The sequence below is a fragment of the Vallicoccus soli genome (assembly GCF_003594885.1).
Classification (GTDB): domain Bacteria; phylum Actinomycetota; class Actinomycetes; order Motilibacterales; family Motilibacteraceae; genus Vallicoccus; species Vallicoccus soli.
In genome coordinates, this window is sequence record NZ_QZEZ01000005.1 from 227,968 (window position 1) to 284,067 (window position 56,100).

56 protein-coding genes, 1 other RNA gene and 1 pseudogene (2 of these 58 cut by a window edge) are annotated in these 56,100 nt (G+C 77.6%); 37 read left to right on the forward strand and 21 right to left on the reverse strand.

Annotation, left to right across the window (positions count from 1 at the left end):
* Positions 1–103, forward strand: partial view of a hypothetical protein gene (locus D5H78_RS12330; RefSeq protein ID WP_119950786.1) — the 3' portion only. Its footprint begins 332 nt before the window's first position; 103 of the gene's 435 nt are visible here — the last part of the coding sequence; its start codon lies beyond the left edge, outside the window; its stop codon occupies positions 101–103.
* Positions 104–140: 37 nt separating this feature from the next.
* Here D5H78_RS12330 and D5H78_RS12335 read toward each other — a convergent pair whose 3' ends face one another.
* Complete coding sequence (locus D5H78_RS12335) at positions 141–938, reverse strand: RNA polymerase sigma factor SigF (RefSeq protein ID WP_425472950.1); 798 nt, start codon at positions 936–938, stop codon at positions 141–143.
* Positions 935–1,357 (reverse strand): ATP-binding protein, encoded by a 423-nt coding sequence (locus tag D5H78_RS12340; protein WP_119950788.1) that lies wholly within the window; start codon positions 1,355–1,357, stop codon positions 935–937. The genes D5H78_RS12335 and D5H78_RS12340 overlap by 4 nt, the downstream gene beginning before the upstream one ends.
* Positions 1,358–1,530: 173 nt before the next feature.
* Between D5H78_RS12340 and D5H78_RS12345 the strand changes: the two genes are divergently transcribed.
* Both D5H78_RS12345 and D5H78_RS12350 read left to right on the forward strand, forming a co-directional pair.
* The gene (locus D5H78_RS12345) at positions 1,531–2,016 is read left to right on the forward strand and encodes a fluoride efflux transporter FluC (protein WP_218566544.1); all 486 of its coding nucleotides are present in this window, start codon (positions 1,531–1,533) and stop codon (positions 2,014–2,016) included.
* The gene (locus tag D5H78_RS12350) at positions 2,013–2,369 is read left to right on the forward strand and encodes a FluC/FEX family fluoride channel (RefSeq protein ID WP_119950789.1); all 357 of its coding nucleotides are present in this window, start codon (positions 2,013–2,015) and stop codon (positions 2,367–2,369) included. Before D5H78_RS12345 ends, D5H78_RS12350 begins: the two co-directional genes overlap by 4 nt.
* A 23-nt stretch (positions 2,370–2,392) precedes the next feature.
* Here the strand turns inward: D5H78_RS12350 and D5H78_RS12355 are convergent, their stop codons facing one another.
* From D5H78_RS12355 to D5H78_RS12370, 4 genes are all read right to left on the reverse strand, one after another.
* Positions 2,393–2,824 (reverse strand): GNAT family N-acetyltransferase, encoded by a 432-nt coding sequence (locus D5H78_RS12355; RefSeq protein WP_119950866.1) that lies wholly within the window; start codon positions 2,822–2,824, stop codon positions 2,393–2,395.
* A 65-nt stretch (positions 2,825–2,889) separates the two neighbouring features.
* Positions 2,890–3,783 carry a DMT family protein gene (locus tag D5H78_RS12360; protein ID WP_119950790.1) on the reverse strand — a complete coding sequence of 298 codons (894 nt, stop codon included), beginning with the start codon at positions 3,781–3,783 and terminating at the stop codon, positions 2,890–2,892.
* Positions 3,780–4,532, reverse strand: coding sequence for a CDP-alcohol phosphatidyltransferase family protein (locus D5H78_RS12365; protein WP_119950791.1), 753 nt, complete (start codon positions 4,530–4,532; stop codon positions 3,780–3,782). Before D5H78_RS12365 ends, D5H78_RS12360 begins: the two co-directional genes overlap by 4 nt.
* An 80-nt stretch (positions 4,533–4,612) precedes the next feature.
* A complete protein-coding gene (locus tag D5H78_RS12370) occupies positions 4,613–9,082 on the reverse strand; it encodes an FtsK/SpoIIIE domain-containing protein (protein WP_119950792.1) in 4,470 nt (1,489 codons plus the stop codon).
* Positions 9,083–9,542: 460 nt separating this feature from the next.
* Between D5H78_RS12370 and D5H78_RS12375 the strand changes: the two genes are divergently transcribed.
* From D5H78_RS12375 to prfB, 4 genes are all read left to right on the forward strand, one after another.
* Entirely contained in the window at positions 9,543–10,025 is a 483-nt protein-coding gene (locus D5H78_RS12375; protein WP_119950793.1) for a C40 family peptidase, read from the forward strand.
* Positions 10,026–10,235: 210 nt separating this feature from the next.
* Complete coding sequence (locus tag D5H78_RS12380; RefSeq protein WP_119950794.1) at positions 10,236–10,517, forward strand: hypothetical protein; 282 nt, start codon at positions 10,236–10,238, stop codon at positions 10,515–10,517.
* Positions 10,518–10,640: 123 nt separating this feature from the next.
* Complete coding sequence (locus D5H78_RS12385) at positions 10,641–12,428, forward strand: alpha/beta hydrolase (protein ID WP_119950795.1); 1,788 nt, start codon at positions 10,641–10,643, stop codon at positions 12,426–12,428.
* 91 nt (positions 12,429–12,519) lie between these two features.
* The gene (gene prfB / locus D5H78_RS12390; protein WP_119950796.1) at positions 12,520–13,626 is read left to right on the forward strand and encodes a peptide chain release factor 2; all 1,107 of its coding nucleotides are present in this window, start codon (positions 12,520–12,522) and stop codon (positions 13,624–13,626) included.
* 7 nt (positions 13,627–13,633) lie between these two features.
* Here the strand turns inward: prfB and D5H78_RS12395 are convergent, their stop codons facing one another.
* Positions 13,634–13,867 carry a hypothetical protein gene (locus D5H78_RS12395; protein WP_133412055.1) on the reverse strand — a complete coding sequence of 78 codons (234 nt, stop codon included), beginning with the start codon at positions 13,865–13,867 and terminating at the stop codon, positions 13,634–13,636.
* An 80-nt stretch (positions 13,868–13,947) separates the two neighbouring features.
* On the opposite strand from D5H78_RS12395, the gene ftsE reads away from it, so the two are divergent.
* From ftsE to D5H78_RS12425, 6 genes are all read left to right on the forward strand, one after another.
* Positions 13,948–14,637 (forward strand): cell division ATP-binding protein FtsE, encoded by a 690-nt coding sequence (gene ftsE, locus D5H78_RS12400; protein WP_119950798.1) that lies wholly within the window; start codon positions 13,948–13,950, stop codon positions 14,635–14,637.
* A 16-nt stretch (positions 14,638–14,653) separates the two neighbouring features.
* On the forward strand, positions 14,654–15,565 hold the full coding sequence (ftsX, locus tag D5H78_RS12405) for a permease-like cell division protein FtsX (RefSeq protein ID WP_119950799.1): 912 nt from the start codon (positions 14,654–14,656) through the stop codon (positions 15,563–15,565).
* Positions 15,566–15,748: 183 nt separating this feature from the next.
* Positions 15,749–17,164, forward strand: a complete 1,416-nt coding sequence (locus tag D5H78_RS12410; RefSeq protein WP_119950800.1) for a murein hydrolase activator EnvC family protein — start codon at positions 15,749–15,751, stop codon at positions 17,162–17,164.
* 335 nt (positions 17,165–17,499) lie between these two features.
* The gene (smpB, locus tag D5H78_RS12415; RefSeq protein ID WP_281268696.1) at positions 17,500–17,997 is read left to right on the forward strand and encodes an SsrA-binding protein SmpB; all 498 of its coding nucleotides are present in this window, start codon (positions 17,500–17,502) and stop codon (positions 17,995–17,997) included.
* 158 nt (positions 17,998–18,155) lie between these two features.
* Positions 18,156–19,592, forward strand: a complete 1,437-nt coding sequence (locus D5H78_RS12420) for an aldehyde dehydrogenase family protein (protein ID WP_119950868.1) — start codon at positions 18,156–18,158, stop codon at positions 19,590–19,592.
* 36 nt (positions 19,593–19,628) lie between these two features.
* Positions 19,629–20,555 (forward strand): NADP-dependent oxidoreductase, encoded by a 927-nt coding sequence (locus tag D5H78_RS12425; RefSeq protein WP_119950801.1) that lies wholly within the window; start codon positions 19,629–19,631, stop codon positions 20,553–20,555.
* 30 nt (positions 20,556–20,585) lie between these two features.
* On the opposite strand, the gene D5H78_RS12430 is transcribed toward D5H78_RS12425, so the two are convergent.
* From D5H78_RS12430 to D5H78_RS12440, 3 genes are read right to left on the reverse strand one after another with little or no spacing between them, the layout of a single operon-like run.
* On the reverse strand, positions 20,586–21,446 hold the full coding sequence (locus D5H78_RS12430; RefSeq protein ID WP_218566547.1) for a phosphatase PAP2 family protein: 861 nt from the start codon (positions 21,444–21,446) through the stop codon (positions 20,586–20,588).
* A gap of 43 nt (positions 21,447–21,489) precedes the next feature.
* Positions 21,490–22,611 carry a glycosyltransferase family 9 protein gene (locus D5H78_RS12435; protein ID WP_119950802.1) on the reverse strand — a complete coding sequence of 374 codons (1,122 nt, stop codon included), beginning with the start codon at positions 22,609–22,611 and terminating at the stop codon, positions 21,490–21,492.
* Positions 22,608–23,777: a glycosyltransferase gene (locus D5H78_RS12440; protein ID WP_218566548.1), complete on the reverse strand. Its 1,170-nt coding sequence runs from the start codon at positions 23,775–23,777 to the stop codon at positions 22,608–22,610. The genes D5H78_RS12435 and D5H78_RS12440 overlap by 4 nt, the downstream gene beginning before the upstream one ends.
* Before the next feature lie 113 nt (positions 23,778–23,890).
* Here D5H78_RS12440 and D5H78_RS12445 point away from each other — a divergent pair, with 113 nt between their 5' ends.
* From D5H78_RS12445 to D5H78_RS12500, 12 genes are all read left to right on the forward strand, one after another.
* On the forward strand, positions 23,891–25,090 hold the full coding sequence (locus D5H78_RS12445) for a glycosyltransferase family 9 protein (RefSeq protein WP_218566549.1): 1,200 nt from the start codon (positions 23,891–23,893) through the stop codon (positions 25,088–25,090).
* On the forward strand, positions 25,091–26,638 hold the full coding sequence (gene rfaE2, locus D5H78_RS12450) for a D-glycero-beta-D-manno-heptose 1-phosphate adenylyltransferase (protein ID WP_119950804.1): 1,548 nt from the start codon (positions 25,091–25,093) through the stop codon (positions 26,636–26,638). It begins immediately after the preceding gene.
* Positions 26,635–27,459 (forward strand): glycosyltransferase family 2 protein, encoded by an 825-nt coding sequence (locus D5H78_RS12455; protein WP_119950805.1) that lies wholly within the window; start codon positions 26,635–26,637, stop codon positions 27,457–27,459. The genes rfaE2 and D5H78_RS12455 overlap by 4 nt, the downstream gene beginning before the upstream one ends.
* A gap of 21 nt (positions 27,460–27,480) precedes the next feature.
* Positions 27,481–27,850, forward strand: a transfer-messenger RNA (tmRNA) gene (gene ssrA / locus D5H78_RS12460).
* Positions 27,851–28,165: 315 nt separating this feature from the next.
* On the forward strand, positions 28,166–29,242 hold the full coding sequence (locus D5H78_RS12465; RefSeq protein ID WP_218566550.1) for an ABC transporter substrate-binding protein: 1,077 nt from the start codon (positions 28,166–28,168) through the stop codon (positions 29,240–29,242).
* The gene (locus tag D5H78_RS12470) at positions 29,239–30,108 is read left to right on the forward strand and encodes an ABC transporter permease (RefSeq protein WP_119950807.1); all 870 of its coding nucleotides are present in this window, start codon (positions 29,239–29,241) and stop codon (positions 30,106–30,108) included. The genes D5H78_RS12465 and D5H78_RS12470 overlap by 4 nt, the downstream gene beginning before the upstream one ends.
* A complete protein-coding gene (locus D5H78_RS12475) occupies positions 30,084–30,851 on the forward strand; it encodes an ABC transporter ATP-binding protein (protein WP_119950808.1) in 768 nt (255 codons plus the stop codon). Before D5H78_RS12470 ends, D5H78_RS12475 begins: the two co-directional genes overlap by 25 nt.
* Positions 30,848–32,227 carry an LLM class flavin-dependent oxidoreductase gene (locus D5H78_RS12480; RefSeq protein ID WP_218566552.1) on the forward strand — a complete coding sequence of 460 codons (1,380 nt, stop codon included), beginning with the start codon at positions 30,848–30,850 and terminating at the stop codon, positions 32,225–32,227. Before D5H78_RS12475 ends, D5H78_RS12480 begins: the two co-directional genes overlap by 4 nt.
* Positions 32,224–32,739 (forward strand): NADPH-dependent FMN reductase, encoded by a 516-nt coding sequence (locus tag D5H78_RS12485; protein WP_119950809.1) that lies wholly within the window; start codon positions 32,224–32,226, stop codon positions 32,737–32,739. The genes D5H78_RS12480 and D5H78_RS12485 overlap by 4 nt, the downstream gene beginning before the upstream one ends.
* Positions 32,736–33,251: a flavin reductase family protein gene (locus D5H78_RS12490; protein ID WP_119950810.1), complete on the forward strand. Its 516-nt coding sequence runs from the start codon at positions 32,736–32,738 to the stop codon at positions 33,249–33,251. Before D5H78_RS12485 ends, D5H78_RS12490 begins: the two co-directional genes overlap by 4 nt.
* Before the next feature lie 82 nt (positions 33,252–33,333).
* Complete coding sequence (locus tag D5H78_RS12495) at positions 33,334–33,849, forward strand: cysteine dioxygenase (RefSeq protein WP_119950811.1); 516 nt, start codon at positions 33,334–33,336, stop codon at positions 33,847–33,849.
* Positions 33,846–34,298, forward strand: a complete 453-nt coding sequence (locus tag D5H78_RS12500) for a rhodanese-like domain-containing protein (protein WP_218566553.1) — start codon at positions 33,846–33,848, stop codon at positions 34,296–34,298. The genes D5H78_RS12495 and D5H78_RS12500 overlap by 4 nt, the downstream gene beginning before the upstream one ends.
* Here the strand turns inward: D5H78_RS12500 and map are convergent.
* Entirely contained in the window at positions 34,282–35,052 is a 771-nt protein-coding gene (gene map, locus D5H78_RS12505; protein WP_119950812.1) for a type I methionyl aminopeptidase, read from the reverse strand. The genes D5H78_RS12500 and map overlap by 17 nt on opposite strands.
* Positions 35,053–35,131: 79 nt before the next feature.
* On the opposite strand from map, the gene D5H78_RS12510 reads away from it, so the two are divergent.
* Entirely contained in the window at positions 35,132–35,416 is a 285-nt protein-coding gene (locus D5H78_RS12510; protein ID WP_119950813.1) for a helix-turn-helix domain-containing protein, read from the forward strand.
* A gap of 16 nt (positions 35,417–35,432) precedes the next feature.
* On the opposite strand, the gene D5H78_RS12515 is transcribed toward D5H78_RS12510, so the two are convergent.
* Positions 35,433–35,930, reverse strand: coding sequence for a MarR family winged helix-turn-helix transcriptional regulator (locus D5H78_RS12515; protein WP_119950814.1), 498 nt, complete (start codon positions 35,928–35,930; stop codon positions 35,433–35,435).
* Between the two features lie 39 nt (positions 35,931–35,969).
* Here D5H78_RS12515 and D5H78_RS12520 point away from each other — a divergent pair, with 39 nt between their 5' ends.
* Positions 35,970–37,049 (forward strand): DMT family transporter, encoded by a 1,080-nt coding sequence (locus tag D5H78_RS12520; protein ID WP_119950815.1) that lies wholly within the window; start codon positions 35,970–35,972, stop codon positions 37,047–37,049.
* A gap of 134 nt (positions 37,050–37,183) precedes the next feature.
* Here the strand turns inward: D5H78_RS12520 and D5H78_RS20555 are convergent.
* Positions 37,184–39,193: pseudogene (locus tag D5H78_RS20555) on the reverse strand (glycogen debranching N-terminal domain-containing protein); the annotation flags it as partial.
* On the opposite strand from D5H78_RS20555, the gene D5H78_RS12530 reads away from it, so the two are divergent.
* From D5H78_RS12530 to D5H78_RS12560, 7 genes are all read left to right on the forward strand, one after another.
* Entirely contained in the window at positions 39,136–40,215 is a 1,080-nt protein-coding gene (locus D5H78_RS12530; protein ID WP_119950816.1) for a LacI family DNA-binding transcriptional regulator, read from the forward strand. The pseudogene D5H78_RS20555 and the gene D5H78_RS12530 overlap by 58 nt on opposite strands.
* A gap of 83 nt (positions 40,216–40,298) precedes the next feature.
* A complete protein-coding gene (locus D5H78_RS12535) occupies positions 40,299–41,549 on the forward strand; it encodes a sugar ABC transporter substrate-binding protein (protein ID WP_119950817.1) in 1,251 nt (416 codons plus the stop codon).
* Positions 41,550–41,694: 145 nt separating this feature from the next.
* Positions 41,695–42,723: a carbohydrate ABC transporter permease gene (locus tag D5H78_RS12540; protein ID WP_119950818.1), complete on the forward strand. Its 1,029-nt coding sequence runs from the start codon at positions 41,695–41,697 to the stop codon at positions 42,721–42,723.
* Positions 42,720–43,616, forward strand: a complete 897-nt coding sequence (locus D5H78_RS12545; protein WP_119950819.1) for a carbohydrate ABC transporter permease — start codon at positions 42,720–42,722, stop codon at positions 43,614–43,616. Before D5H78_RS12540 ends, D5H78_RS12545 begins: the two co-directional genes overlap by 4 nt.
* A 442-nt stretch (positions 43,617–44,058) precedes the next feature.
* Positions 44,059–44,277: a translation initiation factor IF-1 gene (gene infA, locus D5H78_RS12550; RefSeq protein WP_119950820.1), complete on the forward strand. Its 219-nt coding sequence runs from the start codon at positions 44,059–44,061 to the stop codon at positions 44,275–44,277.
* Positions 44,278–44,287: 10 nt separating this feature from the next.
* Positions 44,288–44,692, forward strand: a complete 405-nt coding sequence (locus tag D5H78_RS12555; protein ID WP_119950821.1) for a hypothetical protein — start codon at positions 44,288–44,290, stop codon at positions 44,690–44,692.
* 1 nt (position 44,693) lies between these two features.
* On the forward strand, positions 44,694–45,644 hold the full coding sequence (locus D5H78_RS12560; RefSeq protein ID WP_119950822.1) for an aldo/keto reductase: 951 nt from the start codon (positions 44,694–44,696) through the stop codon (positions 45,642–45,644).
* On the opposite strand, the gene D5H78_RS12565 is transcribed toward D5H78_RS12560, so the two are convergent.
* From D5H78_RS12565 to srlA, 7 genes are all read right to left on the reverse strand, one after another.
* Entirely contained in the window at positions 45,579–47,153 is a 1,575-nt protein-coding gene (locus D5H78_RS12565; protein ID WP_119950823.1) for an ATP-binding protein, read from the reverse strand. The genes D5H78_RS12560 and D5H78_RS12565 overlap by 66 nt on opposite strands.
* Before the next feature lie 16 nt (positions 47,154–47,169).
* Positions 47,170–47,595: a transcriptional regulator GutM gene (locus D5H78_RS12570; RefSeq protein ID WP_218566554.1), complete on the reverse strand. Its 426-nt coding sequence runs from the start codon at positions 47,593–47,595 to the stop codon at positions 47,170–47,172.
* 3 nt (positions 47,596–47,598) lie between these two features.
* Entirely contained in the window at positions 47,599–47,835 is a 237-nt protein-coding gene (locus tag D5H78_RS12575) for a hypothetical protein (protein WP_133412056.1), read from the reverse strand.
* Between the two features lie 78 nt (positions 47,836–47,913).
* Positions 47,914–49,272, reverse strand: coding sequence for an NAD(P)H-dependent oxidoreductase (locus tag D5H78_RS12580; protein ID WP_218566555.1), 1,359 nt, complete (start codon positions 49,270–49,272; stop codon positions 47,914–47,916).
* Positions 49,272–49,730 carry a PTS glucitol/sorbitol transporter subunit IIA gene (locus D5H78_RS12585; RefSeq protein WP_218566556.1) on the reverse strand — a complete coding sequence of 153 codons (459 nt, stop codon included), beginning with the start codon at positions 49,728–49,730 and terminating at the stop codon, positions 49,272–49,274. Before D5H78_RS12585 ends, D5H78_RS12580 begins: the two co-directional genes overlap by 1 nt.
* A complete protein-coding gene (gene srlE / locus D5H78_RS12590; RefSeq protein WP_119950825.1) occupies positions 49,727–50,767 on the reverse strand; it encodes a PTS glucitol/sorbitol transporter subunit IIB in 1,041 nt (346 codons plus the stop codon). Before srlE ends, D5H78_RS12585 begins: the two co-directional genes overlap by 4 nt.
* A complete protein-coding gene (gene srlA / locus D5H78_RS12595) occupies positions 50,764–51,432 on the reverse strand; it encodes a PTS glucitol/sorbitol transporter subunit IIC (RefSeq protein WP_119950826.1) in 669 nt (222 codons plus the stop codon). The genes srlE and srlA overlap by 4 nt, the downstream gene beginning before the upstream one ends.
* Positions 51,433–51,628: 196 nt before the next feature.
* Between srlA and D5H78_RS12600 the strand changes: the two genes are divergently transcribed.
* Entirely contained in the window at positions 51,629–52,591 is a 963-nt protein-coding gene (locus D5H78_RS12600; RefSeq protein ID WP_119950876.1) for a sugar-binding transcriptional regulator, read from the forward strand.
* Between the two features lie 126 nt (positions 52,592–52,717).
* Here the strand turns inward: D5H78_RS12600 and D5H78_RS12605 are convergent, their stop codons facing one another.
* On the reverse strand, positions 52,718–53,110 hold the full coding sequence (locus tag D5H78_RS12605; RefSeq protein WP_119950827.1) for a cupin domain-containing protein: 393 nt from the start codon (positions 53,108–53,110) through the stop codon (positions 52,718–52,720).
* 108 nt (positions 53,111–53,218) lie between these two features.
* On the opposite strand from D5H78_RS12605, the gene D5H78_RS12610 reads away from it, so the two are divergent.
* Complete coding sequence (locus D5H78_RS12610; protein ID WP_119950828.1) at positions 53,219–55,321, forward strand: methyl-accepting chemotaxis protein; 2,103 nt, start codon at positions 53,219–53,221, stop codon at positions 55,319–55,321.
* 96 nt (positions 55,322–55,417) lie between these two features.
* On the forward strand, positions 55,418–56,100 hold the 5' portion of the coding sequence (gene dhaK, locus D5H78_RS12615; protein WP_119950829.1) for a dihydroxyacetone kinase subunit DhaK. It continues 310 nt past the right edge of the window; 683 of the gene's 993 nt are visible here — the first part of the coding sequence; its start codon is at positions 55,418–55,420; its stop codon lies beyond the right edge, outside the window.

The window sequence follows — 56,100 nt, forward strand, 5'->3', positions numbered from 1 at the left end:
GCGCGAGGGGCTCTGGGTCGGCGCGGTGCCGCTCGCGGCGGTCGCGGTCGTCAGCCTCGCCGGGCTCGTCGGCGAGCGCTCGCGGGCGGCCGTCGAGCGCTGAGGGGCGGGCGCCGGGGAGCGGGGCGCCGCCCGCCGGCTCACTCCTCGACGAGCAGGCCCTCGCGCAGCTGGGCGAGCGTGCGGGCCAGCAGCCGCGACACGTGCATCTGCGAGATGCCGACCTCGCGGGCGATCTCCGACTGCGTCATGTTGCGGAAGAACCGCAGCATGAGGATCTTCTTCTCCCGCGCCGGCAGCTTCTCCAGCAGCGGCTTGAGCGACTCGCGGTACTCCACGCCCTCGAGCCCCTCGTCGTCGACCCCGAGGGTGTCGACGACGGCGACGCCCTCGTCGTCGCCGCTCTGGTCGCCCGCGTCGAGCGAGAGCGTCGAGTAGGCGTTGGCCGACTCCAGGCCCTCGAGGATCTCCTCCTCGGAGAGCTTGAGGTGAGCGGCGAGCTCGGCGACCGTGGGGGAGCGTCCGTTGCGCTGGGACAGCTCGCTCGTGGCGGCCGTCAGCGACAGGCGCAGCTCCTGCAGGCGCCGCGGGACGCGCACCGCCCAGCCCTTGTCGCGGAAGTGGCGCTTGATCTCGCCGACGATCGTCGGGGTCGCGTACGTCGAGAACTCGACGCCGCGCTCCGGGTCGAACCGGTCGACCGACTTGATGAGCCCGATCGTCGCGACCTGGACCAGGTCGTCGTACGGCTCCCCGCGGTTGCGGAACCGGCGGGCGAGGTGCTCGACGAGCGGCAGGTGCTGCTCGACGAGGGCGTCGCGGACGGGCGCGCGCTCCGGCACGCCGGTCGGCAGCGAGGTCAGCCGCGCGAAGAGCTCGCGGGTGCGGTCGCGGTCGACCCCGACCCCCGAGCCAGAGGTGGAGCTCGCCATGGTCACTTGGCTCCCGACCCGCCGCGGCGCTTGCGCAGCGAGATCCAGACGGTCAGGTCAGGGTCGACCCCGGCGTCGACCTCGCCGGCGAGGGCGCTCAGCACCGTCCACGCGAAGGTCTCGCGCTCGGGCAGGCGCCCCTTGGTCGTCGGCAGCGTAACGGTCACCGACAGCGCGGCGTCCTGCAGCTCGAAGCGGCAGGTCAGCTCGCGCCCCGGGACCGCCTGCGGCAGCAGCATCGCGCACGCCTCGTCGACGCCGATGCGCAGGTCCTCGATCTCGTCGAGGGTGAAGTCGACCCGCGCGGCCAGGCCCGCCGTCGCGGTGCGCAGCACCGAGAGGTAGGCGCTCTGCGCGGGCAGGCGCACCTCGACGAAGTCCCCCACCCCCGCTGCCGGCGCGCCGGTCGCGGTCCTGTCGCTCACTGCGTCTCCCGTCCCGGGTCCCGGCGTGCCGCCCCGCGCGAGGGCCGGGGGGCCGGGGGTCCGCGGGGAGGGCGCTCGCGCGCCCGCCCCACGCTAGCCGATGCCCGGCGCACCGGCCTGCGAGGCTCCGGGCCCGCCGGGCGCGCCGCACCGCCGCCCCTACGGTGGCCGCCGTGCCCCCCGACCCCGCCGACCCCGCCGCCCCCGCGCCCGCCGTGCGCGCCGGCGACCTGGCGCTCGTCGCCGCGGGCGGCGCGGCGGGCAGCCTGGGCCGCTGGGGCGTCGCGGCCGCCCTGCCGGGCGGCGCCTGGCCCTGGGCGACGTGGACGGTGAACCTGTCCGGGGCGCTGCTGCTCGGGCTCCTCACCGGGGCGCTGCGCCGCCCCGGAGCGCCCCGCTGGGCCCGACCCCTGCTCGGCGCCGGGGTCCTCGGCGGGTGGACGACCTTCTCCACGTACGCCGTCGAGGTGGAGCGGCTCGCCGCCGCGGGACGCCCGGTGCTCGCGCTGGGCTACGCCGGGGCGAGCCTCGCCGCCGGCGTCCTCCTGGCGGCGGCCGGCCTGGCCCTGTCCCTGGCCCTGCCCCGGGCCCTGCCCCGGGCCCTGCCCCGGGCCCTGCCCCGGGCCCTGCCCCGGGCCCTGCCCCGGCGGCGCCCGTGAGCGCCCTGCTCGTGGCCCTCGGCGCCGCGGTCGGCGCCCCGCTGCGCTGGGCGGTGGGGGAGCTCGCGGCCCGGCGGGGCTCCCGCCTGCCCCGCGGGACGCTCGCGGTGAACGTCGCGGGCAGCCTGCTCCTCGGTGCCCTGGTGGGCGCCGGTGCCGGCGGCGGGGCCCTGCTGCTGCTCGGCACCGGCTTCTGCGGCGCGCTCACGACCTTCTCGACGCTGAGCGCGGAGGCCGTGCGCCTGCTCGAGGACGGCGACCGGGCGGCCGCGGCGGCGTACGTCGTGCTCTCGCTCGTGCTCGGGGTCGCGGCCGCGGCGGCGGGGGCGGCGCTCGGCGGCGCCCTCGCGTGAGCGGCGCCCGCCCGAGGGTGCCCTCAGGCGCCGCCGGCGAGGCGGCGCAGGGCGCCGCCGTCGACCCGCTGGACCGTCCAGTCGTCCTGCGGCACGGCGCCGAGCGCGCGGTAGAACCCGAGCGCGGGGGCGTTCCAGTCCAGCACCCACCACTCGAGCCGGCCGTAGCCGCGCTCGACGCACACGCGCGCGAGGGTGCCGAGCAGGGCCCGGCCGTAGCCGCGGCCGCGGTGCTCGGGGCGGACGTAGAGGTCCTCGAGCCACAGCCCGTGGCGGCCCAGCCAGGTGGAGAAGGTGACGTACCAGAGCGCGAAGCCGGCCGGCGCGCCGTCGGGGCCCTCGACCACGTGCGCGAAGACCGCCGGCTGCTCGCCGAAGAGCGCCGCGGCGAGCGCCGGCTCGTCGGCGACCACCTCGTGCGCGGCGCGCTCGTACGCGGCGAGCTCGCGGACCATCGCGAGCAGCGCCGGGACGTCCCCGGGGCGGGCCGGGCGGACGGCGCCCCCGGGCGCGGCGGCGCTCACAGCAGGTGCGCCGACGCCGGCTCGGACGCGGCGCGCCCGCGGCCCAGGCGCACCGCGCCGTGGAGCGCGAGGGCCAGGCCGAGCACCGCCGGGACCGCCCAGCCGGGCCGGATCCCGTCGCCGAGCAGGAGCACGCCGACGAGCGCCGGCACCACGGTCTGCGCCACGACCATGGGACCGGTCGCCGTCATGACGGCCCCGCGCTGCAGGGCCGTGGAGTAGAGCAGGTACGCCACGACGCCCGCCCCCACGACCGCGTACGCGGCGGGGTCGGTGACGAGCGCGCCCGGGGAGAGGTCGGGCACCGCGCGGCTGCCGACGCCCACGACGGCGTACCCGAGCCCGGCGCAGAGCCCGAGGACCGCCGCGCCGCGCCGGCCCCCGACCCGCCCCGCGGCGGCGCCGAGCAGGGCCACCGCGATGGCGCCGCCGACGAGCGCCCACCGGCCCTGCAGCGGCACCTCCGCCTCGTCGGCCGCACCGCTCGCGAGGGTGAGGACGACGAGGCCGAGGGCGACCGCGCCGACGGACCAGCGGCCCGCGCGGTCCAGGGGCGTGCCCAGCACGGGGCCCGCGAGCAGCGCCGTGACGGCGACGCTCGCGGCGATGACCGCCTGCACGAGGAACAGCGGCAGCGTGCGCAGCGCCACGACGTGCAGGGCGTAGCCGGTGAGGTTGAGGACCACGGCGGCCACGAACGCCGGCTGCGACAGCAGGCGCAGCAGCAGGCGCGGGTCCACGCCCTCGGCGGCCTCGACACGGCGCGAGGCCACGGCCTGCAGGACGGCGGCGAGGCCGTACCCGACCGCGGCGAGGACGGCGGCGAGCAGGTCGACGACCGCGAGCGGGCCCACCGCGCCGAGCGGCCCCGCGGCCAGCACGGGGCTCACCGCGAGGCGGGCTGCGCCGGCGGTGCCATCCGCAGCGCGCTGCGCCGGCGCAGCGACAGGTGCAGGCTCAGCCCGACGTAGTAGACGAGGTAGGCGACCGACACGGCCAGCCACGCGGGGCTCGGGTCGGGGGACTGCAGCAGGACCACGGCGTAGGCCACGAGCCACACCGCGGTCAGCGCGAGCGTCAGCGGGCGGAGCGTGACGGTGCGCGAGGGGTAGACGTAGCCGATCGGCACGAAGACCAGCGCCGAGCAGACGAGCAGGATCGCGCCCACCACCGCCGGGGGCAGGTCGAGCACGACCACGTAGAAGGCGACGACGTTCCAGTAGCTCGGGAAGCCGAGGAAGAAGAAGTAGTGGTCGTCGCTCTTGGCGTCGATCCGGCAGAACTGGTACGTCGAGGCCAGCAGCGGCAGCATCGCCAGGGCCAGGCCGCCGCCGTTGTCGGGCAGGTAGCCCCCGGTCCACAGCAGCAGGACCGGCGCGAAGGCGTACGTCAGGTAGTCGACGATGTCGTCCAGCCGCGCACCGTCGAACTGGGGGATGCGCTCCTTCACCCGCATGCGGCGCGCGAGCATCCCGTCGGTGCCGTCGACGACGAGCGCCACCAGCCCGAGCCACAGGGCGCGCTCGACGTCGCCGTCGATCGCCGCCAGGACGATGAGCAGCGCGAGGACCGCCCCGCTCGCGGTGTAGACGTGCACCGCGGCCGCCCCGGCGCGCTGCCAGGCGGTCGTCGTCTCCACGGAGCCTCCCGTCGGGACCGGCAGGAGCCGGCCCCCTCGACCGAGCGTCGAGGGTACCGCCCCGGGCGCGGCCGCCGGGGTCACGCGACGGCCTGCGCGGCGCGCGGGGCGCGCTCGACGCGCTGGATGCGCTCGACGCCGTCCGTCGGCCGGGGCAGCGGGTCGGGCAGGGCCACCTGCACCGGCGCGGCCCGCCCGCGCCGCACGAGGACCCCGCGCCCGGGCCGGCCGTCGACGCCCCGGGGCACGCGCACGCCGAGCAGGTCGGCCTCCAGCCCGCCGCCGGGGCGCAGCAGCAGCCCGGTGCGGGACCGGCGCGCCTCGACGGCCAGCCCCCGGTACGCCCCCGCGAGCACCGCGGCGTCGCCCGCGAGCAGCAGGTGCCGGGCCGGGCCGGCGCCCGGGCGCAGCGCGGCGCAGAGCAGGTCGTCGGCGCCGGTGCCCAGCAGGTGCTCGACGTCGTCGACCACGACGGCCAGCGGCGAGGGGTCCTCGGCGAGCAGGCGGGCGAGCGCCGGCTCGTCCCCGGCCGCGACCACGCGGGCGCCCGCCCCGCCGAGCGCCGCCAGCGGCGAGCTCCGCGGCGCGACCACGGCGACCCGGCGCCCCGCGGCCAGCAGGTGCCCGGCCGCCGTCACCAGGGCGGTGGACCGCCCGCTGCCCGGGGGGCCGGCCACCACCGCGGGGCCGTCCTCGGCGAGGTCGACGCCGCGGGGGGACAGCTCGTCGCCGCCCGCGCCGACGAGCGCCCACCAGGCCCCGGTGCCGTCCGGCGCGCCGAGGGCGAGCGCGTCGCGCGCGCAGACCCGCGCGGGGAGCGGGTCGACCCGCAGCGGGCGCGGCGCCCCGGTCGCCCCGGTCGCCCCGGTCGCCCCGCCGAGCGCCGCCCGGCACGCCCGGACCACGTCGTCCCCGGTGCCGGCGCGGGCGACCTGCGTGAGCACGGCGCCGGCGGCGAGCAGGCCGCGCCCCGGCGGCAGGGCCGCGGGCAGGGCGCGGGGGGAGACCCCGGCCAGGGCGACGTCGCCGGGGTCGGCGAAGCGCAGGAGGAGGCGGTGCGTCAGCAGCGGGGCCACCCGGCCGGTGAGGCAGGACCGGTCGCCGGTGACGACGGCGCGGAGCCCGGCGGCCGGGCCCTCGCGGAGCAGGCGCAGCAGGTCGTCGACCGCGCGGCCGTGCTCGATCGGCTCGAGCGCGGCGGTGAGCCCCTCCCAGGCGTCGACGAGCAGCAGCAGCCGCGGCAGCCCCGCGCCGCCGTCGGGCAGCGCGCGCCGTCGCGCCACCTCGTCGAGCAGCCGCGCGACGAGCCGGGCGGCCCGCTCCGGCTCGTCGGCGCGCACCACGGCGCCGCACCCGGGCAGGCCCGTCAGAGCGGCCAGCCCGTCCGCCGGGCCGCACGCCCCGTCGAGGACGTGCACGTGGACCCGCTGCGGCCCGAGCCGACCCGCCTGCGCCGCGACGGCGAGGAGCGCGCCGGTGCGCCCGCTGCGCGGCCCGCCCGCGACGAGCCAGTGCCGCCCGTCGTCCAGGTCGACCTGCTCGACGCGCCGGCTCTGCTGCTGGGGGACGTCGGAGAGCGCGAAGGGCAGCCCGCGCGAGCCCGGCTGCGGCAGCGCCGCCAGCGGCAGGTCGTCCGGCAGCGGCGGCAGCCAGGGGCCGGTGGCGGGGGCGATGCCGAGCGCCGCCGCCGCGCCCGCGCAGGCGGCGACGACCTGCTCCAGGTCGGTGGGGCCGTCGTCCTCGACGTCGCCCTGCCCGCGGGCGGCGGTCGCCGCGGGGGCGGCCCCCGGCCGGACCGGCGCGACCACGACGCCCTGCGGCCCGGGGGTCGGTGCGCGGCCGGACACCCGCGCGGCCTGCACGAGCAGGTGCTCGCCGGCGCCCGGTCGCACGACCGCGCGCCCCGGCCGGTCGCGGGGCAGCAGCGCCGCGTCGGGGACCTCGACGACGTCGCGCGACTCGCCGGCGTCGCTCGTGCGCAGCGCGATGCGCAGGGCGGTGTTGGCGAGGACGTCGGGGCTCACCGCACCCCCGGGGCGCTGCGTCGCGAGGACGAGGTGCACCCCGAGCGACCGACCGCGCTGCGCGACCCCGACGAGGCCGCCGAGGAAGTCCGGCAGCTCCTCGGCCAGCGTGGCGAACTCGTCGACGACGAGCAGCAGCCGGGGCAGCGGCGGCGCCCCGGGCGCCCGGCGGTACGCCGCCAGGTCCGCCGCGCCGTGCTCGTGGAGCAGGCGCTCGCGGCGCAGGACCTCGGCGCCGAGCGAGGCGAGCGCCCGCTCGGTCCCGGCGCCGTCCAGGTCCGTGAGCACCGCGGCGGTGTGCGGCAGCGCGGCGCAGGAGGCGAAGGCGCTGCCGCCCTTGTAGTCGACGAGCACCAGGCTCAGCTCGTCCGGGCGGTTGCCCACGGCGAGCGAGGCCACCAGCGCCTGCAGCAGCTCGGACTTGCCCGAGCCCGTCGTGCCGGCGACGAGCGCGTGCGGGCCGTCAGCCACGAGGTCGAGGACCCACGGGCCGTCGGCGGTGCGCCCGAGCACGGCCGCGGTCGAGCCGCCGCGGGCCGCCCAGCGCGCGGCGAGCCCCTCGGCGTCGGTCGCGGCGGGCGGGAGCAGGTCCAGCAGGCGCACGGCGCCGGGCAGCGCGGCGGCCCCCGACGGCGGCGCCGCGTCGCGCAGCGGGGCCAGCGCCCGTGCGAGCCGCTCGGCCCACGCCGGGTCGACGAGGTCCGCGGTGCCGGTGACGGCGGGGTGCCCGGCGACCTCGAGCCGCAGCGCGCCCGCGGCGCGCACGGCGCCGCCCGCGGCGTACGGGGCCCGTCCGCCGGCGCCGCCGGTCCCTGCGGCTCCGGTCGCCCCGGCCCCCGTCCGCCCGGCCCCCGTGCCCTCGGGCCCCGTCGCCCCGGGCGATGCCTCCTCCAGCACCGCGACGGCCCCGCACTCGCCCGGGAGGGCCGCGCGCTCCTCCTCGACGCAGACCGCGTGCACCCCGCGCGCCGGCCCGTCCGCGAGCAGGCGCGCGACGCCCGGCAGGCGGCGCAGGCGGGCCGCGCCGTCGAGCACGACGACCACCGCCGGTCCTGCCGGTCCCAGCCGGGCGCCCGTACCCCCGCCGGCGGCCGCCGCCCGGGCGTCGAGCAGCTCGAGCAGCGCGCGCAGCCGCTCCTCGACGTCGGGCCCGCCCGCCGGCCCCCGGCCACCGGCGTGCGGCAGCCAACGGGTCCAGGACCAGGCGTCCACCCGGTCGGGGGTGGTGAGCACCTCCACCCGCACGTCGTGCGGCGGGTGCGCGGTCGCCACCTGGCCGACCACGTGCCGGGCCAGCGCGTCGACCGCGGGGCGGGGCCCGCACAGGCCCAGGGCGCCGACGTCCGCGAGCCGCGCGGTGAGCGGTACGGCGCGGGCGACGGGCGGCGCGGGCGGCTCGCCCTCGACGTCGACGCGGGCGGGCAGGTCGCCCGTGCCGAGCCGCACGAGCAGCGCGTCCGGGTCGCCGGGGCGGCGTACCCACAGCCCCGTGGACGGGCCCGTCGCCGCGAGCAGCAGCCGGGCGGCGTCGGGCGCCTCGGCGCGCCGGCGCGCCGCGTCGTCGGCCACCGCAGCGTCGAGGCGGTCCAGCGCCGCGTCGCGGGCGCCCGCGTGGGCCGCCAGCGCCGCGCGGTGCTCGCGCCGCGCCGCCCGGCGCTCGCCGAGCCACCCCCCGAGCAGCAGCACCGGGGACAGCAGGAGCAGCAGGGCGTGCAGCGGGGACAGCACGAGCGCCAGCACGCCCCCGAGCACGAGGGGCGCCACCACGGCCAGGACCGGTGGCGGCGCGGTCCGGCGCGGCTGCGGCGGGACCGGCAGGACGACCCGCGCGCGGCCCGGCTGCGCGGCCAGGCGCGGGGGCCGGTTCACCTCGACGCCGCCGGCGCCGTCGGGCCGTACGACCGCCGGCGCCGGCCCGTCGACGACCAGCTCCAGCGAGCCGGCCCCGACCTGCAGGGACGCCCCGGGCGGCCAGGGCGCCCAGCCGTCGACCTCGCGCCCGTCGATGCGCGTCCCGTTCGTGGAGCCCGCGTCGGCGACCTCGACCCCGGCCGGGCCGACGCGCACGCGCGCGTGCACCCGGGAGGCGTCGGGGTCGTCGAGGCGCAGCGCGCACCGCGCGGAGCGGCCCAGCAGGTGCGTGCCGGGCGGCAGCGGCAGGACCCGGCCGCTCGAGGGACCTGCGACGACGAGCGCGCGCAGCACCGCCGGCGGTGCGTCCCGGGGCGCCGGCCCGAGGACCACCACCGCGCCGTGCACCAGCGGTGGCGCCCCGAGCAGGTCGTCGCCGCGCAGCGGACGCCCCGCGACGTGGGCCTCGGCCCCTGCCCCTGCCCCTGCACCTGCGCCCGCACCTCCCTGCGCACCCGCCGCGGCCGCCGCGAGCGGCCCGGCCAGGGCCGACCACCGGGTGCCCGCGGGCGCCTCGACCGCGACGTCGACGGGGTCCGGGGGCGTCCCGCCCGCCGGGCCCGTCCCGCCGTGGCGGCCCGGCCGCGGTCCCAGCACCGTCAGCAGCACGCGCACGCAGGGCTCCTCCCGGCGTCGGCCCCTCCGGCGCCGGGGCCCATCGTGGGGCGCGCAGCGCGGCCGCGCGGTCCGTCGTCCACAGGCGTGCGCGAGGTGGACGGGCCGGCGGGAGGGCGGACCCCGACACCCGTACGGGCGCTCGGGAAACCCCTGGGAGCGGCTCCTGCACCAAGAGTTGACCCGGCTTGACCGGCCCTTGACCCGCGCGTGCTCGAGGCATGGCCGGACGTCGTCGAAGGTACGGGAGTCGCTGCCCGGCCGGGCGGCACGCCCGGGCGGACGCCGAGTCCTGCCGCCGTCCCGGGGCTACGACACCCCGCGCGGCAGGAGCGGGGGACCCGAGCAGTGCGGGGCGCGCGAGCGCCCCTCGGGGTGAAGCCGCCGACCGGCGGCCGGGCGTCCTCGGTGCCCGAACCCGACAGGTCCTCCTCCGCAGGCGACACCGGAGGAGAAACCCATGACCGCCGTCGTCCCTGCACGTCCGCGCGCGGCCGCCCTGCGCCTCGTCGTCCTCGCCGTCCTCACGGCCGCGCTCTGCGGCATGCTCGGCACCGTCGCCCCGGAGCGCGCGAGCGCCGCCGCCCCCGCCACGGCCTTCGGCAACCGCGTCGTCGCCGTGACCGCGACCCGCGCGGGCATGCCCTACGTGTACGGCGCGGCGGGCCCGACCCGCTTCGACTGCTCCGGCCTCACCCAGTGGGTGTACGCCAAGCTCGGCAAGCGCATCCCCCGCACCTCGCGCGACCAGTTCGCGGCGACCAAGCCCGTCGGCTGGAGCACGGTGCGCCCCGGCGACCTCGTCTTCTTCCGCAACTCCGGCGGCATCTACCACGTCGCCGTGTGGGCCGGCGGCGGCTACGTCTGGCACGCCCCGCGCACCGGTGACGTCGTGCGCAAGGTCAAGCTCTGGACCCGCGGCGTCTACCTGCGCCGCGTCTGAGCCCGCTCGTCCCTGAGCCCGCTCGTCCCTGAGCCCGCTCGTCCCTGAGCCCGCTCGTCCCCGAGCCCGCTCCACCCCGGCCCGCCCCCCGGGCCGCTCCGGCGCCGCCCGGTCCGACACCCCCGTCGGGCCGGGCGGCGCCGTCGCGCGCGCCGCGGGCCGTCGCGGCGGCGCCGTGTCGTCCGCCGCGGGCCGGGGTAGGCCGCGACCATGACCCCCACCAGCCCCGAGGGCACCGCGCCCGCCGACCCGCGCACGCAGCCCGACGGCCCGACGGCCGCCGGCGAGCACGACCGCGCGCGCGACGCGCAGCGCACCGCGACGCGGGCGAGCCTGCTGCCGGAGGAGGGCACCGTCGGCAGCGACGACCCGCAGGAGCAGGCCGAGGTGGTGCTCGAGGACTCCGAGGCGCGCACCGAGGTGCCCGACGCGGCGCCGACGACGGTCCTGGAGCGCCGCGGGTCGGAGGAGACGGCCGACCCGCTCGTCTGAGGCCGGCCCGACCCCCGGGACCGGCGGCCACGCAGCGTCGAGGAGGCGTAGCCGCTGCGTGCCCGGCTCGCGTAGGGTCCCGCCCGTCGCCGGGGGTCGGCCCCGGCCCGCCCGGGGGATCCCATGAGCCCAGCTGGTCCGTCCCTGCGCGCGCGCCGCACCCGGCGCCCGCTCCTCGCCGCCGCGGCGGCCGGCCTGGCGGCCGCGCTCGCCGCGCCGCTCGCCGCCGTCGTCCCCGCGGCCGCCGCCCCGACGCGGGCCCAGGCCCCGGCCCCCGCGCCGCGCACCGCCCCGGCCTCGGAGCAGGCCCTCGCGGCCGCGCAGGTCGCGGCCGCCGCGACGCCGGTCCTGCGCTGGCGCCCGTGCGGCGACGGGGTGCAGTGCGCGACCGCGCGGGTGCCGCTGGACTACGACCGGCCCCGCGGCCGGACGATCGCCCTCGCGCTCGCCAAGGTGCCGGCGACGCAGCCGGCGCGGCGCATCGGCACGCTGTTCCTCAACCCGGGCGGCCCGGGCGGCTCCGGCGTCGACTTCGTCCGCGGCGTCGCGACCTCGCTCTACAGCGACGAGGTCCGGGCCCGCTTCGACCTCGTCGGGTTCGACCCGCGCGGCATCGCCCGCAGCACCCCGGTCCGCTGCTTCGAGAGCCTCGACGACGCCTTCGCGGCGACCGCGCCGGTGCCGTTCCCGGTGACGCCCGCCGAGGAGCGCCAGTGGATCGCGGCCGACCGCCGCATCGCGGCGGCCTGCACCGAGCGCGCCGGGGCCGTCATCGACCACGTCACGACGGCGGACGTCGCCCGCGACATGGACCTGCTGCGCCGCGCCGTCGGCGACCGCCGCACGACCTTCGCCGGCTACTCGTACGGCTCCTTCGTCGGCTCGACGTACGCCGCCCTGTTCCCCTCCCGCGTCCGGGCCGTCGTCGTCGACGGCGTCATCGACCCGGTGCAGTGGACGACCGGCGTGGACGGGTCGGGGGAGCGGGTGCCGGTCGACGTGCGGCTGCGCAGCGACCAGGGGGCGTACGAGACCCTGCGCCGCATGCTCGCCCTGTGCGACGCCGGCGGCGAGAGCTGCCTCTTCTCCGCCGGCGACCCGCAGCGGCGCTTCGACCGGCTCGCGGCGCGGCTGCGCGCGGAGCCGGCGCAGCTGCCCGACGGGCAGGGCGGCACCGTGCCCTTCACCTACAACGAGCTCGTCTCGCTGACGCTCGGCGCCCTCTACGACCCGGCGGAGTGGCCGGCGCTCGCCGAGCTCTACCAGGTGCTCGACGAGCTGACCCGGGGGCGCGCGAGCTCGGCGGCCGGCGCCGGCAGCGCCCTCGCGGACCTGCGCGCGGCCCTCGGCGTCGAGCGCTCGTCCGCTCGCGCCGAGGAGTACGACAACGTCGTGGAGGGCGCGCCCTCGGTCATCTGCAGCGACAGCGACAACCCCGCCACGTACGCCGCCTGGCGCCGGGCGACCGCCGAGGCCGACCGCCGCTGGCCGTACTTCGGCCGCGCCTGGGGCTGGCTGTCGAGCGTGTGCCAGAGCTGGCCCGGCCAGGGCCCGGACCGGTACGCCGGCCCGTTCGACGTGCCGACCGCCGACCCCGTCCTCGTGGTGGGCACGCGGTACGACCCGGCGACGCGCTACCAGGACGCCGTGAGCACCGCCCGCCGCCTGCCGGGCAGCCGGCTGCTCACCCTCGACGGCCAGGGCCACACCTCGCTCTTCGCCAGCTCCTGCGTCGACGCGAAGGTGTCGGCGTACCTGCTGCGCGGCGCCCTGCCGGCCGCGGGCACGCGCTGCGCGCCCGACGCGGTCCCCTTCGCCGACGCCCCGCGGGCGCTCGCGGCGGCCGACCGGCCGGGCAAGGCCGAGCTGCTGCTCCCGCCGCTGCTCGCCCAGCAGCTCGCCGGGCGCTGAGCCCGCCCGCCGCGGCGGCGCCGCGGCGACGCCGGGCACGGCACCGGCGCGCCCCCGGGCGGGGCGCGCCGGTGCCGTACCCTCGACCGACGTGGCGACCGACTTCCCCGCGCGGCTCAAGGACCTCGAGACGACGCTCGCGAGCATCGAGGCGGTCGTCGACGTCGACGCGCTGCGCCGCGAGCTCGCCGAGCTCAACGAGCAGGCCGCCGCGCCGGACCTGTGGGACGACCAGGAGCACGCCCAGCGGGTCAACAGCCGCCTGGCGTACGTCCAGGGCGAGCTGCGCCGCCTCGAGGACCTGCGCCGGCGCGTCGACGACCTGCCCGTGCTCGTGGAGCTCGCCGAGGCGGAGGACGACGCGGACACCCTCGCCGAGGCGGAGGTCGAGCTGGCCGCGCTGCACAAGGCGGTGTCCGAGCTCGAGGTGCGCACCCTCCTCAACGGCGACTACGACCCGCGCGAGGCGCTCGTCACGATCCGCGCCGAGGCGGGCGGGGTGGACGCCGCGGACTTCGCCGAGATGCTCATGCGGATGTACCTGCGCTGGGCCGAGCGCCACGGCTACCCGTCGGAGGTCTACGACACCTCGTACGCGGAGGAGGCCGGCATCAAGTCGGCCACCTTCGCGGTCAAGGTGCCCTACGCGTACGGCACCCTCTCGGTCGAGCAGGGCACGCACCGGCTGGTGCGCATCAGCCCGTTCGACAACCAGGGGCGCCGCCAGACCTCCTTCGCCGGGGTCGAGGTGCTGCCGGTGACCGAGACCACCGACCACATCGACATCCCCGAGACCGACATCCGCATCGACGTCTTCCGCTCCAGCGGGCCCGGCGGGCAGAGCGTCAACACGACGGACTCCGCGGTGCGCATCACGCACCTGCCCACCGGCATCGTCGTGTCCTGCCAGAACGAGAAGTCGCAGATCCAGAACCGCGCGGCCGCGCTGCGGGTGCTCCAGTCGCGCCTGCTCGAGGTGCGCCGCCGCGAGGAGAAGGCCGAGATGGACGCCCTCAAGGGCGACTCGGGCGGCTCGTGGGGCAACCAGATGCGCTCGTACGTGCTGCACCCGTACCAGATGGTCAAGGACCTGCGCACCGAGGTCGAGACGGGCAACCCGCAGGCCGTCCTCGACGGCGACATCGACGGGTTCATCGAGGCCGGCATCCGCTGGCGGCGCCAGGCGGAGAAGGCCTGAGCCCCGCTCAGGGCGCGGCGGGCACCAGACCGGCCTCGAGGCCGAGCGCCGCGAGGGCCAGCGCGAGGACCGCCAGCAGCGCCGCCACCGCCTCGCGCGGCGGCCCGCCGGGGGTGGCGCGCAGCCGCCGGCACGCCGGGCAGCCACCGTCCGCGACCCTGCCGCCGCAGCGCGCGCACGCCAGGTCCCGCCTCCAGCCCACGGCAGCCTCCCCGGGCGCCGGGTCACGGCCCGTCGCCACCCCTCCGACGGTACCCGCAGGGGCGCGGGTGGACCCGCCGAGCGCCCGGCGCGCCTACAGTGGACGACCGTGATGCGACCGTGATCCGCTTCGATTCCGTGACCAAGCGCTACCCGACGCAGGTGCGCCCGGCGCTGGAGGACGTGACCCTCGAGGTCGCGGACGGGGAGTTCGTCTTCATCGTGGGGCAGTCCGGGTCGGGCAAGTCGACCTTCCTGCGCCTCGTGCTGCGCGAGGAGACCGCCACGTCCGGCACGGTGACGGTGGACGGCCAGGACGTCGCGCGCCTGTCGCACCGCAAGGTGCCCGCGCTGCGCCGCCGCATCGGCACCGTGTTCCAGGACTTCCGGCTGCTGCCGAACAAGACCGTGGCCGAGAACGTCGGCTTCGCCCTCGAGGTCATCGGGCGCCCGCGCTCGACCGTGCGCGCGGTGGTGCCGGAGGTGCTCGACCTCGTGGGCCTGGCCGGCAAGGAGGACCGGCGCCCCGACGAGCTGTCCGGCGGCGAGCAGCAGCGCGTGGCCATCGCGCGCGCCTTCGTCAACCGCCCGGCGCTGCTCATCGCCGACGAGCCGACCGGCAACCTCGACCCGACGACCTCCGTCGGGATCATGAAGCTGCTCGACCGCATCAACCGCACCGGCACGACCGTCGTCATGGCCACCCACGACGACGACATCGTGGACCAGATGCGCAAGCGCGTCGTCGAGCTCGACGCCGGGCACGTGGTGCGCGACGAGTCGCGCGGCGTGTACGGCTACTCCCGCTGACCCGGAGGACCACCCTGTGAGAGCCCAGTTCGTCGCCTCGGAGATCGGCATCGGCCTGCGGCGCAACCTCGCGATGACCATCGCCGTCGTCGTCACGACGGCCGTCTCGCTGACGTTCGTCGCCGCCGCCGTGCTGCTCAACGCGCAGGTGCAGGAGACCAAGGACTACTGGTACGACCGCGTCGAGGTCTCCGTCTTCCTCTGCGGCGCCGTGCCCTCGGACTCGCCCGGCTGCGCCGGCGGCGAGGTCACGCAGGAGCAGCGCGAGGCGCTGCGCACGCAGCTCGAGGGGCTGCCGGAGGTGGAGCAGGTCTTCTACGAGTCCAAGGAGGAGGCCTACGAGAACTTCCGCGAGCAGTACGACGACAACAGCGCGCTCGTGGAGTCCGTCTCGGCCGAGAGCCTGCCGGAGTCCTACCGCGTGGCGCTCGTGGACCCCGACGAGTACGCCGTGGTCGCCGAGCAGGTGGCGGGCGCGCCGGGGGTCGACCGGGTCCAGGACCAGAAGGAGGTCCTGGAGCCGCTGTTCAACCTGCTCAACCGGATGACCCAGTTCGCCCTCGGCCTCGCCGCCGTCATGCTCGTCGCCGCGATCATCATGATGGGCACGACCATCCGCCTGGCGGCGCTCAGCCGCCGGCGCGAGACCGGCATCATGCGGCTCGTCGGCGCGTCGAACTTCTACATCCGCCTGCCGTTCGTGCTCGAGGGCGCCGTCTCCGGCCTCGTCGGCGGGCTGGTCGCCGGCGGCCTCGCGGTGCTGTTCACCCAGGTCGTCATCCAGGGCCGGGCCGTCGAGGCGATCCCGTCGATCGACTGGATCGACACCGGCGTGGCGTGGTGGACCGCCGCCGGGGTCGTCGTGCTGGGCGTGCTGCTCGGCGTCGTGGCCTCCTGGGTCACCCTCCGCCGCTACCTGCGCGTGTGACGCCTGGGGCTGCTGTCGACGCTCCGGACATAACGAAACACGTGCAGTAGGGCAAAGAGCAGGGCAAGTCTGCAGGTCGTACGGCGACACGGGCGCTAGGGCGCTGGTAGGCATGGCCCGCCGGCCGCCCCCAGCCGGTGCCCTCGCACGGAGGACCCCCTCGTCCGTCAGGAGCAGCCCCGGATGCGTGCACGACCGGTCGGCCTCGTCGCCGTGGCCACCGCGATCACCCTCGGCGTCGTCGTGCCCGCCGCGGCCGACGACGCCGTGCAGCGCAAGGCGGCGGTCGACGCGTCGGTGGAGCAGCTGCGCCACGACCTCGCCGAGACCGACGCCGAGCTGGCGCGCGCGGTGCTCGACCTGCGCTCGGCGGAGGCCGACCTGGGGCCCGCGCGCGCCCGGGTCGCCGCGGCGCACGGCCGGATCGTCGCCGCGCAGGCCCGCGTCGGCGAGCTCGAGCGCGAGCTCGAGCGGGCGCAGAAGCGGCTGCGGGCGGCGCAGCGGGAGCTGCAGCGGCTCGAGGAGGGCATGGCGCAGCGCCGCACGACGATCGGCGCGATGGCCAGCGAGACGTACCAGCGCGGCGCCCTCAGCGAGGTCGCCGTCGTCCTGGAGGCGCAGACCCCGGACGACCTGACCGACCGGCTCGCGATGCTGCGCGAGGTGGTCCGCTCCAGCGACCACGCGCTCGACGAGCTCGCCGCGGACCGCGGCCGGGTGTCGGCGCACCGGGCCTCGCTGACCGAGGACCGCGAGCGCACCGAGCGGCTCAAGGCCGAGGCCGAGGAGCAGCTCGAGCGGGTCCGCCGGCTCGAGGAGCAGGCCCGCGCCGCCCAGGCGGAGGTGGAGGGCCTCGTCGCTCGCCGCGCCGCCGCGGCGGCGGTGGTCGAGCGCGAGCGGGCGGGGGAGCAGCGGCGCCTCGCCGAGCTCGAGGCCGAGCGGTCCCGGCTGCAGGCCGTGCTCGTCGAGCGCGCCCGCGCCGCCAAGGCGCGCGCCGAGCGCGAGGCCGCGGAGCGCCGTGCCGCCGCCGAGGCGGCCGCCGCGGCGGCGCAGGAGGCCGAGCGGGAGCGCTCGTCCGGGAGCGGGTCCTCCGGGTCGTCGTCCTCCGGGTCGTCGTCCTCCGGCTCGTCGGGCAGCTCCTCGTCGGGCGGCTCGTCGGCGGACCGGGAGGACGAGCCGCCGCGCGCGTCGCGCTCGAGCAGCGGCTTCGAGCGCCCCGTCTCGTACGGCATCACCTCGCCGTTCGGCATGCGCACCAACCCGGTCACCGGCATCTACAAGCTGCACGACGGCACCGACTTCGGCGCCCCCTGCGGCACGTCGATCCGCTCGACCGCGCCCGGCGAGGTCGTGTGGGCCGAGTACCGGGGCGGCTACGGGTACCAGGTCGCCGTGGACCACGGGATCATCGACGGCGAGAGCGTCGTCAGCCTCTACAGCCACATCGAGAGCGGCGGCTTCCGGGTCGGCCCCGGCGAGCAGGTCTCCCAGGGCGAGTCGATCGCCAGCGTCGGCACCACAGGCAACTCGACGGGCTGCCACCTGCACTTCAGCATCTACGTCGACGGGTCCCCCGAGGACCCGATGTCCTACCTGTAGCCCGCGGGCCGGTACGCCGCCCGGCGCGGCCGGTGCCCCCCGCGCGGCGGTCCCCGCTCGTGCCCGTCCAGGGCGGTGGGGCGTCCGGGTGCGCACCCGCCCGCGGGGCCGCTGCCGGCAGAGCCCGCCGCGATCATGCGCAGACGGCGCCGCGGGTCCTGGGGCCACCCGGGCTGCGCGTCGTCGCGGCCGCCACGGCCGCCGTCCGTGCACGATCGCGGCGGTGGGGGGCGTCCGGTGCGCGCCCGCCTGGAGCCGGTGGCGCCGTACACTCCCCGGGTGCTCCCTCCCTCCCCGATGACGACGCCGACGACCAGGCCGGTGACGGCGTGGCGGTGAAGGGGGCCAAGGCGAAGGCGGCGGCGAAGGCCGAGGGGCGCACGATGGTGGCCCAGAACCGCAAGGCGCGCTACGACTACCACATCGAGGACACCGTCGAGGCGGGCCTGGTGCTGGTCGGCACCGAGGTGAAGTCGCTGCGGGCCGGGCACGCGTCGCTGGTCGACGGTTACGCGGTGGTCGAGCGCGGCGAGGCGTGGCTGCAGGGCGTGCACATCCCGGAGTACGCCGAGGGCACGTGGACGAACCACGAGCCGCGGCGCCCGCGCAAGCTGCTGCTGCACCGGCGCGAGATCGAGCGCCTGATCGGCAAGACGCAGGAGGCGGGGCTGACGCTCGTCCCGCTCTCGCTCTACTTCAAGGACGGGCGCGCCAAGGTGGAGATCGCGGTGGCGCGCGGCAAGAAGAACTACGACAAGCGCCAGGCCCTCGCCGAGCGGCAGGCCAAGCGCGAGGCGGACCGGGCGATGGCGCGCCGCGGCCGCGAGGACTAGCACCCCGAGGACCAGCACCGAGGACCAGCACCCCGAGGGCCGTCGCCCCGGGGACCGGGCAGCACCCACCCAGCGAGCAGGGGAGAGCGGACGTGGCGGCAGGCACCGACGTGGCGCAGGGCACCAGCGCGGCCGGGGCCGCCCCCGCGACCCACCTCATGCTCGTCGGGGGCGAGCGGGTGGGGGCCGCGGCCGGGGAGTGGGCCGACGTCACGACGCCGTCCCGGCGCGGGCAGGTCGTCGCCCGGGTGCCGCGGGGCCGGGCCGAGGACGTCGACCGCGCGGTGCGCGCGGCCCGCGCGGCGTTCCCCGCCTGGCGGGCGCAGCACTTCACCGTCCGCCAGCGCGCCCTCGGGCGCATCGCCGACGCGGTCGAGGAGCACCAGGAGGAGCTGGCCCGCCTCACCGCGCTCGACACGGGCAACGCCCTGCGCACCCAGGCCCGCCCGGAGGCCGCGTTCCTCGCGGCGCTGTTCCGCTACTTCGCCGGCGTCGCCGGGGAGGTCAAGGGCACGGTGCTGCCCGCCGGGGACGACCAGCTGCAGTACACCCGGCTCGAGCCGCTCGGGGTCGTCGGCGGCGTCCTGCCCTGGAACTCCCCGCTCATGATCGCGGGCTTCAAGGTCCCGGCGGCGCTGGCCGCCGGCAACACCGTGGTGCTCAAGGCCGCGGAGGACGCCCCGCTGACCATCCTGCGCCTGGCCGAGCTCTGCGCCGAGCACCTGCCGCCGGGCGTGCTCAACGTCGTCACCGGCACCGGCGAGGAGGCCGGCGCGCCGCTCGTGGCCCACCCGGGCGTCGACAAGGTGTCCTTCACCGGCTCCACGGAGGTCGGCAAGCGGGTCGCCGTGAGCGCCGCGGAGCGGCTCGCGCACGTGTCGCTCGAGCTCGGCGGCAAGAACCCCTCGATCGTCTTCCCGTCCGGGGTCGACGACCAGCTCGTCGACGGCCTGCTGCTGTCCGCCCGGTTCAGCCGCCAGGGCCAGAGCTGCACCGCCGGCTCGCGCGTCTTCCTGCACGAGGACGTCCACGACGAGGTGCTCGGGCGCCTCGTCGAGCGGCTGCGCACCTGGACCGTCGGCGACCCGCTCGACGAGGCGACCGACATGGGCGCGATCATCAACGAGCAGCAGTTCTCGTCGGTGTGCGGCTACCTCGACGCCGGCCGCGAGGAGGGCCTCACCGCGGTGCTCGGCGGCAGCGCCCCGGCCGAGGGGCCGCTCACCGAGGGCTACTACCTCACCCCGACGGTCCTCACCGCCCCCGGCAACGACTTCCGCCTCATGCGCGAGGAGGTCTTCGGCCCGGTGGTCGTCGTGGTGCCGTGGCGCGACGTCGACGACGTGGTCCGGATGGCCAACGACACGCACTACGGCCTGGCGGCGTACGTCTGGAGCCACGACCTCGACGAGGCCCTCACCACGGCGCACCGCCTCGAGGCGGGGTGGGTCCAGGTCAACCAGGGCGGCGGGCAGGTCGCCGGGCAGTCGTACGGCGGCTACAAGCAGTCGGGCCTCGGGCGCGAGGTCTCGCTCGAGGGGATGCTCGCCGGCTTCACCCAGACCAAGCAGGTCAACGTCCGCCTGCGCTCCTGAGGTTCGCCCGCCGCCGGCTGCGGTAGGACGGGACCCGTGCGAGCGATGGCGATCACGGAGTACGGCGGCCCCGAGGTGCTGCGGCCGATGGACCTCGACGACCCCCTGGTGGCGCCCGACGCCGTCCTGGTGCGGGTCAGGGCGGCGGGCGTCAACCCGGTGGACCGGGTCATCCGCGAGGGCTACCTCGCGGGGATGTTCCCGTCGCACTTCCCGCTGGTGCCGGGCTGGGACCTCGCGGGCGTGGTCGAGCGGGTCGGCCCGTCGGTGACGGAGTTCGCCCCGGGCGACGAGGTCGTCGCGTACGCCCGCAAGGACCACATCCAGGGCGGGACGTACGCCGAGCTCGTCAGCGCCCCGATCCGGAGCCTGGCGCGCAAGCCGGAGCGGGCGAGCTGGGCGGAGGCGGCGGGCCTGCCGCTGGCCGGGCTGACCGCCTGGCAGAGCCTGCGCGCCGCCGGCGTGCGCGAGGGCGACACGGTCCTCGTGCACGCCGCCGCGGGCGGCGTCGGCAGCCTCGCGGTGCAGCTGGCCCGGGTGCTCGGCGCGGAGGTCGTCGGCACCGCGAGCGAGCGCAACCACGACTTCGTGCGCTCGCTGGGGGCGACCCCGGTCGCGTACGGGGAGGGGCTCGCCGAGCGCGTGCGGGCCGCGGCCCCGGGCGGGGTCACCGTCGCGCTGGACTTCGCCGGGCGCGACGCGCTCGAGGCGTCCGCGCTGCTCGTGAGCACGCCGAGCCGCATCGTCTCGGTCGTCGACGCCCAGCAGGTGCTCGGCCTCGGCGGGCGGTACGTCTTCGTCCGCCCCGACCCCGCGGACCTGGCCGAGCTGTCCCGGCTCGTCGACGCCGGGCAGCTGAGGGTCGAGGTGGAGCAGGTGCTGCCGCTCGAGGGGGCGGCCGAGGCGCACCGGGTGAGCGAGGCCGGGCACGTGCGCGGCAAGCTCGTGCTCGAGGTCGCCTGAGGGGCCGCGCCCCTCGGGGCGGGGCGGGGGTCAGGGGCGCCGGCAGCCGCTGCGGCAGCGCTCGACCTCGGTGAGGTCGAGCACCCGCGACGGGTCGTCGGCGCCGGCCCGCGGCGCCGGCACCGGGAGCCGCGGCGGCGGTGCCGCGACCCGGTGCCGCCGCCGCGGTCGCCGCTGCGCGAGCAGGACGAGGCCGAGCAGCACGACGGCCACGATCCCGTCGAGCCAGTAGTGGTTGGCGGTCGCGACGACGACGAGCACCGTCACCGCCGGGTGCAGCAGCCACAGCCAGCGCCACCGGCCGCGGGTCATGACGACCAGGCCGAGGGCGACGAAGACCGCCCAGCCGACGTGCAGCGACGGCATCGCGGCGTACTGGTTGGTGACGTGGTCGGTCTCCGGCGGGCCGTACACGGCGGGGCCCAGGACGGCGCCGGTGTCGACGAAGCCCAGTCCCTCGAGCATCCGCGGCGGCGCCAGCGGGGTGAACAGGTGCACGGCGAGCGCGACGGCGGTGAGCCCGATGAGGGTGTTGCGCACCCAGGGGTAGCGCTCCCGGCGCCGCACGTACGTCCACACGAGGAACGCGACGGTCGCGGGGAAGTGCACCACCGCGTAGTAGACGTTCGCCGCCTCCACCAGCCAGGTCCACGACAGCGCGGCGCGCTGCAGGGCGAGCTCGCTCGGCAGGCCCAGGAGGTCCTCGAGGTGCAGGACGTGCCGGGCGTTGCCCAGCGCCTCGGAGACCTCGCCGGAGGTGATGAGGCGCGCCAGCCGGTACGCGAGCATGGCGAGCGCGATGATCGCGACCTCGCGGGCGAGGCGCACGGCGGCGCGCTCGCGCGGGCGGGAGCCGTCCGGCGAGCCCAGGACCGCGCCCGACCCGCTCACGGTCCCCGACCGTACCCGCGCCGGGGGAGCGGCGTCCTGCCCTTTAGCCGGGCGCACCCGGACGGCCCAGCGGGGCGCCACCGTCCGCCGGGAGGGCGCCCGCGCGGCGGGGGCGCTCGAGCCCGTCCAGCGCCGCGAGCACCTCGTCGACGCCGAGGTCCGCCATGCACGCCGGGCCCCCGCCACCGGTGAGCGGGCAGGCGGCGCTCCACCAGCACTCCTGCTCGGTGATCGACCGCGGCCGGCGCACCGGGCAGCCCGGGAGCCCCTGCAGGCTCGTGCCCTGCCGCGGGTCGAGCCCGTAGCGCCCCGCCGAGGTCGGCCCGACGAGGGCGACCGCGGGCGTCCCCACCGCGGTGGCGAGGCGGACCGGCCCGGTGTCGGCGCCGACGACGGCCCCGCCGCGGTCGCCGGCCGCGGCGAGCGCCGCCGCGAGCCCGCGCAGGTCCTGCGGCGCCAGCCCGGGCACCCCCGGCACCGGGCTCGTCCCCGAGGCGGTCGCCGCGACGACCGGCCGGCCACGGCGGCGCAGCCGGTCGGCGAGCCCGGCCCAGCGCTCGGCCGGCCACTCCTTGACGGGCATGCCGGCCTCGGGCACGAGCACGACGGGCGGCCCGCCGGGCCCGTCCCCGACCGCGGCGGCGAGGACCTGCGCCCCGCGGGCGCGCTCGCCGGGCGCCAGGTGCACCGTGAGCGGCAGGTCGTGCAGGTCCTCGCGGACCGCGCCGGCCGCGACGAGCAGCTCGAGGAAGCGGCGGTCGACCCGCTGCCCGTCCGGCGCGCCCGCCCACAGGTCGGTCACGGCCCAGGGGGCGGTGGAGCGGCACAGGTCGGCGATGCCGTCGTACGTGGTCGTGGTCACCACGAGGTCGGGGCGGAGCTGCTCCAGCGCCGCGGCCACCGCGGCCCGCGGCGCGCCCTCGGCGTGGTCCGACGTCGCGAGCACCCGGTGCACGTGCGGGTCGTGCCGCAGCAGCGCGTCGCCCGGGGTGAAGGTGAGCACGCCGACCCGGGCGCCGGGGTGCGAGCGGGCCAGCGCGTGCACCGCCGGCAGCGCCAGGAGCAGGTCGCCGAAGCCGCCGAGCAGCTCCACCACGAGGACGTCCCGGACGTCCCTCGCGTCCCGGGCCCCCGGGACCTCGCTGCCGCCGCCCACCCCGCTCACCCGAGCACCTCCCGGTACAGCGCCGCGTGCCGCTGCGCCGCCACCGGCCAGGAGCGGGCGAGCGCGAGCTCCCGCCCGCCGCGCGCCACCCGCTCGCGCAGCGCGGGGTCGCCGAGGACCCGGCGGACGCCGCGCGCGATCCCGTCCGCGTCGCGCCGCTCGGGGACCACGACGACCGTACGGCCGTCGACGAGGTCGGGGTCGGGGCGCTCGGCCGCGGTGGCGACCACGGGCGCGCCGTGCTCGAGGGCGGCGAGCAGCGCCCCGCTCTTCGTGGTCACCCCGGCCGTCATGGGCAGCACGACCGCGTCGGCGGCGTGCAGCAGCGTGGAGACCTCCGCGGCGGCGACGTGCCCGGTGAACCGCACCGCGCCGGCGACGCCCCGGTCGCGCGCCCGCTGCTCGAGCTCCGCTCGGAAAGCGCGTGCTTCGGTCTCGGGGAGCGCGAGCGAGGTGAAGCCGCCGGCGACGACGAGCCGCACGTCGGCGTCGCGCCGCAGGTCCTCGAGCGCGTCGATGAGCTGGCGGACGCCCTTGACGGGGTGGACGAACCCGAAGAAGAGCAGCAGCGGGGACGACTCCGGCACGCCGTACGCCTCCCGGGCGTGCGCCCGCGCCTCGTCCCGGGTGGCGCCCAGGTCGGGCACGTTGGCGCCGATCGGCACGACCACCGGCTCGCGGCCCAGCCGGTCCCGCACGTGCCCGGCGTGCTCGGCGTTCGTCGCGACGAGGGCCGCGGAGCGCGGGCCCAGCAGGAGCGTCTCGCGGTCCCAGAGGCGGCGCCGCTCGAGCGGGGCCCAGGCGCCGTCGGGCACCCGCGGCGGCCACGACCACCAGCCGTACTCGTGCAGCGTCGTCACGAGCGGCGCCCGGACGAGCCCGCGCAGGGCCGCCGGCAGCAGGCCGACCGCGGGGGAGAAGCCGTACGCCGAGGGGGCGAACTGCACGTGCACCAGGTCGGGGCGCAGGTCGGCGACCGCGCGGGCGGCGTCGAGCACCCCGCGCGGCCCCCACGAGCGGCAGGCCTCGACGCACGGCGCGTCCGCTCCCCGGGCGGAGACGACGACCGGCTCCACGCCGGCGCCCGGCAGCACCTCCGCGAGGCGCCCCACGTAGTCCGCCACGCCGTCCAGGCGCCGGGCGTAGCGCCCCGTCACCACCGCCACCCGCACCCGTGGACCTCCCGCTCCCGCCCCGCCGACGACCTGCGCACCCTGCCACGGCGGCGCCCCGGCACGCCGGGAGGGATGCACCGGTCCGTCCCGGGTAGCGTCCCCGCGTGCCCGACGTGCCCCTCGACCCGCCCCGGGACCTGCCCCGGGACCTGCCCCGGGACGCGCGCGCCCTGCCCCCGCACGGCGAGGGCGACCGCGCGCTCGCGCGCGAGCGCGGGCTCGGCAGGCACCCGGGGGAGTGGGCGGGGCCGCCGGTGGACTGGGCCGCCGTCGAGCGCCTGCTCGTCGTGCGGACGGACAACCTCGGCGACGTCGTCATGGCCGGCCCGGCGCTGCGCGCGCTGCGCGCCGCCGCGCCGCGGGCGCGCCTGGACCTCATGGCCGCGCCCGCCGGCGCCGCCGTCGCGCCGCTGCTCCCCGAGGTCGACGGGACGCTCGAGCACTCGCCGTCCTGGCAGCTCGCCGGCCGGGTGTCGCCGGACCCCGCCGAGGAGCTGCGGCTCGTCGCCCGGGTGCGGGAGGGCGCGTACGACGCCGCGGTCGTCCTGACCTCGTTCACCCAGTCGCCGTGGCCGACGGCGTTCGTCCTGCACCTGGCCGGCGTGCCGGTGCGGGCGGGGATGTCGAAGGAGTTCGGCGGCGCGCTGCTCACGCACTGGGCGGCCTCGCCCGACGACGGCCTGCACCAGGTCGACCGCGCGCTGCACCTCCTCGACCGGCTCGGCGTCCCGGCGCAGGGCACGCACCTCGCGCTGACGGTCCCGGACGCCGCCCGCGAGCGCACCGCCGCGGTGCTCTCCGGCGCCGGCGTGCGGGGCGGGTACGCCGCGGTGCTGCCCGGCGCGTCCTGCTCGTCGCGCCGCTGGTCCCCGGCGGGCTTCGCCGACGTCTCCCGCCGGCTGCTCGCCGCGGGCCTCGACGTGGTCGTCGCCGGCTCGGCCAAGGAGGCGCCGCTCGTCGACGAGGTCGTCGCGGGGGCCCCGGGCGCGGTCGGGGCCGCCGGGGTGCTCGACGTGCCGGGGCTCGCGGCGCTCGTCGAGGGCGCCGCGGTCGCCGTCACGAACAACTCCGGCGGCATGCACCTGGCCGACGCGCTGGGCACCCCCCTCGCCGTGCTCTTCGCCGGCACCGAGCAGCCGGGGCAGTTCGAGCCCCGCACGACCCGGGTCGCGCTCTTCCGCCGGCCCACCTGGTGCTCGCCCTGCCGGGCGTTCACCTGCCCGTTCCGGCACGAGTGCCTGGACATCGCCCCGCGGGACGTGGCCGACGCCGCGCTGCGCCTGCTCGACGGGAAGGCCGCCTGAGTGACGGACGACCGCACCATCGACCTCACCGGCCGCGAGGAGCGGCCCGCCTGGGACGCGCTGCTCGCCCGGTTCGCCGGCACGCGCGTGGCCGTGGTGGGCGAGACCTGCCTCGACACCTGGTACGACGGCCGCCCCCGCGGGATGTCCCGCGAGGGGCCGGTGCCCGTGGTCGAGGTCGACGGGCAGTCCGACGCGCCGGGCGCGGCCGCCAACGCCGCGCGGGGCCTCGCGGCCCTCGGGGCGGCGGTGCGCTTCGTGAGCGTGGTGGGCGAGGACGCCGAGGGCGCGCTCGTGCGCGACCTGCTGGCCCGCGACGGCGTCGACGTGAGCTCGGTCCTGACGGTCCCCGGCCGGCGCACGGTGGCCAAGCGCCGGGTGTGCGCGGACGGGCAGGTGGTGGCCCGCTTCGACACCGGCGACGCCGTCGAGCCGCCGGCGGGCGCGGTCGCCGACCTCGTGGGCGCCCTCGCCGGCGCCGTGGCCGGCTGCCCCGTGGTGCTGGCGGCCGACTACGACGCCGGGCTCTTCACCGGGGAGGTCCGCCGGGCGCTCGTGGCGGCCGTACGGGCCGAGGGGGCGCTGCTCGTCGTCGACGCGCACGACCCGCTGCGCTGGGCCGACCTCGCCCCCGACCTCGTCAAGCCCGACGCCGAGGAGGTCGAGGCGGTGCTCGGCGCGGCGGAGCTGCGCGCCTTCCGCGAGGACCGGCTCGGCTTCGTCGCCGAGCACGGCGACGCCCTGCGCGAGCGGCTCGGCGCGGCCACCCTCGTCGTCACCCTCGACGCGGACGGCGCGGTGGTCGTCGCCCCGGGCTCGAGCGTGCACGTGCCGGTGCGCCCGGTCGCCGGCGCCGCGCCGGCGGGCGCGGGCGACACGTTCGCCGCCGGGGCGGTGCTGGCGCTCGCGGCCGGCGCGCCCGTGGTCGACGCGGCGCGGGTGGGGTGCGCCGCGTCGTCGGTCGCGGTCCGCCAGCCGGGCACCGCCGTCTGCCGCCTGCCGCAGCTGCACGACGAGCTGCTGCGGGCCGGGTCGGCGGTCGTCGCCGCCGGGCAGCTCACGGCCCTCGCCGCGACGCACCGCTCGATGGGGCGGCGCATCGTCTTCACGAACGGCTGCTTCGACGTGCTGCACCGCGGGCACGTCGCGTACCTCGACGCGGCCCGCCGCCAGGGGGACGTGCTCGTCGTCGGCGTCAACAGCGACCCGTCCGTGCGCCGGCTCAAGGGCCCCGACCGGCCCGTGAACCCGGCGGGCGACCGCGTCGCCGTGCTCGCCGGGCTCGCCGCGGTGGACCACGTCGTGGAGTTCGACGGGGACACCCCGGCGGACCTGCTGCGGGCGCTGCGCCCGGACGTCTACGTCAAGGGCGGCGACTACACCGAGGCGATGCTCGAGGAGGCGCCGCTCGTGCGCGAGCTCGGCGGCGAGGTGCGCATCGTCGACTACGTCGAGGACCGCTCCACCACCGGGCTGCTGGAGCGGGTCCGCGCCCTGCGCACCCTCGAGCTGCCCGGCGGCGCGACCGAGCCGGAGCCGCTCGCGTGATCGACGTCGTCGTCCCCACCGGGGGGCGCCCCGCCGGGCTGGCCGTCACCCTCGCCGGGCTCGCGGCCCAGGAGGCGCCCGCCCGGCTCGTGCTCGCCGACCAGGGCGACCCCGCGCCCTCGTACGAGGCCCCGGAGGTGGCCGCCGTCCTGCGGGTCCTGCGGCACCGCGGGTGGGAGGTCGAGCTGCACCACCGCCGGGAGAAGCGCGGCGTCACCGAGCAGCGGCACTTCCTGCTGTCCCGGGTGCGCAGCCCGCAGCACCTGGCGCTCGACGACGACGTCCTGCTCGAGCCGGGCGCGATGGCCCGGCTCGCCGACGCCCTGGCGACCCTCGGCTGCGGCTTCGTGGGGATGGCGCTCGACGGCCTCTCGTACGCCGGCGACGTCCGGCCGCACGAGCAGGCCGCCTTCGAGCCGTGGGAGGGCCCCGTCGTCCCCGAGCGGGTCCGCAAGGGCACGCCGGGGTGGGAGCGGTGGCGGCTGCACAACGCGGCGAACGTCGTGCACCTGGCCGCGCGCGTCGAGGTACCGCCGCGGGGATGGGTGGCGTACAAGGTCGCGTGGGTCGCCGGCTGCGTCCTCTGGGACACCGCCGCCCTGCGGGCCTCGGGCGGCTTCGACTTCCACGGACGGGTCGGACGGCACGGCTACGGCGAGGACGTCGTCGCGCAGCTGCGGACCATGGAGCGGTACGGCGGCGCGGGCCTGCTGCCCTCGCTCGCGCACCACCTCGAGCTGCCGACGTCGCTGCCGGTCCGGGAGGTCGACGCGTACGAGGAGGTCCTCGGGGAAGAGACGGGGACGCCCGTCGGTTGCTAGGGTGGCGAGCACAACTGCACAGGGGGTGAAAGGTCTCGACTGCGGACGTACGTCCAGGGGAAGCGGGTCGAGGATGCCGGGAAGATCTCGTTAACCATGACCGGCAAACCAATAGGTGCCAATATCAAGCGCACCGACGTCGCTCTCGCTGCCTGACAGCGAGTAGTGCGTCTGTCAGCCTAGGACCGCCTCCGGCCTAGGACCTGGCATCGCTAGGAGGCTCCACCGCTCGGCCCGGTCGCGGGGTCGTGCGGGACATCGCACAGCGACTGGGCTCGGCGCCGGCTCGCCTGCGTGACCGGCGGAGCTGAGGAACCCGTAGCAGGCTGCACCCGGAGAAGCCCTGGTCCTGCTCCGTAGGACGCGGGTTCGATTCCCGCCACCTCCACGCTCGCGAAGGGCCCGGCCGCCACGGCCGGGCCCTTCGTGCTGCCCGGGCCACCCCGCCTGCTTGACAATCCCTACAGGGTTAGTGGGTATAGTCGCCCCATGACGCCGAGCGCGGGGCTCACCCGCCGTCGCAGCATCGACCTGATGCGCACCGACAGCCACCTCTGTCGCTGAGCGCGCCGCGCCCTGCGCCGCGCCGCCGCCCCGACGCGTCACCACCCTGCCGCCGGCCCGCCCCGGCCCCTCCCCTCCCCTCCCGGCCCCGCGCCCCCGGCGCGAGCGGGCCGACCTCGCCAGCACCCTGATGGGACAGCGCATGCCCGTACGCCCCCTGACCGCTCTCGCCGCCCTCGCCGCCGCCGGCTCGCTCCTGCTCACCGGCTGCGGCGGGGCCGGCGCCGAGGGTCCCGCCCCCGTCGCGGCGGACGCCCCGCTGCCGACGGACGTCCCGCCCGGCACCCGCCTCGTCGTGGCCGACCAGAGCGAGTCGCTGCAGACCGTGCTGCGCGCGTCCGGCGAGCTCGACGACCTGCCCTTCGAGGTCGAGTTCGCGAACTTCACCGGCGGCCCGGCGATCCTCGAGGCCTTCCGCGCCGGGGCGGCCGACGTCGCCCCGGTCGGCGACACCCCGCCGATCCAGGCGCTCGTCGCGGGCGAGGACGTGCCGATCGTCCTCGCGCGCCAGGTCGACCCGCGCAGCACGCGGCTCGCCGTGGCCCCCGGCGCCGGCGTCGACGGGCTGGACGACCTGCGGGGCAAGCGCCTCGCGTACGCCCCCGGGACGGCCCAGCAGGCGATCGTCCTGCGCGCGCTCGAGGCGGCCGGGCTCACGACGGGGGACGTCGAGCTGGTCGAGCTCCAGCTCGCCGACTTCCCCGACGCGGTCCGCACCGGGCAGGTCGACGTGGCGCCGCTGCTCGAGCCGTCCGTGACGCGCTTCCTCGAGGCCGTCGGCGACGAGGGCGGTTCCGTGCTGCCCGCCGAGGACACCGCCGCGCTCTCGACCGGGCTGACGTTCGTCTACGCCCGCCGCGCGGTGCTGCAGGACGAGGCGCGGGCCGCGGCCGTGCGCGCGCTGGTGGAGCGGACGGTCCGCGCCTACGCGTGGGTGAACGAGCACCCGGAGGAGTGGGTGCAGGAGTACTACGTGGAGAGCCAGGGCCTGAGCGCCGAGGACGGCCGGCGCATCGTCGCCTCCCAGGGGGAGGTCGTCTTCCCCGCCCTCGACGAGGCCCTGGTCGCCCGGCAGCAGGCGACCATCGACCTCATCGACGCGGCGGGGGAGCTCCCGCGCCCGGTCCGGGCCGCCGACGGGTTCGACCTGCGCTTCGGCCCGGTCGTGGCCCGCAGCGCGCGCGCCGCGGGAGCGCGCGTCGTGACGGCGGGGCGGTGACCGTGGCGACCGAGGTCCTGCCCCGTCCCGCGGGCCCCGCCGGCCCCGCCGCGCCGCCGCCCGGCGCCCTCCTGCTCCCGCGCCGGCGCCGCCGCCGCCTCGGACCCGCGCGCCCGGTGCCGTTCCTGCGCGCCCTCGGCCCGCTCCTGCTCGTCGCGGCCTGGGCCGCGGCCTCGGCGGGCGGGGCGCTGGACCCGCGCACGCTGCCGGCGCCCTGGACGGTCCTGGCCACCGCGGGCGACCTGCTCGCGGACGGGCGCCTGCAGCGCGACCTCGCCGCCTCGCTCCAGCGCGCGGGCACCGGTCTCGTCCTCGGCGTCGCCGCAGGGCTGCTTCTGGCGCTCGTCGCGGGGTTGAGCCGGATCGGCGAGGCGCTCGTGGACGGCCCCGTGCAGGTCAAGCGCGCCGTACCGGCGCTGGCCCTCGTCCCGCTGGCGATCGTGTGGTTCGGCATCGGCGAGCAGATGAAGGTCATCGTCATCGTGCTCAGCGTCCTCACGCCGGTCTACGTCAACACGCACGCCGCCCTGCGCGGCCTGGACGCGCGGTACGTCGAGCTCGCCGAGACCGTCGGGCTGTCCCGCGGCGCGTTCGTGCGCCGGGTCGCCCTGCCCGGGGCGCTGCCCGGCTTCCTCACCGGGCTGCGCATGGCGGTCACCGTGTCGTGGCTGGCCCTCGTGGTCGTCGAGCAGATCGGCGCCACGAGCGGGATCGGCTACCTCATGACCCAGGCCCGCACCTACGGCCAGACCGAGGTGATCGTCGTCGGCCTCGTCGTGTACGGCCTGCTCGGCCTGCTCGGCGACCACGCCGTGCGCGCCGTCGAGAGGAGGGCGCTGTCGTGGCGACGCTCGCTGGGCGCCTGACGCCGGAGCCCCGCAGCGGCGCGCCGGGCCCGGCGGTCCGCGCCCGCGCCCTCTCCCGCGGGTACGGCGGGCGCGTCGTCCTGGACCGCCTCGACCTCGACGTGGCGCCGGGGGAGTTCGTGGCGCTGCTCGGGCGCAGCGGCTCGGGCAAGAGCACGCTCCTGCGGGCCCTGGCCCGCCTCGACGACGACACGCCCGGGTCCGGCGACCTCGACGTGCCCGGGCGCCGCGCGGTCGTGTTCCAGGACGCCCGGCTGCTCCCGTGGGCCCGCGTGCTCGACAACGTCGTGCTGGGCCTGCCGGGGGCCGGCGCCCGCGCCCGCGGGGCCGCCGCCCTCGACGAGGTCGGGCTCGGCGGGCGCGAGCGGGCGTGGCCCGGGGAGCTGAGCGGCGGCGAGCAGCAGCGGGTCGCCCTGGCCCGCTCGCTCGTGCGCGACCCGGCCCTCCTGCTCGCCGACGAGCCGTTCGGCGCCCTCGACGCGCTCACCCGGCTGCGCATGCACGCGCTGCTGCGCGAGCTGTGCGCCCGGCACCGCCCCGCCGTCGTCCTCGTGACCCACGACGTCGACGAGGCCGTCGCCCTCGCGGACCGCGTCCTCGTCGTCGACGAGGGCCGGATCGTGCTCGACCGCCCTGCCGGCACCGACGCGGCGGCGCTGCGCGCCGACCTGCTGGGCGCGCTCGGCGTCGAGGCGCCCCACCACCCCGTACCCGTCCCGACGCGCCCAGGAGGCACCCCGTGACCCGCGCACCCCGCCAGCTGCACCTCAACGCGTTCCTCATGAGCACCGGCCACCACGAGGCGTCGTGGCGCCTGCCCGGCAGCGACCCCGCCGCCGGCACCGACGTGCGCCACTTCCAGGCGATGGCGCGCACGGCCGAGCGGGGCACCTTCGACTCGGTCTTCTTCGCCGACAGCCCCGCGCTCGCCGCCGACGTGCGCCGGCGCCCCGCCGGCGCCCTCGACCCGACGGTCCTGCTCACGGCGATCGCCGGCGCGACCGAGCGGATCGGGCTCATCGCGACGGCGTCGACGACGTACGAGGAGCCGTACCACCTGGCGCGGCGCTTCGCCTCGCTCGACCACGTCAGCGGCGGGCGCGCGGGCTGGAACGTCGTGACGACGGCCTCGGAGGACGCGGCGCGCAACTTCGGGCGCACGGCGCTGCCGTCCCACGCCGAGCGGTACGCGCGGGCGGGGGAGGCCCTCGACGTCGTCCGGGCGCTGTGGGACAGCTGGGACGACGACGCGGTCCTGGCCGACAAGGGGGCCGGCGTCTGGGGCGACCCCGACCGGGTGCGCCCGGTCGAGCACCGCGGGGCGGCGTTCTCGGTGCGCGGGCCGCTCGACGTGCCGCGTCCGCCGCAGGGCCACCCGCTGCTCGTGCAGGCCGGCTCCTCGCCCGACGGCAAGGACCTGGCGGCCCGGTACGCGGACGCCGTCTTCACCGCGCAGCAGACGCTCGAGGACGCGCAGGCGTTCGCCGACGACCTGCGCCGGCGCGCCGCCGGGCTCGGGCGCGACCCCTGGTCGGTCCGCGTGCTCCCCGGCCTGGTGCCCGTGCTGGGCGCCACCACGGCCGAGGCGCGCGAGCGCGAGGAGGAGCTGGACCGGCTCATCGTGCCGGAGCACGCGCTGCGCCAGCTCGCCGCCCTGCTGCGGGTCGCGCCGGACGAGCTGTCGCTCGACCGCGAGCTGCCCGCGGTGCTGCCGGACGAGGAGTCGGTGGAGGGCATGCGGAGCCGGTACGCGCTCGTGGTGTCCCTCGCCCGTCGCGAGCGGCTGACGGTGCGCCAGCTCATCGGCCGGCTCGGCGGGGGGCGGGGGCACCGGACCTTCAGCGGTACGGCGGAGGAGGTGGCGGACACGATGCTCGCCTGGTGGCGCTCCGGGGCCGCGGACGGCTTCAACGTCATGCCGCCCGCGCTGCCCTCGGGCCTGGAGGAGTTCGTCGACCAGGTCGTGCCGGTCCTGCGCGAGCGCGGGGCCTTCCGCAGCGCGTACGCGGGCACCACCCTGCGCGAGCACTACGGCCTGCCCCGGCCCGCGGACCGCCGGTCCCGCGGGGCGCGGGTCCCGGGCCAGGCGGTGCCCGCGGTCGCGGGGGTGCCGGCGTGAGCGGGGTCGCCGCCGTCGTCGGCAACCCGCGGCCCGGGTCCCGCACCCGCGGTGCTGCCGAGGCGCTCGGTCGCGCCGCGTCCGGCGGCGGCGAGGTCCCCGTCGTGGACCTCGCCGCGCTCGGGCCGGCGCTGCTCGCCCCCGGCGACCCCGCGGTGCTCGAGGCGGCGCGGACCGTCGGCACGGCCGCCGTCGTCGTCGTCGCGACCCCCGCCTACCGGGGGAGCTTCACCGGCCTGCTCAAGCTCTTCCTCGACGGGCTCCCGCCCGGCGCGCTCGAGGGCGCGCTGGCCGTGCCGCTGGTCGTCGCCGGCTCGCCCGGGCACCTGCGCACGGCCGACGCCCACCTGCGCCTCGTCCTCGCCGAGCTCGGGGCGGACCTGCCCGGCGCGTCACTGCTCGTGCAGGAGCGGGACCTGCCCGACCTGCCCACCCGCGCGGCCGCCTGGGTCGCCGGGCACGCCGCGGCCCTGCCGGCCGCTCCCGCCCCGACCCTGGAGGTGCCGTCGTGACCACCGGCCCCAGCCCGCTGCCGGCCGCCGAGGACGAGCGGCTGCCGCCGGACCTCTTCCGCGCGGTCTTCCGCGGCCACCCCGCGGGGGTCGTCGTGGTCACCGCGGACGCGGGGGACGGCCCGGCGGGCTTCACCGCGACCTCGCTCGCCTCGGTCAGCCTCGACCCGCCGCTGCTGTCGTTCGCGCTCGCGCGCACGGCTTCGGCCTGGCCCGCGCTGCGCGACGCGGGCACCGTGGTCGTGAACTTCCTCGACGCCCGGCACCAGCACGTCGCGCGCACCTTCGCGGCCTCGGGCGTCGACCGCTTCGCGCCCCCGACCCGCTGGTTCCGCCTGCCCTCGGGCGAGCCGGCCCTGAGCGAGGCGCCGGTGCGCGTGCGCGCGGCGGTCGAGGCGCGCCACGCCGCGGGGGACCACACGATCGTCGTCGCCCGCGCGCTCGGCGCGGCGCTGGAGCGGCGCGAGCCGCCGCTCGTCTACCACGACGGGCGCTACCTCACCGCCCGCTGACGCACCCGGCACGAGGACCGCAGCACGACGACACCGGACGGGAAGGGACCATGACCGACCTCCGCACGACAGCGCCCGCTCCATGACCGCCCTCGACCCCGGGCCCAGCCTGGGAGCGGCCCTGCCCCACGGCCCGGGCGCCCCCTCGCCGGCGGACCTGTCGCGGCTGGTCCGCCGCCTCGCGGCCGAGCAGGACCTCTGGCGCGGGGCGGTCCGCTACGACCCCGACCACCGGCACTACGCCCGGGTGGCGACGGGGACCGGGTACGAGGCGTGGCTGCTCACCTGGCTGCCCGGGCAGTCCACGGGGCTCCACGACCACGGCGGCAGCGCCGGGGCCTTCACCGTCCTGCGCGGGGCCCTGCGCGAGCTGTCGCCGCGGGCCGACGGGCTGCGCACGCGCCTGCGCGAGCGGGTGCTGCAGACTGCCGCCGTGCGCACCTTCGGCCCGGACCACCTCCACGACGTCGCGGCGCTCGACGGCCCCGCGGTCAGCCTGCACCTCTACGGTCCCGCCCTGACGACGATGACGCGCTACGCCCTCGTCGACGGGGTCCTCCGCGTGACCGCGCGCGAGGGTGCCGGGAGCGACTGGTGACCCGGCCGCCGGGCGCCCGCAGCATCGACGAGGTGCTGGCCGCGGCCCGCGAGCGGTTCGACCGGATGGAGCCGGCGGCCGCCCCGGACGCGGTGGCGGCGGGCGCGCTGCTCGTCGACATCCGCCCGGTGGGCCAGCGCGCCGAGCACGGCGAGGTCCCCGGCGCGCTCGTCGTGGACCGCAACGTCCTGGAGTGGCGGCTCGACCCGCAGGGCTCGGCCCGGCTGCCCGTGGCGTCGTACGACCGGACCGTCGTCGTCCTGTGCCAGGAGGGCTACAGCTCCAGCCTCGCCGCGGCCGACCTGCTGGAGCTGGGCGTGCCGGCGACCGACGTCGTCGGCGGCTACGCGGCGTGGCGCGCCGCGGGCCTGCCCGTGGCGGGGGCGCCGGCCGGCGGGGACGCCGCGGCCGGCGACGCCGGGGAGCGGGGGGTCACGGCGCCGCGGTGAGGACCTCGACCCCGTCGTCGGTGACGGCGATGGTGTGCTCGCTGTGCGCGGTCAGGCAGCCGGTCGCGCTGCGCAGGGTCCACCCGTCGGGGTCGGTGACGAGCTCGTCGGTGTCCGCCATGACCCACGGCTCGAGGGCGAGCAGCAGGCCGGGGCGCAGCCGGTAGCCGCGGCCCGGGCGGCCCGTGTTGGGCACGTGCGGGTCCTGGTGCATGGTCGAGCCGACGCCGTGCCCGCCGAACTCGGTGCTGACCGGGTAGCCGGCCGCGTGCAGGACGCTCCCGATGGCGTGCGAGACGTCGCCGAGGCGGACCCCGGGCCCCGCGGCGGCGATGCCCGCGGCGAGGGCGCGCTCGGTCGCGTCGATGAGCGCCTCGCTCCCGGCGGGCCGGGCGGTGCCGACGACGAAGCTGACGGCCGCGTCCGCGACCACGCCGTGCAGGGACACGGCGAGGTCGAGGGTCAGCAGGTCGCCGTCGGCCAGCTCCCGGTCGTGCGGCAGCCCGTGCAGCACCGCGTCGCCCACGGAGGTGCAGACGTAGTGGCCGAAGGGGCCGCGGCCGAAGGAGGGCGCGTAGTCGACGTAGCAGGACTCGGCCCCGGCCTCGAGGACGGCGCGCTGCACCCAGCGGTCGACCTCGAGGAGGTTGGTGCCGACCGTGCAGCGGCTGCGGCACTCCTGCAGGACCCGGGCGACGAGCGCCCCCGCCGCCCGCGCGCGCGGCAGCTGGCTGCGGTCCAGGATCTCGATCATGGGGTGCCCGCCTTCGGTCTGGGACAACGGTCCCGGTAAGACTATCCCGGTACGGGAGTCCCGGTACTACCATCCCGGCATGGTCAGGCTCCCGCTCACCCCCGCCGAGGTCGAGCGCGGCCGCCGCCTCGGCGCGCTCCTGCGCCGCGCGCGCGGCGACCGCCCGATGCTGCGGACCGCGCTCGACGCCAGCGTGTCGCCCGAGACCCTGCGCAAGATCGAGTCGGGGCGCGTCGCGACCCCCGCGTTCCCCACCGTCGCGGCGGTCGCCGAGGTGCTCGGGCTGTCCCTCGACGCGCTGTGGACGGAGGTCAACGCGCCCGAGGGCGGCACCGGCGCCCCCGGTGGGCGCCTGGCCTCCTAGGGCCGCCCGGACCGGGCTAGGCCCGCGGGTCCTCGAGGCGCGCGAGCCAGCGTCGCAGCAGGTCCTCGAGGAGCCGGCGGTCCTCGGCGGACAGCCCCTCGAGGAGGCGGTGCTCGTTGGCCATGTGCTCGGTGACGGCGGCGTCGACGACCTCGACGCCGCGGGGGGTCAGGGCGACGACCCGCCCGCGGCCGTCGACGGGGCTCGGGCGGCGGACCACGAGCCCTGCGGCCTCCAGCCGGTCGAGCCGCTTGGTCGTGCCCCCGCTCGTGACCATCGTCGCGGCGGCGAGCGCGCCGGCCGAGCGCTCGTACGGGGGCCCGGCCCGGCGCAGCGCCGCCAGCACGTCGAAGTCGCCCTCGCCGAGGCCGTGCCGGCGGAAGACGGGGACGAGCTCGTCGGTGAGGGCGGCGGCGAGGCGGTGCAGCCGCCCGATCACCCCCTGGGGCGAGACGTCGAGGTCGGGGCGCTCGCGGGCCCACTCCGCCTGGATGCGGTCGACGCGGTCGCTCATGCCTCGACAGTACCTTCCCCGTCAGGTACTTTCGCTTCCGTGGAAGGTACCTGGCGCTGGAGCGCCGTCGCCGCCGTCGCGCCGGTCACGTGGGGCGCCACCTACTACGTGACCGGCCAGGCCCTGCCGACCGGCAGCCCGCTCTGGGGCGCGGTCCTGCGCGCCGTCCCGGCCGGCCTGGTGCTGCTGGCCCTGCGGCGGCGCCTGCCCGCCGGGTCGTGGTGGTGGCGCTCCGCGGTCCTCGGCACCCTCAACACCGGCGCCTTCTTCGCGCTCGTGTACGTCGCCGCCCAGCTGCTGCCGACGAGCGTGGCCGCGACCGTCATGGCGACCTCGCCGCTCCTGCTGCTCCTGCTCGCCTGGCCGCTGCTCGGGCGCCGGCCCGCGGCGCTGCCGCTCGCCGGCGCGGGACTGGGGCTCGCGGGCGTCGCGCTCCTCGTCGGCGCCGGCACGGCCGCGCCCGACCCGCGCGGGGTCCTGGCCTCGGTCACCGCGCTGCTCATGGCCTCGCTCGGGTACGTGCTCGCCGCCCGGTGGGGCCGCGACCCCGCGCTCGTCGCGCCGGACGTCCTGTCCGGGACCGCGTGGCAGCTGCTGGCGGGCGGCCTGGCGCTCGTGCCCGCCGCCGCCGTCGTCGAGGGCGCCCCGCCCGCGCTCGACGCTCCTGCGGTCGCCGGCTTCGCCTTCGTCTCCCTGGTGGCGACCGCCCTGGCCTTCTCGTGCTGGTTCGCGGGCCTGGCGCGGCTGGACCCCGGCACCGTCGGGCTGCTCGGCCTGCTCAACCCCCTCACGGGGGTCGCCCTCGGCACCGCCCTGGCGGGGGAGCGCCTCGGGCCCGCGCAGGGGGTCGGCGTGCTGCTCGTGCTCGCCGGCGTGCTCGCGGGGCAGCCCGCGGCGGCCCGCTACGCCAGGCGCCGTCCGTCGCGGTCGAGCCGCACGGCGACCGGCTCGCCGCCGAACCGCAGGCCCTCGACCTCGAGCGCACCCACGGGCGACGGCGCGAGCGGTTCCACGCCGAGCGTGCCGGCGGGGGCGTCCGGCCGCAGCCCGAGCACCGCGCCGAGGACGGCGACCCCCGCCGCGGCCGACCACGCCTGCGGGCGGCAGGCCGCCGGGTAGGGGACCGGGCGCGGGACGTCCGCGCGCGCGTCCCCGCCGAACAGCTCGGGCAGGCGGTGGTCGAACGCCTCGCCCGCCGCGAGGAGCGCGTCGACGACCAGGGCCGCCTCGGCGGAGCGCCCCGCGCGCGCCAGCCCGGTCAGCACGATGGCGGTGTCGTGCGGCCACACCGACCCGCCGTGGTAGCTCAACGGCGCGAAGCCGCCCGACCCGGAGGCGAGGGTGCGGACGCCGTACCCGCTGAGCATCCGCGGCGACACGAGGCGCTGAGCCAGGACAGCGCTCTCCCGCTCGTCGAGGAGCCCTGTGCCGAGCAGGTGCCCGACGTTCGAGGTGAGGGTGTCGACCGGGCGCCCGTCGGCGTCGAGGGCGATCGCCGGGTACGGCCCCTCCTCGTCCTCGACCCAGAAGCGCGCGCGGAAGCGGGCCGCGAGGTCGTCGGCCCAGGCGCGCCAGCGGTCCGCGCCCGCCCGGCCGTGCGCCGCGAGCAGCGCGGCACCGCCGACGGCCGCCTCGTAGGCGTACCCCTGCACCTCGCACAGCGCGATGGGGGCGCGGGCGAGCGAGCCGTCGCGCCAGCGCACCGAGTCGCCCGAGTCCTTCCAGCCCTGGTTGGACAGGCCGCTGCCCGTGCGGTCCACGTAGTGCAGGAAGCCGTCCCCGCCGCCCCCGTGCTCGACCATCCACTCCAGCGCGGCCTCCGCCGCCGGCAGCAGCGCCTCGACCTGCGCCGCCGGCATGCCCCACCGCCAGGCGTCGTGCAGGAGGCACACCCACAGCGGGGTGGCGTCGACCGTCCCGTAGTACACCGGCGGCAGGCTCAGCACCGCCCCCTCGTGGTCGCCGACGACCTCGAAGGTGCCGGCGCGGACCTCGTGGAGCACCTTGCCCGGCTCCTCCGCGGTGGCCCCGTCCACCCGCCGGCCCTGCCGTGCCGCGAGCACGCGCAGCGTGGACGCGGCGAGGCCGGTGCCCAGCGGGAGCAGCATGCGGGCCGCCCACAGCGAGTCGCGGCCGAAGAGCGTGAAGAACCACGGCGCCCCTGCGGCGAGGAACGCCTCGTGCGGCGCGTCGACGGGGGCCATGCGCAGCCCGGCCAGGTCGTCGAGCGAGCGCGCGAGCAGCGGGGCGAGGCGGCTGTCGTCCGCGCGCACCCGGGGCACCGACCACTCCGGCGCGGGCGAGGCCGGCGCCGTCACCACCGCGCCGGGGTCCTCGGCGGTGACGGCCCAGCGCAGCAGGGCCTCGCCGCGGGCCGGGAGGCGCACCGCCCAGGTCGCGGTGCCCGCCGCGCCGTCGACCTGCGCCCCGGGGGCCTCGAGGGCGACGCGGGCGCCGTCGCGCTCCCAGGCCAGCCCGGGGCCGGGGGAGCGCAGCTCCTCGCGGCGGCCGCCCTGCTTCACGACCTCCATCGGGGACAGGTCGCAGGCCACGGCGAGCGCCACCTCCGTGACGACCTCCCGGGCCGCCGTGCTGCGCAGCAGCACCTCCTCCTCCACCCGCCCCGGGCGCACGCGCCGTCGGCGCTCGACCCGCACCGTGGGGTCCGGGCCGGGGTCGCCGAGCCGGCGGGCGAGCGCGACGAAGAGCACGTCGTCGGCGGCGTACGGGACCGTGGCCACGTGCTCGGCCTCCTCCCCGTCGAGGAGCAGGACCGCCCGCGAGAGCACCCGCAGGTCACCGTGGTACGCGCCCTGGGCGCCGGAGGCCCGCACCTGCCCGTCCGCAGCGCTCCACACCTGCGTGGGCGCGCGCAGCGCGGCCACGAGGTCGTGCAGGAGCGGCTGGAGCGGTCGCTCCACGGCGGTGCCGGCGGCGGGCGGGCGGGCGTCGAGGTCGGGCACGGGTCCTCCGGGGCGTCGGGGCTGGTGGTCGGCTGGTCCTGCGGGCCGGGCGTCGCTGCAGCGCGCGGCGGGCGGCTGCGGGGCGGCTGGGGCGTCCCCCACGGCGGCCCGAGCGGCTCCTGCTTGACAGCCGTGCGGGGCTGGCGTCACCGTAGCCCTACCCCTTTGATCGATCAAACGCCACCGCTCGCCAGCGTTTGATCGATCAAGGCAGGCGTCGAGGAGGACGAGGAGGTGGGCCGGTGAGCCAGGGGACGGCGCCCGGGCGGGCGACGCTGCAGAGCGTCGCGCGGGCGGCACGAGTGTCGCGCCAGACCGTGAGCAACGCGCTCAACGCGCCGCACGTGGTCTCCCCGGAGACCCTGCAGCGGGTGCTCGCCGCGGTGGACGAGCTCGGCTACCGCCCCTCCCGCGCGGCCCGCCAGCTGCGCACCCGCCGCTCGCACACCCTCGCGATGCGGCTGGACCCGTTCCGCGACGGGGTGAACGGCTCGGTGCTCGACCGCTTCCTGCACGCCCTCGTCGAGGGGGCGCAGGGGGCCGGCTACCGGGTCCTGCTCTTCACCGCGGAGGACGACGCCGGCGAGCTCGAGCGCTACGCCGAGCTCCTCGAGGCCTCCGACGTGGACGGCTTCGTGCTCACCGGGACGCACGCCGGCGACCCCCGGTCGGGCTGGCTCGCCGAGCGGGGGGTCCCGCACTCGGCCTTCGGTCGGCCCTGGGACGACCCGGCGGCGCCGCTGCCCGACGCCGAGCGGGGGGCCGGCTGCTGGGTCGACGTCGACGGGGCGGTGGGCACCCGTGCCGCGGTGGGGCACCTCGTGGCGAGCGGGCACCGGCGCATCGCCTTCGTCGGCTGGCCCGCCGGGTCCGGCTCGGGCGACCTGCGGCGCTCCGGCTGGCGCGAGGCCTGCGCGGAGCGGGGCCTCGAGCTCCCCGACCACTACGACGTCGCGGTGCCCGACGGCGTGGACGCGGGTCGTGCCTCGGCAAGCGCTCTCCTGACGAGCGCCCTCCCGCCGACCGCCATCGTCTGCGCCAGCGACTCGCTCGCCCTGGGGGTGCTCGCGGTGGCCGCCGAGGCGGAGGGGGCGGGCGGCCTCGGCGAGGGCACCCCCGCGACGGCCGTCGTCGGCTTCGACGACACCCCCGCCGCCGCCGCGGTCGGCCTCACCAGCGTCGCCCAGCCGCTCGCCGAGGCGGCCCGCACCTGCCTGGACCAGCTCCTCGCCCAGCTCGACGAGGGCGCCAGCCCCTGCCCGCCGCGGCTGCTGCCGCCCGAGCTCGTCGTGCGCCGGTCGACCCGGGGTGCGCGCCCCTGACGACCGGCAACCCGCCGCAGCACCGCACCGACCACCCTGCCGGGCCCCGGCCCCGCACCCACGTCCCAGCACCGGAGGACCCCATGACCGCACACCGCCGTGCCCTCGCCGCCGCCGCGACCGCCACCGCCCTGACCCTCGGGCTGACCGCCTGCGGCGGAGGGAGCGGCTTCGAGGACGAGGGGTCGGGGTCGGAGGCGCAGCAGACCGGCCCCGCGACCCTGCAGGTGCTCATCGCCTCGAGCGGCGACGCCGAGACGCAGGCCGTGCAGTCCGCCGCCGACGCGTGGGCCCAGGAGACCGGCAACGAGGTCGAGGTCGTCGTCGCGCAGGACCTGCCGCAGCAGCTCGCCCAGGGCTTCGCGGGCGGCAACCCGCCGGACGTGTTCTACGTCGACGCGGGCCGCTTCGCCGACCTGGCCGAGGCCGGGTCGCTCGAGCCGTACGTCGACCAGGTCGAGGACGCCGACGACTTCTACCCGACCCTGCGCGAGGCCTTCACGTACGAGGACGAGGAGTACTGCCTGCCGAAGGACTTCTCCACCCTCGCGCTGCAGATCCGGGAGGACGCCTGGCAGCGGGCCGGGCTCACCGACGCCGACGTGCCGACCACGTGGGACGAGCTGCGCACGGTGGCCCAGCGGCTGACCACCGGCGGGCAGACGGGCCTGGCGATCGGCGACACCCGGGACCGGATCGGCGCTTTCCTCGTGCAGAACGGCGGATGGGTCCTCGGCGACGACGGGCAGGTCACCGCCGACAGCCCGGAGAACGTCGAGGCGCTCGGCTACGTCAGGGAGCTCCTCGACGCGGGCGTCGCGAAGTACCCGTCGCAGCTCGACGCGGGCTGGGGCGGCGAGGCGTTCGGCACCGGTGGGGCGGCCATGACCATCGAGGGCAACTGGATCCGCGGCGCCATGGCCAACGACTACCCCGACGTGGAGTACCGCGTCGTGGAGCTGCCGGCGGGGCCCGCGGGCAAGGGCACCCTGCAGTTCACCCAGTGCTACGGGGTCGCGGCCGCCTCCGACGCCAAGGAGCAGGCGGTCTCGCTCGTCGAGTCGCTGACGAGCACCGAGCAGCAGCTCGCCAACGCGGAGGCGTACGGCGTCATGCCGTCGCGGGAGTCCGCGCGCGCGGAGTACGTCGAGCAGTTCCCGCAGGACGCGCCCTTCCTCGCCGGCTCGGAGTACGGCCAGGGCCCGGTCAACGCCCCGGGCGTGGAGAGCGTGCTCCTCGACTTCGACTCGGCGCTGCAGCAGCTGCCGGGCGCCGAGCCGCAGCAGGTGCTGCAGCAGCTGCAGGCCAACCTCGAGTCCGTCGTGGGGGAGTGACGTGACCGTCGTCCCGCCCGGTGCGGCGCGGGCCGGGGGTGCGGCCCCGGCCGCGCCGCCGCCCGCGCCCCGGACCCCCCGCCGTAGCGGCCGCACGCAGCGGGCCCAGCGCGAGGTCGCCGGCTGGTCGTTGGCGGCACCCGCGATGGGGATCCTCGGGCTGTTCCTGCTCCTGCCCATCCTCATGGCGCTCTGGGTGAGCCTCACGTCGTGGGACGGGCAGGGGAGTCCCTTCACCGGCGACGTCGGCTTCGTGGGCCTGGACAACTACAGCCGCCTCTTCCTCCAGGACGGCCTCGTCCGGCGCGACTTCATGACGAGCCTGCGCAACAACGCCTGGTACGTCCTGCTGGTCGTCCCGCTGCAGACGGTCTTCGCGCTGGCGCTGGCGCTGCTGCTCAACCAGCGCCTGCGCGGGCGCGGGTTCTTCCGGACCGCGTTCTACTTCCCGTCCGTGACCAGCTCGGTCGCCATCAGCCTGGTCTTCCTCTTCCTCTTCACCGGGTCCGGCACGGTGAACGCCCTGCTCGGCCTCGTGGGGGTGGACGGGCCGACCTGGTTCGCGGACCCCCGCGGGACCGTCCACCTGTTGGGTGACGCGCTCGGGCTGTGGGACGCGGGGTCCCCGCCGTCCTGGCTGGCCGGCACCACCGTCGGCGGCCTGAGCCTCTGGGAGTGGGTCGCGGGGCCGAGCGTGGCGCTCTGCGCGATCATCGCCCTCGTCGTCTGGACGACCACCGGCACGTTCATGCTCATGTTCCTCGCCGCCCTGCAGGACCTGCCGCACGACGTCACCGAGGCCGCGCTCGTCGACGGCACCAACCGCTGGCAGCGCTTCCGGCACGTGGTCCTGCCGCAGCTGCGGCCCACGCTGTTCCTCGTCCTGACCCTGGGGCTCATCGGCACCTGGCAGGTGTTCGACCAGGTGTACGTCATGAGCCAGGGCAACCCGGCGAAGACCACGCTCACGCCGGCGTTCCTGTCCTACCTGTACTCGTTCCGCCAGAACGAGTGGGGCCTCGGCGCGGCGATGGCCTTCGTCCTCTTCGTCATCATCATCGTGCTCACGGCGCTGCAGCGCTTCGTCATGCGCGACCGGGACGACGTGCGCGAGCGCCGCGAGCTGCGCGCCCAGCGCCGTGCGGGGCGCCGCACCCAGGGGGCTGCGCGATGAGCACGGCGGTCCGCACCACGTCCCGCACGCCCGCGGCGGCCGCCGGCCGCCCCCGCCCGCGCCCCTCCCGGCGGCGCGGCTGGCGGGCCCTGGGGTACGCGGCGCTCGTCGCCGTCGCGTTCCTGTACCTCTACCCGTTCCTCGTCCAGCTCGTGACGAGCGTCAAGACCGACGCCGACGCCACCCAGGACCCGCTGGCCCTGGTGCCCGACCCCCTCACCTGGGGCGCCTTCGAGCGGCTGGCGCAGACCGACTTCCCGCTCTGGTTCACCAACTCCGTCGTCGTCACCCTCGTCGTGACGGCGGGGCGGGTCCTCTTCTGCTCCCTCGCCGGGTACGCGCTCTCCCGCATCGACTTCAGCGGGCGGGCGGGGCTGTTCGGCCTCGTCCTGGCCATCATGGCCGTGCCGCCGGTCGTGCTGCTCATCCCGAAGTTCCTCGTGCTCAACCAGCTGCAGCTGTACGACACGTACGCCGCCCTCATGGTCCCGCTCATGGCGGACGGGGCCGGGATCTTCATCATGAAGCAGTTCTTCGACCGGATCCCGGTGAGCATCGAGGAGGCGGCGCGCATCGACGGTGCCGGCACCCTGCGCACCTTCTGGTCCGTCGTCCTGCCGATGGCCCGGCCCGCCGTCATCACCCTCACGATCCTCGCGTTCCAGGCGTCCTGGAACGAGCTGCCCCACTACATCGTCGCCTCGCAGGACCCCGACCTCTACACGCTCACCAAGGGCGTCGCCTCGCTCACGAGCGGTCAGCTCGGGTCCGGCAACCAGTTCCCGCTCACGATGGCCGCGGCGCTGCTCATGACGATCCCCGTCGCCGTCGTGTTCGTCGTCTTCCAGCGGTTCTTCGTCACCGGCGCCAACGAGGGCGGCGTCAAGGGGTGACGCCGGCCACGCCGCGCACGCCCTCCTGCGCGCCCTGTCGTGCGTGAGGGGCACCCCGAGGCGCCGCGGACCCATGAGGGGCACCCTCAGCAGACTCGACTCTGCTGAGGGTGCCCCTCATGCGGCCGGCCCGCCTGGGGGTGCCCCTCATGGGACGCCCTCGGCGACGGGGGCGTACCGGGTGCCGCGCCGGGAGCGTGCGCTGCGTCACACCCGCCCGCCCGGCGCGTGGCGGACCCGTGGCCGGGAACAACCGGCGGCGCTACGCTGCTGAGGACAGTGGTGCCGATCGACTGGCGGCACCGTCGGGCACCGGGACGGCGCGCAAGGGCGCCTGGGCCGGTGCCGGAGGGCGCGGGCCCGTCCCGCGTCGTTGCGCCCCCGCCGGGGGCGGTCGCGCCGGCCGCACGGGCCGGCCCGGAGGACGTACGGAAGGACCTGCATGCCGAAGACCGACGCCATCGAGGTCGAGGGCACCGTCACCGAGGCGCTGCCGAACGGGATGTTCCGGGTGGACCTGGCGAACGGGCACCAGGTGCTGGCGCACCTGTCCGGGCGCATGCGCCGCCACTACATCCGCGTGCTGCTCGAGGACCGCGTCGTCGTGGAGCTCAGCCCCTACGACCTGACCCGCGGGCGGCTCGTCTACCGGCACAAGTGAGGGGGCGCCGGTGAGCACCCCTCCCGTCGGGTCGACCGACCTGCTGTTCATCGCCCCGCCCGCGGCCCCCGCGGGCGAGGCCGACGGGGCCCCGGAGGCGTACGACGCCCCGGTGCGCCCCCCGCGCTCGCGCCGCACCCGCGCCCAGAGCGGCCCGGGCGGGCCCGAGGGCCCCGAGCCGACCGGCCCGCGCGGCGGCGCCGGCACCGGGCCCGCGCTGCGCATGCTCAAGGGCGCGCGCCAGGCCGCGGCCGGCATGAAGGTGAGCGACGACCAGATCCGCCGCGTGCTCGACGACCCGCAGGACGTCGGGCCCGACCCCAACCAGCCGCACCGCACCCGCCTGCAGCGCGACGGGCTCGTCGTGACGACCGGGCAGGACGGCATGATCCTGCGGGTCGCGCGCAAGCGCTGACGTGGCGCTGCGCACCGGGGTCGGCCTCGCGGCGGTCGCCCGCCCGGCGTACATCACGTCCGGCCGCGCGCACGACCTCGGCGCCTCCCGCTCGCCGGACGAGCTGCGCCGGCGCACCTGGGTCGTGCTCGACGCCGCCTACGCGGCGGGGGTGCGCTACGTCGACGTCGCCCGTTCGTACGGGCGCAGCGAGGAGTTCCTCGCGCAGTGGCTCGACGAGCGCGGGGCGGACGACGTCGAGGTGGGCTCCAAGTGGGGCTACCGCTACGTCGGCGGCTGGCGCGTGGACGCGGACGTGCACGAGGTGAAGGACCACGCGGTGGGTGCCTTCCACGAGCAGGTCGCGCAGACGCGCGCCCTGCTCGGCGACCGGCTCGGGGTCTACCACGTGCACTCCGCGACGCTCGACACCGGCGTCCTCACCGACCGCGCGCTGCACGAGGCGCTCGCGCGGCTGCGCGACGAGGGCGTGCGCGTCGGCGTCTCGACCTCGGGCCCGGCGCAGGGCGACGCCGTCCGGGCGGCTCTCGACGTGGAGGTGGGCGGCGCGCCGCTGTTCACCTCGGTCCAGTCGACGTGGAACCTCCTCGAGCCCTCTGCCGGCCCCGCGCTGGCCGAGGCGCACGCGCGCGGCGCGCGCGTGATCGTCAAGGAGGTCGTCGCCAACGGCCGGCTCGTCCCGGGCGGGGGCGACGCGAGCCCGGGCGCCCGCCGCGCGGCGGAGCTCGCCGACGGCCTCGGCGTGCCCGTCGACCGGCTCGCCGCCGCGGCCGCGCTGGCCCAGCCGTGGGCCTGGCGGGTGCTGTCCGGTGCGGTGCTGCCCGGGCACGTGCAGAGCGCGGTGGCCGCCGAGGCCGTCACGCTGCCGCCGCACGTCCTCGACGCGCTACCAGGGCTCGTCGAGGAGCCCGGGGCCTACTGGGCCGCCCGGTCCCGGCGCGCCTGGTCCTGACCCCCCGGGTCCCGAGGCGCCGTCCCCGGCGCCGAGCAGGGCGCGGGTCATCGCGTTGCGGGTGTCGAGCAGCTCGTCGAGCGCGGCGTCGACGTCGGCGCCGCTGACGTCGAGGGCGCCCTGCCCGCCCGCGTCGCGCCGGGCCGCGAGGACGGCGGCCCGGCGCAGCAGCTCCTTGAGGAACGACGCCGTGACCCCCTCCGTACGGGCCGCGGCGCGATCGAGCGCGCCCGCCTCGACCCGCAGCGACCCGGTGTAGAGGTCGAGCAGCGCGCGGCGGGCCCGCTCGTCGGGCAGCCCGAGCTCGACCGCCTGGTCGACCCGTCCCGGCCGGGCGGCCAGCGCGGGCTCGAGGACGTCCGCCCGGTTGGTCGTGAGCAGGAACACGACGTCCGCGTCCTCGGCCAGGCCGTCCATCTCGTTGAGCAGCTCGAAGAGCAGGGGGTGCTCGCCCGGGTGCATGCCGCGGTCCTCGGCGATGAGGTCGACGTCCTCGACCACGACGATCGACGGGGCCAGGGCGCGCGCCACCGAGGCGGCGGTCCCCACCATCGACAGCGCGCCGCCGCTGAGCTGCACGACGGTGGTCCCGGGCGTACGCCCCACGAGGTAGCGCACGGTGTGCGTCTTGCCGGTGCCCGGCGGGCCCCACAGCAGCAGCCCGCGCTTGAGGTGCTGCCCGCTCGCCACCAGCCGCTCGCGCTGCTCGGCGACCACGACGACCTGCCGCTCGACGGCCTCGAGCACCTCCTCCGGCAGCACGAGCCGGGACCGGTCCAGCACGGGACGGGGCAGGAACGTCAGCAGCGGGCCGCCGCGGCCGAAGACGTCGCCCCCGAACGCCAGCACCTGCCCGCGGAAGACGTTGTGCTCCAGCGCCAGGCGCCGCACGTCGGCCAGCGCCGCCGCCCCGGCACCCTCCTCGGTGGACAGGGCCTGCACGACGACGCCCTCCTGCATGCCGTGCGGCTCCGGGCCCCGCACGAGCAGGACGGTGCGGGCGCCGGACGCCTCCTCGACGAGCACGAGGCCGCAGCGCACGCAGGGACGCACCTCCCCCGAGGGGCCGGTGGCCAGGTTGACCGTCGCCAGGGGCCCCGGGCGCGGCCCGTGCTCGCCCCACGGGGCCGACAGCAGCTCGCCGAGGCCGAAGTCGGTGTGCTGGAAGCCGCTGACCCCGACGACCTCGTGCCGGCGCCCCGGCTCGGCGAGCCACGCGTCGAGGCCGGCCTGCACGTTGACGTGGTCGTACGGCGCCCAGGCCTCCGTCGCGACCGCGGCGCCGCCGGGCAGCGGGCCGAGGTGCGCGCGGACCGCGCGCTGCAGCGACGGGGCGAGGTCCGCGCGGGCGGTGCGCACGACCCGCCGCAGGGCCCGCCGACCGAGCCGGGCGACGTCGGCGAGCTCGAACGGCCCGTCCTGGGCGCGCTCGCCGGCCTCCACCGCCTCCGCGGGCACGGCGGTGAGGGGGGCGTAGGAGCCGTCGTAGGTCGTCCAACCGCGCTGCACCCGCGCAGCGTAGGTCTCAGCGCCGTCGCGCGGCAGCCCCCCGCAGCACCGGGCCGGCGGGCCGCGGCGCCCGGCGCGCGCCCGGCAGCTGCCGCAGCGCGTCCTCGACGGCCCGGCGCGCGCCGTTCGAGCAGGGGGCGGGCAGCGGGCGGTCGGCGCGGTGCCCGACCCAGGTCGGCCGGGGGCGGAAGCGGGCCGCCACCGTGGCCCCCTCCATCACCCGCGCCTCGACGACCCGCCGCTCGCCGTCGAGCACGAGCACGGCCACGGCGCCGCGCAGCCGGCCCTTGTGCCGCCCGCTGACGAGGACGAGGCCGGGCTGCGCGTGGGCGGCGGCCATGCGGCGCACCGTCCCGGCGTAGTAGCGGTGCTGGCCGAGGCTCAGCATCGTCATGAGCACGATCGCCCCGAGGAGGAAGAGGGGCACACCCAGGTCCGGCACGGTTCACGACCTCTCTGCGGCGCCGTCGCCGCGCGGGGGAGCGGGGCGCGGGCGCAGGCCCGGCCACCGCACGGGGGTGCGGCCCAGCCCGGCGGCCCGCCGGGCGGTGCGCACGGCCGCGGGGTCGCGCCCCCGCAGCTGGACGAGGCCGCACTCGCCGCACATCGCGGCGTCGACCTCGGTGGCGACCTCCGTGGTGCCGACGCGCACCACGAACCGCGGCGAGCCCAGCACGGCCACCGCCATGCTGCCCGCGAGGAGCGCGCCCCCGCAGGCGGGGCAGGTGCCCGCCTGCGGGGGACCGTCGGCCGCCACGGCTCAGGCCGGGACGGGCGCGCGCAGCAGGCCGTCGAGCAGCGAGGGCGCGGCCGGGGCGCCGCCCGCGCCGGGGCCGCCGAGCAGGCGGTCCTGCAGCGCCCGCAGCTGCCAGATCGTCGTGCTCGTGTCGAGCTCCACGTCGTCGTGGGTCAGCACGCCGTCGGCCGGCACGTCGCGGACGAGCCGGGCGCCGGCGAGCAGGCCGAGCGGGACGAGCCGCTGCTCCGCCGCGACGGCCGCGTCCTCCACGACGCCGTACACGCACTCGCCGCCGATGCCGTCGACGACCTCGCCCGCCCGCAGCGGCCGCTTCGCCGCCGCCGCCACCTCGGCGCGCCAGGCCCGCGGGCTGATGTCGCTGCGCCCGTCGAGCACCGCGGCCGGCACCGAGAGCGGCGCCTCGATGCTCGCCAGGTGGTACGGGCGGTAGAAGCCGTAGTAGGGCCCCTCGCCCATCCCGAGGTAAGCCATCTCGTCGACCACCGTCGGCTCGTCGCTGCGGGCCACGACGAAGACGCCGGGGGCCACCGGCCCGGTGGCGTAGTCCACGACCCCGGCGCGGTCGAGCACCCCGCCGTCGGCCGCGGGCCGGAAGACCCGGTGCAGCTCGGGCACCGTGGTCTCCGTGCCGTGCAGGCCGCGGCACGCGACGCCGAGGTCCGCGGCGTTGGCGAGCGCCGCCATCTCGATCATCGCCTTCGAGCCGTCGACGAAGCTGGCGAGCATCTTGGGGTTCATCCGCTTGCGCTCGGCCTGCGCGCGCAGCCCGGTCGGCGTCGCGTGCGGGTCGAGCGGGTTGTTCTTGCCCTTGCCGGCGCAGACGACGTCGAAGGCGAGGTCGCGGGCGAACTCCACCAGCTTGAGCGCCTCGGCCGGCTCGTCGCCGCGGCAGAGGGTGTAGACCGCGCCGCTGCGCGCCGCCAGCTGCTGCAGCAGCCAGCCGACGGTCACGTCCGTCTCGACGTTGAGCAGGCCGACGTGCTTGCCCGCGAGCAGCGACCGCAGCGCGATCTGCGCCCCCGCCTCCGGCACGCCGGTGGCGTCGATGACCATGTCGACCGGGAGAGCGCTCACCAGCGCCGGGTCCGGGACCGCGACGGTGCCCCCGTCCTCGACATGAGCGCCGAGCGCGGCGAGGTCGTCGCCCGTCCGCACGCCCTCGACGCCCGCCGCCCGCAGGGCCCCGGTGGCCCGGTCCAGGTCGAGGTCGGCCACGGCGACGACCTCCATCCCCGTGATGCGCCGGGCCTGCGCGACGAAGCCGCGGCCCATCTGCCCGGCGCCGACGAGGCCGACCCGCACCGGGCGGCCGGTCTCGCGCTGGCGCTGCGCCATGCGCTCGGTGTAGCCCATGCCCATCAGTGCCGCTCCTCCTGGGTGGTGCCGGGGCGCAGGAGGCGCAGGCGCGCCTCGGGCCGCGGCAGGGTGATGGCGCCCTCGACCTTGACGGCGCCGGGGAGCAAGCGCTCTCCGCACGCCTCGGGGGCGTAGAGGACGATGTGGCCGAGCTCGGCCAGGTTGGCCGCCGCCAGGTCCCCGACCTCCGTGAGCACGAGCTCGCGCCCGTCCAGCTCGAGGACGTCCCCAGCGGCCAGCGCCGCCGCCGGCGGGCCGTCGGGGCGGTGGACGACGCTCACCTCCCCGAGCGCGTCGGGCACCGGGTCGCCGAAGAGGATGAGGACCCCTCCGTCGACCATGGCGCCCGCGTCGGTGCCGACGGTGAGGACCGTGCTCTCGTAGTAGGTCACGCCGTGCGCCTCCGCAGCGGTGCTCGTGGTGGTGGTGGTGCGGGTGCCGGTGGTGGCCACGCCCGTCACAGCCCGAAGCTCGCGAAGTACGCGATGACGACCGCCAGCGGGGACGTGATGAGGCGGCTGAAGAGGACGGCGGGCGTGCCGACCTCCACCGTCTCGGGCCTCGCCTCGCCCAGGCCGAGGCCGACCGGGATGAAGTCGCAGCCGACCTGCCCGTCGATGGCGAACAGGGTGGGCAGCGCGTACTGCACGGGGAGGGTCCCGTTGCCGATCTGCGTGCCCATGAGCACGCCGACGATCTGCGCGACGGCCGCGCCCGGCCCGAGGATCGGTGACAGGAACGGCAGCGCGACGACGACGCCGATGGCGACGAGGCCGAGCGGGTTGCTGCTCAGCGGCCGCAGCCACTCGCCGAGCTGCTCCGCGACGCCGGTGTAGGTGACGAAGCCGAGCAGGAGGCTCACGTACGCCATGAAGGGCAGGACGGTGTTGAGCACCAGCTGGATCGACTGCCGGCCCGCCGACAGGAAGGTGTTGATGATGTAGCCGATGACGCCGCCGAAGCGGACGAAGAAGCCCGGGCGCTCGACCGGCTCGGGCGTGCGCGTCGTGGGGACCGTCGGCGAGCCGGGCCCCACGGCCGAGGGCGCTGCCGCGGCGGGCCCGGGGGCGGGGGCGCCGGCCGCCGCGCCCACCGCGGCGTCCACCGGGTGCACGTCCGCGGGCGTCACGGCCGAGACGAAGACGTCCTCGGTGATGAACTGCGCCAGCGGGCCGCCGGGCTCGCCGGGGTAGACGTCGACCGTCGGGATGCGCTTCTTCGGGTAGACCCCGATGCGCGCCGTCCCGCCGCAGTTGATGACCGCGACGAGCACCTGCTCGTCGGGGACGCTGGTGCGGAAGCCGTCCACGACCTGGGCGCCGGTGAGCTCGCCGATGCGCGCGGCCACCGGGTGGATGCCGCCGCCGGTGACGCTGATGACCTTGTCCCGGGTGCCGTCCGGGGTGAGGACCAGCCCGCGGCCCCAGCCGCCGCGGCCCGGGCGCACCTCGACCGAGCGGTACGCCCGCGGGGTGTCCTGCTGCTGCACGCTCGTCACAGCGACCGCCCCCCGGCCCGCGCCGCGGCGGCGAAGCGCTCGTCGAAGGTGTCGAAGAGCTCCTGCTTGCCGGCGCGCTTGATGAGCATCGCGGTGATGCGCTCGGTGACGACGCCGCGGATGAGGATGACGACGATGCCGACGAGGAAGTACCGCAGCGCCAGCGGCACGGTGGACTCGCCGAGCTGCGTGACGCCGGCCGCGACGCCGAGCCACACGAAGAGCTCGCCGGCGTTGGCGTACGGGAAGAACGTGGTGACCGGGTGCACGAAGGACACCGCGGAGTCGTAGAACGCGGGCTTGTAGCGCTCGGGCAGGAAGCGGCCGAACGTGTAGCACATCGGGTTGGTCAGCATGAGGACCGCGAGCACCGGCATGACGGTGTAGCGCGTGATCCACCACCGGGCCGACCACTGCACGGCGCGGGTGACGCGGTCCTCGCCGATGAACGCCACGAGGGCGTACATGAAGGTCAGGAGCACGATGAGCGTCGGCAGGATGCCGACGACGAGGCCGCTGAACTGCTGCCCGGCGGCGTTGAACAGGCCGATGAAGTGCTCGCCGGCCCAGACCAGGGCCTGGATGACGGGGTTGTCCGACTCGGCGCCGCTCGTCGGCTCCGTCGTCGAAGCCAGGACCAGCGGCGGCGCTGCTGCTGCTGCCATGCGCCCTCCTCGGGGCTGCTGCGGGGTCCGCGCCTGCACATCTGTGCAGGACGCTCACGACTGTGCAGCGACAGGTGTAGCACCGTGCGAGGTGCGTCACAAGGCTTTCGGCGCAGGACGACGCACGCGGGTGCGCACCGTGCACGTGCGTGCGCGCGGCGCGGCGCAGGCGATCACCCGTGCGTACGATGGCCGCATGCCGCCCGGGCGCGACCGCCAGACGCTCGTCAAGGTGGCGTCGCTGTACTACCTGGACGGGCGGTCCCAGGAGGACATCGCCCGCACGCTGCAGACGAGCCGCTCCAACGTCTCGCGCATGCTCGCCGCCGCGAAGGCCCAGGGGCTCGTGCAGATCCGGGTCCTCGACCTCGGCGCGCGCGACGGCGACCTCGAGGGGGCCCTGCGGGTGCGCCTGGGTCTCGACCCCGTGCGCGTCACGGCCTTCACCCCCGGCGAGAGCCAGCTCGAGCAGGTGGGGGCCCTGGCCGCGGAGTGGCTCGACGAGGCCCTGGTGGACGGGCAGTCGCTCGGCGTCTCCTGGGGCTCGTCGCTCAAGGCGATGACCGCCGCCTTCGCCACCGACCGCCCGCGCGCGGTCGACGTCGTGCCGCTCGTGGGCGGCCTGTCGAGCTCGGCCTCGCTCGTGTCCGGGCAGGAGCTCGTGCGCTCGCTCGCGACCGCCGTCGGGGGCACGTACCGCTACCTGCACGCCCCGGCGCTGCTGCGCTCGGCCGCCGCGCGCGACGCGCTCGTCACCGAGCCCGCGATCCGCGCGGCGCTCGACGCGGCGCGGGCCGTCGACCTCGCCGTCGTGGGGCTCGGCGCCGCCGGGCTCGGCTCGTCCGCGGTCGTGCTCGAGCAGCTCGAGCTCGGGACCGAGGACCGGGCCCGCTTCGAGGCCGCCGCCCCGGTCGGCGACACCTGCTGCCGCTTCTTCGACGCCGAGGGCCGCGCGGTGCTCGGCGCGGTGCACGACCAGGTCCTCGCCGTCGACCTCGACGACCTGCGGCGCGTGCCCACGGTGGTCGGGGTGGCCGCGGGCGCGGAGAAGGCCGCCGGTGTCCTCGCCGCGGTGCGCGGGGGGATCGTCGACGGCCTCGTGGTGGACTCGCGGCTGGCCCTCGCCCTGCTCGACCGGGCGGCCGCGGCGGGCGCCTAGGCCGGCGCCGGCGCGGCCGCCGGTCGGGCAGCCGGTCCATCGGGCAGCCGCCCGGTCGGGCAGCCGCCCGGTCGGGCAGCCGCCCGGTCGGGCAGCCGCCCGGTCGGGCGGGGACGGGGAGCCGCGTCAGTGCTGCGGCGGCTCGTCCTCGCCGGACTCCTCGGCGGCGTCGGCCTCCTCCTTGGTGCGGTGGACCGCGCCGTCGGCGTGCTCCGGCGGGCCGTACACCGTGTAGAGGACGAGCGGGTTCGGCCCGGTGTTGACGAAGTTGTGCTTGGTGCCCGCGGGGACCACGACGAGGTCGCCCTGCGCGACGGCCTTGGTCTCGCCGCCGACCCGCGCCTCGCCGGTGCCGCTGACGAAGCTGAGCACCTGGTCGATGTCCTCGTGCACCTCCTCGCCGATCTCCCCGTCCGGCGGGATGGTCATGATGACGAGCTGCGTGTTCGTCCCGGTCCACAGGACGCGGCGGAAGTCGGCGCTCTGCTCGGCCACGGTCGCGATGGTGAAGTGCTGCATGGCCCGGCACCTTCCCTGCTCGCGCCACGATCACGCGCCCCCGGCGCTCAAGCCCGCCCCTGCGCCCGCCGACAGGTAGCGGCGGCAACGGATCGGGAGGGATCGGGCATGGGGAGCATCCGGCGCAAGGTGGTCGCGGTGGGGGCGGGCGGGACGCTCGTCACCGCCGCCCTGCTGACCGCCACCGGCTGGTGGCAGAGCGGGCAGTTCGGCGACCGCGCCCGCGCGGGGACGGAGGCGCTGACCGAGCAGGTGCTCGACCAGGTCGCCACCGGGGCGTACGACGTCGTGCGGACGCAGGGCGAGCTCGTCGGCAAGACCGTCGAGTCCGACCTGCGCGTCGCCTCCGAGCTCGCCGCGCGCGAGGGGGGCATCGCCGAGGCGGGGGGCGGCGTCGCCTGGACGGCGGTCGACCAGCTGACCCAGCGCGAGCGCGCGGTCGAGCTGCCCCGGATGGCCGTGGGCGGGCGCTGGCTCGGCCAGGAGCGCAGCCTCGAGCGCGAGGTGGCGTTCGTCGACGAGGTCCGCGAGCTCACGGGGGCCACGGTCACCGTCTTCCAGCGCATGGGCCCGGAGGGCGACATGCTGCGGGTGGCCACGACCGTGGAGAAGCAGGACGGCACCCGCGCCCTGGGGACGTACGTCCCGCGGGTCGGCCCCGACGGCTCGCCGAGCCCGGTCCTCGAGGAGGTCCTCGCGGGGCGGACGTTCCGCGGCACCGCCTTCGTCGTCGACGCCTGGTACGACTCGGCGTACCAGCCGATCCGCGACGCCGCCGGCGAGGTCGTCGGCATGCTGTACGTCGGCATCAAGCAGCAGGCCGTCCCGAGCCTGCGCGAGTCGCTCCTCGCGACCGAGGTCGGCGAGCACGGGTACGTGTCCGTCCTCGGCGCGACCGGCACCCGCAAGGGGACGTACCTCGTCGCCCCCGAGGGCGCGGCCGACGGCGACGACGTGCTCGGGACGCGCGACGCCGAGGGCCGGGCGTGGGTCGCCGAGGTCGTCGGCCGGGCGCCCTCGCTCGCCGCGGGGGAGATCGGGCAGGTGCGCTTCGTGGACCCCGAGCACGGGCCCAGCACCGCGCGCTTCCTCTACTACGCGCCGTGGGACTGGGTGGTCACCGAGGTGTCCCGCGACGCGGACTACGCCGCGGCGACGGCCGCGGTGGAGGACGGGCGGGGCGCCATGGTGCGCCTGCTGCTGCTCGTCGGCCTGCTCGTCACCGCCGTCGCCGGCGGGCTGAGCTGGGTGCTCGCCCGCCGCGTGGCGGACCCGGTGGGGCGGATGGCCGCGGTCGCGGGCCGGCTCGCCGCCGGCGACACCTCCGGGCCGCGGGTCGAGCACCGCGCCGACGACGAGACGGGCGAGCTCGCCGACGCCTTCCGCGCCATGACCGACTACCAGCTGGAGGCGACCCGGGTGGCCGAGGCGCTGGCCCGCGGCGACCTCGGGGTCGACATCGCGCCGCAGGGCCCCGACGACCGGATGGGCCAGGCCCTGTCGGGCATGGTCCGCACCCTGCGCGGCACGCTCGAGGACACGCGCCGGGTCAACGAGCAGCTGCGCGAGCGCACCGCCCGCATCGCCGGGGCGGCGGGGACCACCACCGAGGAGGTGCGGACCGCGCTGCGCACCGTCGGCGAGGTCGAGGCGGTGGCGGCCGACGCGCGCGAGCGCGCCGCGCAGGGCATCGCCGGCATCGACGGCATCGCCGCGGCGATGGACGGCATCGTGGCCAGCATCCGGGCCTCGGAGGAGGTCGTCACGACGCTGGGGGAGCAGTCGGCGAAGATCGACGAGATCGTCCGCTTCATCAGCTCGATCAGCGAGCAGACCAACCTCCTCGCGCTCAACGCCACCATCGAGGCGGCCCGCGCGGGCGACGCCGGCAAGGGCTTCGCCGTCGTCGCGAGCGAGGTGAAGCAGCTGGCGCAGGAGTCGGCGGCCTCCACCGAGCGCATCAGCGCCCTCGTCGAGGGGATCGGGGCCTCCGTCGCCGAGGCCGTGCGCGGCATCGAGGTCAGCCGCGGCGAGGTGACCGCGGGCGCGACGACCGTGGAGGCCGCCGGGCGCGCGTTCGCGTCCATCGAGGAGGCGGTGCGCGAGCTCGCCGAGCAGGTGGGCGCCGTGCGCGGCTCCGCTGCGCGCATCGACGAGGCCGCCCGGGTGATCGGGGACCAGGCCGGGGGCCTGGTCGAGGCCGCGGGGTGAGCCCGGTCCGTTGACACGCCCGGGGCCGCTGCCTAGCGTCCCCGGCAGACCGGCGGGGCGCAGCGGGCGCCCCGCCGGGAGCGTGAGGGAGCGCCGGTGAAGAAGCTGCTGAACGACCCCGCGGACGCCGTGACGGAGGCCCTGCGGGGCCTGGCGGCGGCGCACCCCGAGCTCTCGGTCGACGTGGACGCCAAGGTGGTCACCCGGGCCTCGGGCCCGACGCGCGGCAAGGTCGGCCTGGTCTCCGGCGGCGGCTCGGGCCACGAGCCCCTGCACGCCGGGTTCGTCGGGCACGGCATGCTCGACGCCGCGTGCCCGGGGGAGGTCTTCACCTCGCCGGTCCCCGACCAGATGCTGCAGGCGACCCGGGCCGTCGACGGCGGCGCGGGCGTCCTGCACGTCGTGAAGAACTACACCGGCGACGTCCTCAACTTCCAGATGGCCGCGGAGATGGCCGACGACGAGGGCGTGCAGGTCGAGACGGTCCTGGTCGACGACGACGTCGCGGTGGTCGACAGCACGTGGACCGCCGGCCGGCGCGGCACCGGCGCGACGCTCTTCGTCGAGAAGGTCGTCGGCGCCGCGGCCGAGCGCGGCGACGCGCTCGGCGACCTGGCCGCGCTCGGGCGCGAGGTCGTCGAGCGCACCCGCAGCTTCGGCGTCGCCCTCACGCCGTGCACGACCCCGGGATCGAGCAAGCCCGGCTTCGAGCTGGGCGAGGACCAGATGGAGCTCGGCGTCGGCATCCACGGCGAGCCCGGGCGCAGCACCGCGCCGCT

Coding starts and splice junctions, on each gene's coding strand:
- map (WP_119950812.1), bottom strand. CDS start 35,052: ATGATCGAGATCCTGGACCGCAGCCAGCTGCCGCGCGCGCGGGCGGCG.
- D5H78_RS12540 (WP_119950818.1), top strand. CDS start 41,695: ATGGGGATCCTCGGGCTGTTCCTGCTCCTGCCCATCCTCATGGCGCTC.
- D5H78_RS12545 (WP_119950819.1), top strand. CDS start 42,720: ATGAGCACGGCGGTCCGCACCACGTCCCGCACGCCCGCGGCGGCCGCC.
- D5H78_RS12495 (WP_119950811.1), top strand. CDS start 33,334: ATGACCGCCCTCGACCCCGGGCCCAGCCTGGGAGCGGCCCTGCCCCAC.
- D5H78_RS12380 (WP_119950794.1), top strand. CDS start 10,236: ATGACCCCCACCAGCCCCGAGGGCACCGCGCCCGCCGACCCGCGCACG.
- D5H78_RS12410 (WP_119950800.1), top strand. CDS start 15,749: ATGCGTGCACGACCGGTCGGCCTCGTCGCCGTGGCCACCGCGATCACC.
- infA (WP_119950820.1), top strand. CDS start 44,059: ATGCCGAAGACCGACGCCATCGAGGTCGAGGGCACCGTCACCGAGGCG.
- D5H78_RS12515 (WP_119950814.1), bottom strand. CDS start 35,930: ATGAGCGACCGCGTCGACCGCATCCAGGCGGAGTGGGCCCGCGAGCGC.
- D5H78_RS12420 (WP_119950868.1), top strand. CDS start 18,156: ATGCTCGTCGGGGGCGAGCGGGTGGGGGCCGCGGCCGGGGAGTGGGCC.
- srlA (WP_119950826.1), bottom strand. CDS start 51,432: ATGGCAGCAGCAGCAGCGCCGCCGCTGGTCCTGGCTTCGACGACGGAG.
- D5H78_RS12510 (WP_119950813.1), top strand. CDS start 35,132: ATGGTCAGGCTCCCGCTCACCCCCGCCGAGGTCGAGCGCGGCCGCCGC.
- D5H78_RS12355 (WP_119950866.1), bottom strand. CDS start 2,824: ATGGTCCGCGAGCTCGCCGCGTACGAGCGCGCCGCGCACGAGGTGGTC.
- D5H78_RS12580 (WP_218566555.1), bottom strand. CDS start 49,272: ATGGGCATGGGCTACACCGAGCGCATGGCGCAGCGCCAGCGCGAGACC.
- D5H78_RS12600 (WP_119950876.1), top strand. CDS start 51,629: ATGCCGCCCGGGCGCGACCGCCAGACGCTCGTCAAGGTGGCGTCGCTG.
- D5H78_RS12535 (WP_119950817.1), top strand. CDS start 40,299: ATGACCGCACACCGCCGTGCCCTCGCCGCCGCCGCGACCGCCACCGCC.
- D5H78_RS12605 (WP_119950827.1), bottom strand. CDS start 53,110: ATGCAGCACTTCACCATCGCGACCGTGGCCGAGCAGAGCGCCGACTTC.
- D5H78_RS12375 (WP_119950793.1), top strand. CDS start 9,543: ATGACCGCCGTCGTCCCTGCACGTCCGCGCGCGGCCGCCCTGCGCCTC.
- D5H78_RS12385 (WP_119950795.1), top strand. CDS start 10,641: ATGAGCCCAGCTGGTCCGTCCCTGCGCGCGCGCCGCACCCGGCGCCCG.
- D5H78_RS12610 (WP_119950828.1), top strand. CDS start 53,219: ATGGGGAGCATCCGGCGCAAGGTGGTCGCGGTGGGGGCGGGCGGGACG.
- D5H78_RS12465 (WP_218566550.1), top strand. CDS start 28,166: ATGCCCGTACGCCCCCTGACCGCTCTCGCCGCCCTCGCCGCCGCCGGC.